The organism is Prochlorococcus sp. MIT 1327 (assembly GCF_047304785.1).
In the GTDB taxonomy this organism is placed as follows: domain Bacteria; phylum Cyanobacteriota; class Cyanobacteriia; order PCC-6307; family Cyanobiaceae; genus Prochlorococcus; species Prochlorococcus marinus_D.
This window is the reverse complement of record NZ_CP138972.1, coordinates 2,168,661-2,223,898: the sequence shown is the minus strand read 5'-3', so window position 1 is coordinate 2,223,898 and position 55,238 is coordinate 2,168,661. Positions and strand designations below refer to the sequence as shown.

The 55,238-nt window shown below is 53.1% G+C and carries 58 protein-coding genes, 1 tRNA gene and 2 pseudogenes (2 of these 61 cut by a window edge); 28 read left to right on the top strand and 33 right to left on the bottom strand.

Going from position 1 to position 55,238, the window contains the following annotated elements; translation table 11 throughout:
• Positions 1-114: the 3' portion of a hypothetical protein gene (locus tag SIB80_RS11175; protein ID WP_041384534.1), read on the top strand. Its footprint begins 93 nt before the window's first position; 114 of the gene's 207 nt are visible here — the last part of the coding sequence; its start codon lies off the left edge, out of view; it ends in the stop codon at positions 112-114.
• Positions 115-542: 428 nt separating this feature from the next.
• Positions 543-734, top strand: coding sequence for a hypothetical protein (locus SIB80_RS11170; RefSeq protein ID WP_236076912.1), 192 nt, complete (start codon positions 543-545; stop codon positions 732-734).
• A gap of 302 nt (positions 735-1,036) precedes the next feature.
• Here SIB80_RS11170 and SIB80_RS11165 read toward each other — a convergent pair.
• A pseudogene (locus SIB80_RS11165) lies at positions 1,037-2,002 on the bottom strand (carbamoyl-phosphate synthase).
• A gap of 75 nt (positions 2,003-2,077) precedes the next feature.
• Here SIB80_RS11165 and SIB80_RS11160 point away from each other — a divergent pair.
• Both SIB80_RS11160 and SIB80_RS11155 read left to right on the top strand, forming a co-directional pair.
• Positions 2,078-2,239, top strand: a complete 162-nt coding sequence (locus SIB80_RS11160) for a hypothetical protein (protein WP_169246969.1) — start codon at positions 2,078-2,080, stop codon at positions 2,237-2,239.
• Positions 2,240-2,300: 61 nt separating this feature from the next.
• A complete protein-coding gene (locus SIB80_RS11155) occupies positions 2,301-2,609 on the top strand; it encodes a hypothetical protein (protein ID WP_413681484.1) in 309 nt (102 codons plus the stop codon).
• Positions 2,610-3,536: 927 nt separating this feature from the next.
• Here SIB80_RS11155 and SIB80_RS11150 read toward each other — a convergent pair.
• Positions 3,537-3,713, bottom strand: coding sequence for a hypothetical protein (locus tag SIB80_RS11150; RefSeq protein ID WP_169190016.1), 177 nt, complete (start codon positions 3,711-3,713; stop codon positions 3,537-3,539).
• Positions 3,714-3,799: 86 nt separating this feature from the next.
• On the opposite strand from SIB80_RS11150, the gene SIB80_RS11145 reads away from it, so the two are divergent.
• A complete protein-coding gene (locus SIB80_RS11145) occupies positions 3,800-3,955 on the top strand; it encodes a hypothetical protein (protein ID WP_196757079.1) in 156 nt (51 codons plus the stop codon).
• 478 nt (positions 3,956-4,433) lie between these two features.
• Here SIB80_RS11145 and SIB80_RS11140 read toward each other — a convergent pair whose 3' ends face one another.
• A complete protein-coding gene (locus tag SIB80_RS11140) occupies positions 4,434-5,186 on the bottom strand; it encodes an MBL fold metallo-hydrolase (protein ID WP_063419720.1) in 753 nt (250 codons plus the stop codon).
• A 778-nt stretch (positions 5,187-5,964) separates the two neighbouring features.
• Between SIB80_RS11140 and SIB80_RS11135 the strand changes: the two genes are divergently transcribed.
• Entirely contained in the window at positions 5,965-6,297 is a 333-nt protein-coding gene (locus SIB80_RS11135; protein ID WP_011825262.1) for a hypothetical protein, read from the top strand.
• 623 nt (positions 6,298-6,920) lie between these two features.
• Here the strand turns inward: SIB80_RS11135 and SIB80_RS11130 are convergent.
• Positions 6,921-7,106 carry a hypothetical protein gene (locus tag SIB80_RS11130; RefSeq protein ID WP_236066038.1) on the bottom strand — a complete coding sequence of 62 codons (186 nt, stop codon included), beginning with the start codon at positions 7,104-7,106 and terminating at the stop codon, positions 6,921-6,923.
• Positions 7,107-8,010: 904 nt separating this feature from the next.
• Positions 8,011-8,475, bottom strand: coding sequence for a secondary thiamine-phosphate synthase enzyme YjbQ (locus tag SIB80_RS11125; RefSeq protein WP_063419723.1), 465 nt, complete (start codon positions 8,473-8,475; stop codon positions 8,011-8,013).
• 284 nt (positions 8,476-8,759) lie between these two features.
• Here SIB80_RS11125 and SIB80_RS11120 point away from each other — a divergent pair, with 284 nt between their 5' ends.
• Together SIB80_RS11120 and SIB80_RS11115 are read left to right on the top strand one after the other, a co-directional pair.
• Positions 8,760-9,104 carry a hypothetical protein gene (locus SIB80_RS11120; protein ID WP_063419724.1) on the top strand — a complete coding sequence of 115 codons (345 nt, stop codon included), beginning with the start codon at positions 8,760-8,762 and terminating at the stop codon, positions 9,102-9,104.
• A gap of 703 nt (positions 9,105-9,807) precedes the next feature.
• Positions 9,808-9,939 (top strand): hypothetical protein, encoded by a 132-nt coding sequence (locus SIB80_RS11115; protein WP_255454367.1) that lies wholly within the window; start codon positions 9,808-9,810, stop codon positions 9,937-9,939.
• A 119-nt stretch (positions 9,940-10,058) separates the two neighbouring features.
• Here SIB80_RS11115 and SIB80_RS11110 read toward each other — a convergent pair.
• Positions 10,059-10,132: transfer RNA gene (locus SIB80_RS11110), tRNA-Arg, on the bottom strand.
• A 67-nt stretch (positions 10,133-10,199) separates the two neighbouring features.
• On the opposite strand from SIB80_RS11110, the gene SIB80_RS11105 reads away from it, so the two are divergent.
• Positions 10,200-11,024: a hypothetical protein gene (locus SIB80_RS11105; protein ID WP_063419725.1), complete on the top strand. Its 825-nt coding sequence runs from the start codon at positions 10,200-10,202 to the stop codon at positions 11,022-11,024.
• Between the two features lie 36 nt (positions 11,025-11,060).
• On the opposite strand, the gene SIB80_RS11100 is transcribed toward SIB80_RS11105, so the two are convergent.
• Together SIB80_RS11100 and rsmI are read right to left on the bottom strand one after the other, a co-directional pair.
• Complete coding sequence (locus tag SIB80_RS11100) at positions 11,061-11,288, bottom strand: hypothetical protein (RefSeq protein ID WP_063419726.1); 228 nt, start codon at positions 11,286-11,288, stop codon at positions 11,061-11,063.
• A gap of 44 nt (positions 11,289-11,332) precedes the next feature.
• On the bottom strand, positions 11,333-12,202 hold the full coding sequence (rsmI, locus tag SIB80_RS11095) for a 16S rRNA (cytidine(1402)-2'-O)-methyltransferase (RefSeq protein ID WP_063419727.1): 870 nt from the start codon (positions 12,200-12,202) through the stop codon (positions 11,333-11,335).
• Between the two features lie 24 nt (positions 12,203-12,226).
• On the opposite strand from rsmI, the gene SIB80_RS11090 reads away from it, so the two are divergent.
• Positions 12,227-13,144 (top strand): 3'(2'),5'-bisphosphate nucleotidase CysQ, encoded by a 918-nt coding sequence (locus tag SIB80_RS11090; protein WP_063403636.1) that lies wholly within the window; start codon positions 12,227-12,229, stop codon positions 13,142-13,144.
• Positions 13,145-13,160: 16 nt separating this feature from the next.
• On the opposite strand, the gene SIB80_RS11085 is transcribed toward SIB80_RS11090, so the two are convergent.
• The 13 genes from SIB80_RS11085 to sppA all read right to left on the bottom strand — a co-directional run bounded on the left by SIB80_RS11085 (position 13,161) and on the right by sppA (position 24,558).
• A complete protein-coding gene (locus SIB80_RS11085) occupies positions 13,161-15,326 on the bottom strand; it encodes a polyribonucleotide nucleotidyltransferase (protein ID WP_063419728.1) in 2,166 nt (721 codons plus the stop codon).
• A gap of 185 nt (positions 15,327-15,511) precedes the next feature.
• Complete coding sequence (gene rpsN, locus SIB80_RS11080) at positions 15,512-15,814, bottom strand: 30S ribosomal protein S14 (protein ID WP_011825275.1); 303 nt, start codon at positions 15,812-15,814, stop codon at positions 15,512-15,514.
• Positions 15,815-15,922: 108 nt separating this feature from the next.
• Positions 15,923-17,005: an RIP metalloprotease RseP gene (gene rseP / locus SIB80_RS11075; protein WP_063419729.1), complete on the bottom strand. Its 1,083-nt coding sequence runs from the start codon at positions 17,003-17,005 to the stop codon at positions 15,923-15,925.
• Between the two features lie 19 nt (positions 17,006-17,024).
• Positions 17,025-18,302, bottom strand: coding sequence for a serine--tRNA ligase (gene serS / locus SIB80_RS11070; protein WP_063415752.1), 1,278 nt, complete (start codon positions 18,300-18,302; stop codon positions 17,025-17,027).
• 70 nt (positions 18,303-18,372) lie between these two features.
• Positions 18,373-19,866, bottom strand: coding sequence for an AAA family ATPase (locus SIB80_RS11065; RefSeq protein WP_063403640.1), 1,494 nt, complete (start codon positions 19,864-19,866; stop codon positions 18,373-18,375).
• The gene (locus tag SIB80_RS11060; protein ID WP_063419730.1) at positions 19,863-20,393 is read right to left on the bottom strand and encodes a YceD family protein; all 531 of its coding nucleotides are present in this window, start codon (positions 20,391-20,393) and stop codon (positions 19,863-19,865) included. The genes SIB80_RS11065 and SIB80_RS11060 overlap by 4 nt, the downstream gene beginning before the upstream one ends.
• On the bottom strand, positions 20,390-21,526 hold the full coding sequence (gene yidC / locus SIB80_RS11055) for a membrane protein insertase YidC (RefSeq protein WP_011130739.1): 1,137 nt from the start codon (positions 21,524-21,526) through the stop codon (positions 20,390-20,392). The genes SIB80_RS11060 and yidC overlap by 4 nt, the downstream gene beginning before the upstream one ends.
• A gap of 81 nt (positions 21,527-21,607) precedes the next feature.
• Positions 21,608-22,015: a PH domain-containing protein gene (locus tag SIB80_RS11050; protein WP_011130738.1), complete on the bottom strand. Its 408-nt coding sequence runs from the start codon at positions 22,013-22,015 to the stop codon at positions 21,608-21,610.
• Positions 22,012-22,398: a ribonuclease P protein component gene (locus SIB80_RS11045; RefSeq protein WP_063403643.1), complete on the bottom strand. Its 387-nt coding sequence runs from the start codon at positions 22,396-22,398 to the stop codon at positions 22,012-22,014. The genes SIB80_RS11050 and SIB80_RS11045 overlap by 4 nt, the downstream gene beginning before the upstream one ends.
• Before the next feature lie 60 nt (positions 22,399-22,458).
• A complete protein-coding gene (rpmH, locus tag SIB80_RS11040) occupies positions 22,459-22,596 on the bottom strand; it encodes a 50S ribosomal protein L34 (RefSeq protein WP_011825283.1) in 138 nt (45 codons plus the stop codon).
• A gap of 48 nt (positions 22,597-22,644) precedes the next feature.
• Positions 22,645-23,235, bottom strand: a complete 591-nt coding sequence (locus tag SIB80_RS11035; protein WP_063419731.1) for a DUF2808 domain-containing protein — start codon at positions 23,233-23,235, stop codon at positions 22,645-22,647.
• A 127-nt stretch (positions 23,236-23,362) separates the two neighbouring features.
• Positions 23,363-23,749 carry a chorismate mutase gene (gene aroH, locus SIB80_RS11030; RefSeq protein WP_063419732.1) on the bottom strand — a complete coding sequence of 129 codons (387 nt, stop codon included), beginning with the start codon at positions 23,747-23,749 and terminating at the stop codon, positions 23,363-23,365.
• Positions 23,746-24,558 carry a signal peptide peptidase SppA gene (gene sppA, locus SIB80_RS11025; RefSeq protein WP_063419733.1) on the bottom strand — a complete coding sequence of 271 codons (813 nt, stop codon included), beginning with the start codon at positions 24,556-24,558 and terminating at the stop codon, positions 23,746-23,748. Before sppA ends, aroH begins: the two co-directional genes overlap by 4 nt.
• 53 nt (positions 24,559-24,611) lie before the next feature.
• Between sppA and SIB80_RS11020 the strand changes: the two genes are divergently transcribed.
• The gene (locus SIB80_RS11020; RefSeq protein ID WP_063419734.1) at positions 24,612-25,571 is read left to right on the top strand and encodes a DMT family transporter; all 960 of its coding nucleotides are present in this window, start codon (positions 24,612-24,614) and stop codon (positions 25,569-25,571) included.
• A 118-nt stretch (positions 25,572-25,689) separates the two neighbouring features.
• Positions 25,690-27,531 carry an ArnT family glycosyltransferase gene (locus tag SIB80_RS11015; protein WP_063419735.1) on the top strand — a complete coding sequence of 614 codons (1,842 nt, stop codon included), beginning with the start codon at positions 25,690-25,692 and terminating at the stop codon, positions 27,529-27,531.
• 110 nt (positions 27,532-27,641) lie between these two features.
• On the opposite strand, the gene SIB80_RS11010 is transcribed toward SIB80_RS11015, so the two are convergent.
• Positions 27,642-28,184: a DUF721 domain-containing protein gene (locus SIB80_RS11010; protein ID WP_063419736.1), complete on the bottom strand. Its 543-nt coding sequence runs from the start codon at positions 28,182-28,184 to the stop codon at positions 27,642-27,644.
• A gap of 66 nt (positions 28,185-28,250) precedes the next feature.
• Here SIB80_RS11010 and SIB80_RS11005 point away from each other — a divergent pair, with 66 nt between their 5' ends.
• The 4 genes from SIB80_RS11005 (at position 28,251) to SIB80_RS10990 (ending at position 32,144) form a co-directional block, all read left to right on the top strand.
• Positions 28,251-29,054, top strand: coding sequence for a PspA/IM30 family protein (locus SIB80_RS11005; protein ID WP_011825292.1), 804 nt, complete (start codon positions 28,251-28,253; stop codon positions 29,052-29,054).
• Positions 29,055-29,179: 125 nt separating this feature from the next.
• Entirely contained in the window at positions 29,180-30,376 is a 1,197-nt protein-coding gene (locus SIB80_RS11000; protein ID WP_063419737.1) for an aminotransferase class I/II-fold pyridoxal phosphate-dependent enzyme, read from the top strand.
• A complete protein-coding gene (locus SIB80_RS10995; protein ID WP_063415726.1) occupies positions 30,363-31,121 on the top strand; it encodes a biotin--[acetyl-CoA-carboxylase] ligase in 759 nt (252 codons plus the stop codon). The genes SIB80_RS11000 and SIB80_RS10995 overlap by 14 nt, the downstream gene beginning before the upstream one ends.
• Before the next feature lie 51 nt (positions 31,122-31,172).
• Positions 31,173-32,144, top strand: a complete 972-nt coding sequence (locus SIB80_RS10990) for a M23 family metallopeptidase (RefSeq protein WP_063419738.1) — start codon at positions 31,173-31,175, stop codon at positions 32,142-32,144.
• A 4-nt stretch (positions 32,145-32,148) separates the two neighbouring features.
• On the opposite strand, the gene SIB80_RS10985 is transcribed toward SIB80_RS10990, so the two are convergent.
• The 4 genes from SIB80_RS10985 to SIB80_RS10970 all read right to left on the bottom strand — a co-directional run bounded on the left by SIB80_RS10985 (position 32,149) and on the right by SIB80_RS10970 (position 35,683).
• The gene (locus SIB80_RS10985; protein WP_063419739.1) at positions 32,149-32,877 is read right to left on the bottom strand and encodes a response regulator transcription factor; all 729 of its coding nucleotides are present in this window, start codon (positions 32,875-32,877) and stop codon (positions 32,149-32,151) included.
• A gap of 85 nt (positions 32,878-32,962) precedes the next feature.
• Positions 32,963-33,382, bottom strand: a complete 420-nt coding sequence (locus SIB80_RS10980; protein ID WP_063419740.1) for a response regulator — start codon at positions 33,380-33,382, stop codon at positions 32,963-32,965.
• A gap of 41 nt (positions 33,383-33,423) precedes the next feature.
• Complete coding sequence (locus tag SIB80_RS10975) at positions 33,424-34,119, bottom strand: ABC transporter ATP-binding protein (RefSeq protein ID WP_063419741.1); 696 nt, start codon at positions 34,117-34,119, stop codon at positions 33,424-33,426.
• Positions 34,112-35,683 carry an NAD(P)H-quinone oxidoreductase subunit N gene (locus SIB80_RS10970; RefSeq protein ID WP_063419742.1) on the bottom strand — a complete coding sequence of 524 codons (1,572 nt, stop codon included), beginning with the start codon at positions 35,681-35,683 and terminating at the stop codon, positions 34,112-34,114. Before SIB80_RS10970 ends, SIB80_RS10975 begins: the two co-directional genes overlap by 8 nt.
• Before the next feature lie 127 nt (positions 35,684-35,810).
• Here SIB80_RS10970 and topA point away from each other — a divergent pair, with 127 nt between their 5' ends.
• The 5 genes from topA to SIB80_RS10945 all read left to right on the top strand — a co-directional run bounded on the left by topA (position 35,811) and on the right by SIB80_RS10945 (position 41,895).
• Positions 35,811-38,510, top strand: coding sequence for a type I DNA topoisomerase (gene topA, locus SIB80_RS10965; protein WP_236066039.1), 2,700 nt, complete (start codon positions 35,811-35,813; stop codon positions 38,508-38,510).
• Entirely contained in the window at positions 38,510-38,986 is a 477-nt protein-coding gene (locus tag SIB80_RS10960) for a hypothetical protein (RefSeq protein WP_063419744.1), read from the top strand. The genes topA and SIB80_RS10960 overlap by 1 nt, the downstream gene beginning before the upstream one ends.
• Positions 38,987-39,054: 68 nt before the next feature.
• A complete protein-coding gene (locus tag SIB80_RS10955) occupies positions 39,055-39,663 on the top strand; it encodes a DUF2232 domain-containing protein (protein WP_063419980.1) in 609 nt (202 codons plus the stop codon).
• Positions 39,635-40,846, top strand: coding sequence for a nicotinate-nucleotide--dimethylbenzimidazole phosphoribosyltransferase (locus SIB80_RS10950; protein WP_063419745.1), 1,212 nt, complete (start codon positions 39,635-39,637; stop codon positions 40,844-40,846). The genes SIB80_RS10955 and SIB80_RS10950 overlap by 29 nt, the downstream gene beginning before the upstream one ends.
• Before the next feature lie 29 nt (positions 40,847-40,875).
• The gene (locus SIB80_RS10945) at positions 40,876-41,895 is read left to right on the top strand and encodes a hypothetical protein (RefSeq protein WP_063419746.1); all 1,020 of its coding nucleotides are present in this window, start codon (positions 40,876-40,878) and stop codon (positions 41,893-41,895) included.
• Here the strand turns inward: SIB80_RS10945 and SIB80_RS10940 are convergent.
• Complete coding sequence (locus tag SIB80_RS10940; protein ID WP_063419747.1) at positions 41,884-43,020, bottom strand: aldo/keto reductase; 1,137 nt, start codon at positions 43,018-43,020, stop codon at positions 41,884-41,886. The genes SIB80_RS10945 and SIB80_RS10940 overlap by 12 nt on opposite strands.
• Entirely contained in the window at positions 43,017-43,601 is a 585-nt protein-coding gene (locus SIB80_RS10935; RefSeq protein WP_205909735.1) for a bifunctional nuclease family protein, read from the bottom strand. Before SIB80_RS10935 ends, SIB80_RS10940 begins: the two co-directional genes overlap by 4 nt.
• A 69-nt stretch (positions 43,602-43,670) precedes the next feature.
• Between SIB80_RS10935 and SIB80_RS10930 the strand changes: the two genes are divergently transcribed.
• Complete coding sequence (locus SIB80_RS10930; RefSeq protein ID WP_063419749.1) at positions 43,671-44,333, top strand: riboflavin synthase; 663 nt, start codon at positions 43,671-43,673, stop codon at positions 44,331-44,333.
• 92 nt (positions 44,334-44,425) lie between these two features.
• Positions 44,426-45,016 (top strand): annotated as a pseudogene (locus SIB80_RS10925) (HdeD family acid-resistance protein).
• 103 nt (positions 45,017-45,119) lie between these two features.
• On the opposite strand, the gene SIB80_RS10920 reads toward SIB80_RS10925, so the two are convergent.
• The 4 genes from SIB80_RS10920 to SIB80_RS10905 all read right to left on the bottom strand — a co-directional run bounded on the left by SIB80_RS10920 (position 45,120) and on the right by SIB80_RS10905 (position 48,695).
• Complete coding sequence (locus SIB80_RS10920; RefSeq protein ID WP_011825310.1) at positions 45,120-45,482, bottom strand: AbrB family transcriptional regulator; 363 nt, start codon at positions 45,480-45,482, stop codon at positions 45,120-45,122.
• A 95-nt stretch (positions 45,483-45,577) separates the two neighbouring features.
• On the bottom strand, positions 45,578-46,201 hold the full coding sequence (locus SIB80_RS10915; RefSeq protein WP_063400094.1) for a heme-copper oxidase subunit III: 624 nt from the start codon (positions 46,199-46,201) through the stop codon (positions 45,578-45,580).
• Complete coding sequence (ctaD, locus tag SIB80_RS10910; protein ID WP_063419750.1) at positions 46,198-47,874, bottom strand: cytochrome c oxidase subunit I; 1,677 nt, start codon at positions 47,872-47,874, stop codon at positions 46,198-46,200. The genes SIB80_RS10915 and ctaD overlap by 4 nt, the downstream gene beginning before the upstream one ends.
• Complete coding sequence (locus SIB80_RS10905; RefSeq protein ID WP_063398331.1) at positions 47,871-48,695, bottom strand: cytochrome c oxidase subunit II; 825 nt, start codon at positions 48,693-48,695, stop codon at positions 47,871-47,873. Before SIB80_RS10905 ends, ctaD begins: the two co-directional genes overlap by 4 nt.
• A gap of 299 nt (positions 48,696-48,994) precedes the next feature.
• Between SIB80_RS10905 and SIB80_RS10900 the strand changes: the two genes are divergently transcribed.
• From SIB80_RS10900 to SIB80_RS10880, 5 genes are all read left to right on the top strand, one after another.
• On the top strand, positions 48,995-49,918 hold the full coding sequence (locus SIB80_RS10900) for a COX15/CtaA family protein (protein WP_063419751.1): 924 nt from the start codon (positions 48,995-48,997) through the stop codon (positions 49,916-49,918).
• Positions 49,911-50,912, top strand: coding sequence for a heme o synthase (locus SIB80_RS10895; protein WP_011825316.1), 1,002 nt, complete (start codon positions 49,911-49,913; stop codon positions 50,910-50,912). Before SIB80_RS10900 ends, SIB80_RS10895 begins: the two co-directional genes overlap by 8 nt.
• A gap of 86 nt (positions 50,913-50,998) precedes the next feature.
• Positions 50,999-52,012, top strand: a complete 1,014-nt coding sequence (locus tag SIB80_RS10890; protein ID WP_063419752.1) for an ATP-binding cassette domain-containing protein — start codon at positions 50,999-51,001, stop codon at positions 52,010-52,012.
• A gap of 76 nt (positions 52,013-52,088) precedes the next feature.
• Entirely contained in the window at positions 52,089-52,943 is an 855-nt protein-coding gene (locus SIB80_RS10885; RefSeq protein WP_011825318.1) for an ABC transporter permease, read from the top strand.
• 274 nt (positions 52,944-53,217) lie between these two features.
• Positions 53,218-53,910, top strand: coding sequence for an N-acetylmannosamine-6-phosphate 2-epimerase (locus tag SIB80_RS10880; RefSeq protein ID WP_063419982.1), 693 nt, complete (start codon positions 53,218-53,220; stop codon positions 53,908-53,910).
• 150 nt (positions 53,911-54,060) lie between these two features.
• Here the strand turns inward: SIB80_RS10880 and groL are convergent, their stop codons facing one another.
• Positions 54,061-55,238, bottom strand: the 3' portion of a protein-coding gene (gene groL, locus SIB80_RS10875) for a chaperonin GroEL (protein ID WP_063419753.1). Its footprint extends 523 nt past the window's final position; 1,178 of the gene's 1,701 nt are visible here — the last part of the coding sequence; the start codon falls outside the window, past its right edge — the gene reads right to left on this strand; the stop codon is at positions 54,061-54,063.

Genomic DNA, 55,238 nt, shown 5'->3' with positions numbered 1-55,238 from the left:
ATGTCTGATGAACAGTTCTGGCGTGTGTTCTATGCATCCGGTTCCCTGCTAGCGATCATTGATGCGATATGGGCATCGCGTGTACTTGATGCTGTAGAGGAAGAGCAAGACTAAACACACAGCTGACGCCACTTCCTCGTCTAAGGCTCATTGCTAGGCATGTCAAAACCATGAAAAAGGCGCCCTCATCGAGCAGCGCCCATACCGACAAACTTGTGTGAGGAGTGTCGTGTCTCGATGCTACTCCTCTATTGGGCTCTTGATTAACGAAAAGTGAGTGTATGAAGAGTGTTCGTTTTTCTGTCATCATATTTTGATTAAAAAATCTTCTATAGTTCAATCTAAGGCTGATGAGTTTAAGAGTCGACTGAATTGGATAAAGCTGATATGACAGCCTGAAAACAGATAGAATCAGTTAATGTTGCTCAGCCTTCTTAAACCTTTCGTCAATATTGGATTGATGTTCCAAGCGCCATGAGCGTTTCTGCCATAAATATCGCCATAAGAGTAAAGGCGCTCCCAAATGCCACTGGGGTAGTCGCATGCTCAAACAGTTGGTGAGCAGTGCAAGAACTACAAGGAAGAAGAAGAAGGTTTCTCCTGGCCAACAGCAATTGCCATGGGCTTGGGATGTTCGCCTCAATCAAATCCCTGACGAGTGGCATCAAGTTGTGGTGAGATTTAGAAGAGCAAATGGCATCCGTGATAGTGATTCACGTCTGTTGCTGTGGTGAATATGTTGAGCGAATAAGGGTAGAAATAAGGGAGAAGAATATTCAGGCTTTTCGCTGGTGTGCCTTGTAGTTTCGGGTTGATGCACTGAGTGCCAGGGAGCGTCAGTATTCAGGCTGTGTTGATGGCAATGGTGCCAGCTCTTCGAGGTTAATTTGCGGCTTTATGCGGGTGATTGAAGAAACAAAAAGCCCCCGCGATTGCAGGGGCCATTAGAAGGTATCCTCATGAACACCATGGCAAAAAGATATCGTTAGGGTGTCAGAAGATCAATCGCAGGAATTCACGTTTAAAGCGCCAAAATCTATAAACCATACCTTGGTCGTATAATAAAGGCGCCGTGGTCGTGCACCCTTGCATCTCGATTGTCTGGTGTTGCAGATAACGCTTGAATTGCAGGCATTACTGCTGGTTCTTTCTTGCTAGGTGCTCCATACCCATTACTGCCAAAGTGATATTTAATGTCTGCCGTAAAGCGAGTATCAAAGGCTTCATCGTAAGAAAGATTGGTGCCAAGCGTTAAACCATTGCTGATGCTGTATGCGAGTCTTCCTTTAACACCAGAACCATCAGCATCATCGAGATCACCTTGCTGGTAGTAATTACCAACAGAAGCATTGAGATCAGGTGTGATGCTGTAGCCAACATCTAATCCGTAGGTATCAAGAGAACCGCCTTTGTAATGGCTATTTAGGCGTTTCTCGACATCACCAATAGGAACCAGTGCATAGGCATTGAAGTTCCAAGTGTCTGAGACTGCTTCTAAGCCTGCAGCAACCTGAGAGAAGAAGACCTCACGCTTATCAAAGATATTCACGTTGGTATCAGCATCACCTGTATTCATCGGCCGGCTCTCATGGCCAGCATTGATGCCATACATCCAAGAGCGGTCACCATTCAGCCAGCGATAACCCAAACGGGTTGATGTGCTGATCGAGGTACCAGCAACCTCTGTATTGATGATGCTGCTTTAGCCATCAAAATCAGAGAAGTTGGCATTGGCTAAAGCATCAATAAACCAAACGCTGTTCTCACCAACAGCAATCGGAAGAAAGGCTCCAATGCCGGCTTGATTGGGTGTGCCTGCTCCTTGAAGTGCTCCTTGAAGACCCCAGTTGAACTGCACAGCATCTTTGAGGTTGATCTCCATCACGCCAAGATCTGCTGCACTGCCTTCGTCTTCAGAAGCTGCTGGCTGTATAGGAGAACTAGCTAAGGCAAGAGCAGCAGCACCAGCAAGCGACAGAGGAAGACGAACCGAACGCTGCATGGGGATTGAACGCTTAAAAGTTCAGCCAAAATCGCTTTAAAAACTGAGGTGTAGAGCAGAGCTTGAGGCAGTCTTTTGGTTGGCATTGCTGGCCCTCATCTCTACGCTGCTGACAGCGCCTTTGCATCAGGCTGTGCTTTGGTCACATCAACTGAAGAAAAAGGCACTTTCTTGATGAGCGGCATGCAAATTACTTTTGAGCATTTGCGACCGACCCATTCATTTGCGTTGAAATAAGCACCCTTCTTGCAAAGGAATCATGTTGCTTTCAGGGCAGGAGTCGCAGAGATGCTGCCTCTTGCTGCAGCTTGTGCTCTGTGGTTCTCTTCCACTCCTAGGGATGATTCCTGTAAGAGCGGCTGAGCTTCCAGGCCTAAGGCCGCTAGCACTCGCATGCTTTGACTCTGGTCAGCTAAACGCATGCCAAGCCGCGTTGCTGCGGGCGGAAGCCCTGCAGAGACGTGCAGGCGCTCAGAGCAACTATCCCTGTCAGACCTTGCTGCTTGGCTTGCAAGCCGATGTGATCATGAGTCAGCTTCGGGCTGGCCGTGGTGATGATGCTTTGATCATGCTGGAAGAGGTCAGCAATAGTTGTCGAGGTTTGTGATCTAAGAGAGCAGAACTAGTAATCTCTTGAATTGCTTTTAAACGTCTTTAGTGTTGCCCTGGCAACCCTGATCGGCAGTTCAAACATTGATTTGATCTTCATGCGCTCCTTGCTCCGCCCAGGGCAGATGCAGCACGAGCCTTGCGAACTGATTCTTGGAGATGGGCTTGTCACCTCTGGCCGCAGAAATATTGGAGTTCCTTTTCTTGTAGCTAAGCTTAGAAGACTTTATTCTTCATTTCGTTGCAGATCGGAAGCAGTTCATTCCCAGCTTTTGGAGTAATCACATCTTTTGTTGCTGCCTGACTAATCTCTAAGTTTGTGAATTGTAATGGATCTGTATCAAGACAATGCAATGGTTCGCAGCGTCTAATCTAGTTTGGTAGTGGCTCTAAAGAGGCTTTCCTGCTTGTCTATTGACTTTCAGTATTGAGCTTCTTGCCCGCGATTAGCTCTATGAAAAACTATAATTTTGTTGATTAATAACTTAAAGCATGCCTGCAAAATCCAGGGTATTTGCATACTTGGGTCGCTGATAATCATGGGCCTCCTTAATGTTCTGCCCTTTCAAGTCTGGCGAGCTGATGCTATAATGGTTTTTAAGGGTTAAAACTCTTTTCCTGCCTCCTCCCATCGTCGACACTTGTTAATGATGGAAGCTGTGATCTGCTTGTTGATCCATGTTCAGAGATCTGCTCCTTGCGTTGCCTGTTGAGCAAGACATTTTGATTCAAATTGTGTTGGCGTTTATCGGCCTATTTGTTTGGCTGTGGGCCGTTGGCAGAGGAGGGAGTTGGGCTTTTGGTGCATTTGTAGTAGCGCTTTGGTTCTTGACAGCGATTGGGTTGATTAGCTGGAATTTTTCGGAATAGCAAGCAGCTCAATCCCCTCTTATGGATAGAGGTTTGCGGAGAAAACACTTGTTTTTCAATCCGCTTGAACAAGCCACAGCTGTTGTATTTCCATGCAAGTGCTGAGTGTGTCGCCGCTTAAGCCTTGTGATCCTTCGCTGCTTGCTAATCGCGCCAACCATGCTTTGCCTTGCTTGAGTCGAGTTGTTCTGTTCCCTTGTGGTTTCTTGGCGCTTTGCGGGGCTGGGCTCATCAATGAGGCTTGTACTTCAATTCATGTTTGCAACAGCGAAAGCATGAAAAGGCGCTAGTCTTAATAGACGCTTGCTTTTGCGATCAATGAATTCTGCACTCTCAAGAAGTTCAGGCCTCAACTGGGCTCAGAAGACATTGGCCACTCTGTTTGCGTCGACTCTCTTCATTTATGGCTTGGATCGCACAGTACCAGGCGTTCACAACTTCTTGATGGGTGCCTTCTCCTGCCACGGTGGCTGAGTCTCTAGTTTGAATAGTCAATTTGTATTCAAAGACCCGGATTTTTGATCCGGGTCTTTTTTTGTGCGGGCAAAAAAATCAAAATGGGCTATCAAAATTGCGTTGACGTTCAAGGAACAGCAGATGATCCTTTTAGAAAATAGTTTGCTATTAACACCATAATCCTGATGTGGATTGTGCTCTTCAGAGCAAGGAAATTTGCATGAGATGAATCATGTCTATCCCTGTGAAGAGGCTCAGTCTCGGCTTCAGCCAGTTTTCGCAGCGTTAAAGCTCAGATCAAAATAACCCCTTCGTTTTCAAGACACGCTCCAGAGATTCCTGCTTTGCTTCGCTGTAGTCGAGACAGCTTTCAGAAGCCTCTGGCCTGAAAGAACGATTGATTGCCAACATCACCTTTTTTTGTCTTTGTCATGGCCTCAATCTCGTCAGTTTGAGATTCTCTTGAGCTTGCTGACGGGGCTCATCAGCTAGATGGTTAAACCAGAGATTGCTTGGAGGTAAGGGCGTAGCGTTTGCCGGGTTCTGGGTCAATGAACTTGACCCGAGCAGGCATCATTTCGGCAACGTCTTTTGCTGATCCCTCCATCTGCATAAAGCTGCTCAGCAGCCCCTCGAAGCGAACATTCCCTCCAGCAGTGCTAGCAAGGACGGTGCTTGGCTCAAATCTTTTGAGCAATTCAGGCAGGACTTGACGGCCTTTCACAAAAGCCCCTGCAAGAGGCAGACCAAGATCAACCACCGGGGTGATCACCGCATCAACGGATTGTGATTCGATTTTGCTGTCGAGAAAACCATGAGGTTCAAGGTAGATCTTGCCGTCAGCATGGCTGATGAAATAACCGTTTTCGATCGAGGGCACCATGGCTCCAGCGGTCGCGCGGATGGTGAGTCCAGCGATGTTGGTGCTCTCTCCAGGATGCAATGGCGTTACTTGTGTAAACCCCAAGCGCCCAACTAGTTTTGCGGCCGAGGGGGAGCCAACGATCTTGAGATCCCTGGGAAGAAGTTGCAGTGTTTCTGGGTGGGCATGATCTGGTAAACCCTGGCTTAAAAGCAGCAGATCAAGGTTGTCAGGCACAGCCCAGTCGCAGGGCAGTCGGCCATTCAGCAACCAGGGGCCTGGTGGGAAGGAGAGTTGGCCGGTGAGCCAGGGATCCACTAATACCCTGCAGGCACCAAACTCCAGCAACCAACCGTTGGCACCAAAATAGGTCGCTGCCAGGTTCATGATCTGCTCAGGCTCTGAGATCTGACCCTATCGGGGATCTGGTATCGATTGCTGGATGCACCCGTCTTGCAGGTAGGAATTCTTTTAACTGGCAGCTGCCATCTCCTTTTAAAGAGATCATGCTCTGCATGGCGATCATGTCCAAGTCGCATGCTGTTGAGTCGTGATCTGTCGTTGATAGAGCTAGGCATGCGAGCTCTGCCTTAGAACAATCAAATTTTGGTGCAGGTCTCTTTCTCAATGAACTTTCATCCATTGATAACGCCTGCCCTCACAAGTAAAGACGACGATCCCAACTTAATCGATTGGCGAGACATCTGCTTCGGAAGTCGAATATTTAGGCGACTCATTAAGAGCCTTTTAAGGTGGCTGGAAAATAAAAAAAAAGTATTAATAAGCCAGTAGAGATTGGCTTGGAATTGTGATGATTGTTTGATTTATTGCTCTTGCTCAATTCATCTATTCTCCCTGGAATACCGCAGATCTAGCTTCATTCTCTTGGTTATTTAGAGATATCTTTTGATCTGTAAATCTTGTGAAATGATGATGTAAAATGCGTGCTAAATTCGAAGTCAAGCATTTGTAGGCTTTTGCTTTGATGTAGAGATGGTGAACGAAAATCTGGGTAGATCTATTGCTATCACATCAAACTGATCAGATTGTCCGATCGTGAATTCCGTCAGGGATGGGGCCTGTTGTAATTTTTAGCGGAGCCCAGCTTCATTTTTTCTAAATGTGGTAAGGTTCGGCGTCTTCAAGTAAAGGCTGCTAAAAAATTATGCCTCCAGTTCTTGGCAGTTTCGGCTCCCCTGTCATCGTCCTTACCGGGACTCTCGGTTGGCAGTTCTATTTGGTATGTGTCTTCGTGATCGTTGGCCTTATCCTCACTGGTTATATCTTGCCCTCTTCCGGCGTGTATGGCTCTCTGAGAGGTTGGGGCACAGGGACTCCATGGCTAGTCGGCATTGTGCTACTGGCTAGCGTTGTGACGGTGGTAGAGGTGGCTCGCGGTCTGGTTGGCCCCTCCTTGGCTGTTGGCCTATTTATGCTGATCCTTGGATTGCTTGTCCTCGACCAGTTGGGTCGGCAACTCTCTAGGTCTGGTGGTTGATTGCTCGCCAATTTTCTTCTTGGTGCTCGCATGAGCAGTTAGATCTAAATTGATAGGCACTTTTCATTGGTACTGATTGGATCAACCAATCTCTCAGAAGTATCATCACTGGATTTAATTAGCGTTGATATCACTAAAAAGCCCAGCTTTTAAAGCTGGGCTTTTTTTATTGTTTTTCCCGTATAGCTTTGTCGACTTTTTGTTTTCGTGATCCACCGCTTTTGGCAGGTTCTTGCATCTTCATTTGAGAGGCAGTGGGCTGGCTGAATACCAGTGGTGAGTTTGATCACAGGGCTGATTGCTCAGCATGCTTCTAGTGCTTTCACTGTCTTCAGGCTGATGACAGTGACATCTGGGGCTTCAATAGCAGGTGCGCTATCAGCATTAGATCAAACGAACCTTTAGGGATCACCAAGCGCATTCACAGTCTTGGCCGTTCTGATTAAGCAGGGTGTTATTGATGTGGTCACACAAAGCAGTTGTTCTTCTTGCCATCGTCGATGCTGCGATGGGTCAGCGTGATGGACGAGCACATTGAGACCTTTCATGAGCTTGCTGCCTTGCCTGATGGCTAGCTTTTTAAAGAGGTCAATCTTGCCCCCAAGCCGAAAGCTGTCGAGTTCTTAGTGTCCGCACCAGAGTGCACAGGTTGCAGTCACAACAGCGATGACCAGCCCGCCCCATTTGATGACCTTCTGAGGAGCATTGAATGTGGTGCCCACCAGGATTGCGGAAAGGTTGATCACCATGAGTTGATCAGCTGAAGGCGAGATGCCGAAAGGCCCTGCAGTGGCGAGCAAGTTCATCATGAGTGTTGACAGTAAAAAGACATTAGAGCAAATATCCTCTGGGATACAGTTCAGTTGTGTTTGTTCTCCTGGGTTGAGTTAGCAAGGCTGCCCCCAATCAGATGGCGACCTAGATAATCAATATTCCGTAGATATGAAACTTTTCATGGTAGTAGTGAAACAGTTTAAACCTATTTGCTATAGGAATACAGGTGACACCTTGTGCAGGGGGGTGGATACTTCCTAAGCATCCATTTTTGGCAGGGATATCAAACTCTATTGCCAGTGATGGGATACTCGCGTTAGCAAGATCCTCAAGAGGGATGCAGACTCCTGGCCTTGCCGGTGAGGGCTTCCTTCCCCAATCATTAGGAAGTTTTTGAGCGTCATGATCACCCGACCAAGTCGATTCGTGATAGCAGATAGGAGACTCACAATGGCGAATATATTTTTACAATGTTCATTGAATTGCTCAAAAATCGAATGATCACCCTCTAGCAGTATTGGCTGAGCAGTCGTCAAGAGCAGCGATTTGTTTTTAGGAGAACCTCATCTTCGATAGGTCTGTATGCCGGCGTGTTTGGCTTTAAGTGCTAACCAATTCATGCATACAGGAAATCTGCTCAATCAAGTGAGCCAAGTTGTTCAGCTTCTGGATATCAGGGGTGTTAAGAATTAGCCCGAGTGATGAGTGTGATTGACCTTGATAAAAAAAACTGTGATGGCATTCCAGCAGCGCTTTCATTGGAGCACCTATATGATCTTTTGTCTTGGCTAGGTGATTGGCCTGTTGAGATGCTTGTTTTCGCATTCGTTATGCACTGGTTAGGAGTAACTCTTGGCTTTTAGCTCATCGCGTTGGTGTTAATTAGGATGGTGTAAAGATTGGGGGGGCTGGTTGATTTTGAGGGATCATTTTAAGCTTTTAAACACCCAGAAAGCTCACGCCAACCTGTCGCCGCTGTGGACCGTCTAACTCCACCAGGATGACATCTTGATATCGACCTAGCACGAGTTGGGCATCCTGGACAGAAACCGTGAGGTGATTCCCGAGCAGCAACGCCTGTAAGTGTGCATGGGCATTTCGCGGTTCATCCTCAGGGATATTGGGGCGAAGATGAAGGTCGTTGTGTTTCCAGGTCAGATCCGCTGGGGCCAATTGATTGAGCCAATGCTTGATGTCTTCAAGTAGGCGTTCTTCCCATTCATTCACTATCAGGGCTGTGGTGGTGTGCAGACCGGCCAGCACTAGAGCACCCTCCCTGTAACCCTGTTGCTCGATAAGTTGCTGCAGGGGTTCGCTGATGCGATGAAAGGCCAATGGCCCTTCGGTCATCACCGTGATAAGACCCTTATTCCGCTCAAGAGTGTTGATCTCATTAGTAGGCATGGGGCCAAACCTCGTCAGTGATGAAATTAGCTGCATTGCTATTTTGTCGCTGAATATTGGTTCATATGCAAGTCAGTCTTTGCGACCACCTCTAGCTTCTGAACTATGAACACAGCTTTGAGGACTCATCAATTAGCCATCATTCAGCACCCAAGCCGATTGAATCGAATGGCATAGTCATTGCTCCATTAAAGATGAGCGCTTTTGATTCCTGAATTTTATTGAAGGCTGCTTGTCGTTAATGGATATGTGCGTGATCGTCTAAGTGCGTCAAAAGGAGGTTCATGGCTGCTCTAGTTGTTTTTGTGCTTATTCTTCTTTCTTTTGGGGGCATTGTTTTAGGAGTTGGGGCTTTGATCCTGCTGCTCAATAAAGGTGAAAAGGCTGAGGAGATAAAAGCCCTCCTTGAGGGCATGTTGATTGACCTTAAAGACCTTTTCGTTAGATTTGTAAGATTATATAATCTTCTTGTGGCATTTGTTAAAGAGCTAATTCAGCGTGAACCAGAGGGAATTGATGAAGTTGCAAAAGCTGAAGATGTGACTTCTGTCGCATTAGCCAGCGAAGCCGATGATGCGGGCATGCATGAATGTGTTGCTGAAGAGAAAAGCAATGATGATCGATCTTAGTACTGGATAGGCAAGTCAATGGGTTGAAGAATAGATCATTATTCGGATATAGATTGCAATCCATGCTCATGCTCGTCCAGTTATTCTTTAATCAAATCAGCAACAATTTCATGTTGATCTCTGCGGAAATGCCTTGGCTTTTTATTGGTGTACCTTTGTGATTTTGTGCAGCAACTGCTGCTCTTGAACTCACTCGCCGGAATATTTTTACTTGACTTATTATTCTTGGATTGACGGTTAATATTCCTGGCGAGCGTAAGTGGATGAATAATCTTGTTTGCTAGGTAATTTTAAGTGCTGCGAACAGAATAAAGGAACATGCGCTCAAGGCTTTTGCTAACTCAAAAGAAAAATCCCTCTAGCAATCATCCGCTGAAGTGCAGAATATCTTCAAATTGCACCGCTGCGGGGCTCACTAGTGCCAAGCTGAGATAGAAGATGTTATCCGCTCAATGATGCATGGCTTTTCACTAAAGTAAAAATTAAGCGCGCTTATTGCAAAAAAGCTGGGGTGCGGTTGTAGAACTCAACTCCTCAACTCGTTTCCTCTGACTGACGCCCCTTGATGGATTCAAACCATCGATCGACTGCTTAGAAGGCATACGTCTCAGCTGCTGTAATCAGATTTCTGGACTGGGTTTATGGGCGCCCGCTCCTACTCCGTTTGCAGGATTGTTTGTATTTGTGACGCGTCAGGGGGGGGGTGCAAACGCAGGGACCCACTGCTGATCAGGCAGTCGGTCCCTCGCCCAGGATTCGACCAGCAGATCGCGCTGCAGGTGGTGGTGCCCGGTTACTTGGTGAACTCAGGGCCGCTGTAGCCCATGGCAACTAGCAGTGATCCCAGCGTCATCCGAACCCTGGGCTGCGAAAGAAAGGCCTGCCTGATGGGGTGGGGGTGGCGCTAGCCAGAAAATAGCCAGAACTAATAAATCGCAATCGCTGAGATCTCAACGCCCCCTGATGGATTCGAACCATCGACCGACTGCTTAGAAGGCAGTTGCTCTATCCAGCTGAGCTAAGGGAGCACTAGATCATTTTGACAGTCATTGTTGCGTTGGCCGCTTATGGTTAGGCGCTGCGAACTTGCATTCGATGGCGGCCAGCCGGCTCAGCGACAGTCAGAAATCTGAGCTTGTGGAGCGCTACAGGGCAGGTGATGCCACTGCAAGCCTTGCCAAGGCTTACGGCTGCAGTCCTAATACTGTCACTCGCACCGTTAAAACGCTGCTTTCAGAGAAGGACTACGTCACGGTGAAGGCTTCTCGTGCCCAGCGTGGTGCCATCTCTAAGCCTCTCTCTATTGTTGGAGAAGCAACCGTTAATGATCCATCAGAGTCGAGCTCATCGACGCTGAATTCGTTTGATGAGGTGAAGCTTGAAGAGGGGAAGGTGGATGGGCTCGCGTTGGACGACGAAGCTGTAGGTGTTCTTGCTCTCGATGATGCGGATGACTTTGGTGATGATCCGGAAGAGGACTCGAGCGAAGAAGGAGATCTCGAGGCGGACATGGGCGATCTGCCTGAGTCCGAGGTGTTTCGCGAGCTGGTTCCTTTAGTCGCAGATTCTGTTGCTTTCAGTGATCGTCCAACGGTGAAATGTGAGCCTCTCTTGCCTGGCTTGTTACCTAGCAGCGTTTATATGCTTGTCGACAAGACAGTTGAACTTGATGCACGCCCTCTGAAGGAGTTCTCTGAGTTGGGTTTGCTAGCCGATGATGATCAAGACAGACGGGCTCTTTGTTTGTTTGCGAATCCTCGTTCTGCCAAACGTCAGTGTGGACGTAGTCAAAGGGTGATCAAGGTACCTGATACAAGCGTTTTTGAGCTCACCACCTCCTATCTGTTGGCTCGCGGAATCACTCGTTTGGTGCTGGAGGGTTCACTTATTGCCCTTGATTCTCAAGCCCCATCGATCTGAACGGTTCTTGATTCGTCTCTTCAGAGTCAGAGTCGTTCAGGCTCTTGGCTTGGGCAGCAGCAGAGCGGCTGTACTGCCGCCACTAATGACACCTGCGATGATTGAAATCCCTACCAGAAAACCTGTGGGGAGCTCTGCGCTTTTGGCATCACCCAGCCTGAGACTGTGGCGATCATTGAGATTTTGGGCTCCCAAGCAGAGCACGACCAGGAGCAATCCGCCGCTGACAAGACTGGTTGTTAGCAGCCGCAGCCGCAGCAGCATGATGTGTTTTCGATGGTTCCCCTTAGTTTGCCCTTTCTAGGAGTTCACTCGCTCTCGTTTTCTACCATTTGGTGTACAAGGGCATAGAGAGCCCTTCTGGATTGTCCTGATTGTTGAGCGAGTTGTCGAGCGGCATCGCTTGCACTTGCTCCACTGGCCATCAATGCTGTCAATTCCGCTCGCCAATGCGCGTCACTTTGCTGATCTGGTCCTGAAATTGGAGCACCTCCTAGAACAAGAGTGCATTCCCCTAGAGGCTTGTTTTCAAGAAAATGCTGTAGGGCTGCTGCGATCGTTGGCCCTACTTGTTGTTCATGGCGTTTGGTGAGTTCCCTGGCCACCTGTAAGGGCCGCTCATCCCCGCAAAGTTGCGCCAATTCTTTCAGCAGTTGCACCAGACGGTGTGGCGCTTCGTAAAGAATGGTTGTTCGGGTCTCGCTGGCGACCGCTGCCAGCTGCTGCCGTCGTTCCTTGCCTCTGGAGGCTAGAAAACCTTCAAAACAAAAGCGGCCACATGGAAGTCCGCTGCTCACTAAGGCTGTTGTTGCTGCACAGGGGCCGGGAATACAGATCACCTGGTGCCCAGCGGCCCTAGCGGCTGCGACGAGTTGTTCGCCGGGATCGCTGATTCCCGGCAGCCCAGCATCACTGATTAAAGCCAGGCTTTGCCCTTCGTTGAGCAGTTGAAGTAGTTGGGGGAGGCGAGCTTTGGTGTTGTGTTGGTGGAAGCTGAAACGTTGATTCTGCGCGCCCAGGCCGTTGAGTAGATGGCCGCTATGGCGTGTGTCTTCACAGGCGATGGCAGAGACATTCGCGAGCACAGAGCGTGCTCTGGGGGAGAGATCTCCGAGGTGACCAATGGGCGTCCCAACCACATAGAGCACCCCTGGTGCTGGTTCCTCTCGCTGGCTCAAAATGAGGCTTGCACGTGTCTATTCATGATGCCGAACGCACCTCTTCTACCTGTTGGTGTGGATCTGGAGGTTTTGTTGCAGCACTTGAGGCGATTGAGCTGGGGTGCTGCAGACATCCTGCTGGCCTATGCCAGGGGAGAACAGCCACCGCATGGATTTTCTAAGGCTCTGAGTGTTGACGATGGTGGTGAGGGGCCTGTTTCTGCCGCTGACCTTGCGGTGAACCGTTGGCTTCTGGATGGCTTAGAAGCGAATTTCCCCTTGGCAGATTGGACTCTATTGAGTGAGGAGACGGCCAAGGAGCAACTCACTGCAGGCGAACCCTTAGCGGCGGAATGGTTGTGGATCCTGGATCCCTTGGATGGCACAAAGGACTTCTTGCAGGGCACAGGTGAATACGCCGTGCATCTCGCTTTGGTGCGTGGTCAACGCCCAGTGCTTGGCGTGGTACTCCTGCCAGAAGCCGAGGAGCTTTGGTTCGGTGTGATTGGTTCTGGGGCTTGGTGCGAAGACCGGCAGGGACAACGTTCGCCGGTGCGTTTTAGTCAGCGCCAGGCTGTTGGTGAGTTGATGCTGGTAGCGAGTCGCAACCACCGCGACAACAGGCTTGAACAACTGCTAGAGAGTCTTGCTCTTGGTGGTAGCAAGGCTGTGGGCAGTGTGGGTTGCAAGGTGACCACGATTTTGCGCGGAGAAACAGATTTGTATATCTCTCTTTCAGGTCGTAGTGCTCCAAAAGATTGGGATATGGCGGCTCCAGAGGCGGTGCTGATGGCGGCAGGGGGATGTTTCACTCATGCTGATGGACGCCAGCTTGCTTACAACAGCGGTGATGTACGTCAGGCTGGATGTTTGATCGCCAGCCATGGCCTCGCCCACGCCCAGCTTTGTGAAGCAGCGGCGCGGGCGATGCAAGAGATTGATCCCGGCTTTCAGGTTTGAATTGACCTGTAGCCCCTCAGTTGAGAGGTGCTACAGGAGTTGGAGCTGGCTCTGAGTGAGTCTCTTCGCCGTTCTGAGGCACGCCTCTGAGTGTGAGGTTGATACGGCCACGATTGTCAATCTCTCGGATCCGTACTGTCACCTCATCACCTACTTTTACGACGTCGTCGACCTTCTCCACGCGAGCCTCTGACAGCTGGGAGATGTGGATCATGCCCTCTTTGCCGGGCAGGATCTCTACGAAAGCCCCGATCGGAATGATCCTTGTGATGGTTCCGGTGAACACCTCCCCCTCGTTTACTTTGCGGGTGAGTCCTTCGATGATGCGTTGGGCTGCCTCTGCAGCAGCCCCGTCATGAGAAGCAATCGTGACGATGCCACCGTCTTCAATGTCGATCTTGGTGTTCGTGCGTTCTGTGATGCCCTTGATTGTGCGACCTCCAGGGCCAATCACTGTGCCGATCAGTTCTGGATCGATTCTGAAGCTCAGCAGGCGCGGGGCATGGGGAGAGAGGGTAGTTCTGGGAGCGTCGATGGCTTCCAGCATCTTCTCGAGGATGTGGATCCTGGCAGGGCGGGCCTGATTGACAGCTTCTGCAATGGTTTTGACCGGAAGGCCGGTGATCTTCATGTCCATCTGCAGAGCCGTGATGCCATCTTTTGTTCCAGCCACCTTGAAGTCCATATCACCGAGGAAGTCCTCGATTCCCTGGATGTCAGTGAGGATGCGAATCTCAGCATCTTCCTTGATCAAGCCCATGGCGGCTCCGCTGACTGGAGCCTTCAGTGGAACACCTGCATCCATGAGGGCCAGGGTGCTGCCGCAGACCGAGCCCATCGAGGTGGACCCATTGGAGCTGAGGACTTCGCTCACCACCCTGAGCACGTAAGGGAAGGTGTCCTTGGGAGGCAGGACTGGAATGATGGCGCGTTCAGCGAGGGAACCATGGCCTACCTCACGGCGCCCGGGCGATCGCATTGGACGTGTCTCGCCAACGGAATAGGGGGGAAAGTTGTAGTGGTGTAGATAGGTCTTCTCAGGTCCAGGGTTGAGGTCATCCATCTCCTGGGCATCGCTGGGTGTGCCCAGGGTGGCGGTGGACAGTACCTGGGTGAGTCCGCGTTGGAAGAGTCCGGATCCGTGCACGCGTTTTGGCAGCACGCCTGCGGCGGAAGTGATGGTGCGGACCTCATCGAGCTTGCGACCATCGACGCGTTTGCCTTGTTTGATGATCTGCTCACGCATCAATTTTTTTGTGAGCGCCTTGAAGTTGTTGCTCAAGACTTTGCTGTTGGCATTCACTGACTTGCGAACGGCATCGTCTTCTTTGAGGCTGTCAATGGCTTCAGCTGTTTTCGCTTTGATGGCATCCAACTTGCTATCGCGTTCAGCTTTGGTCTGCTCAAATTGCTTAAGCACTTCCCCGATGCTCTTGCTGCAATTTTTTTCCAGATAAGTCGACAGCTGGGTGTCTTGAGTGGGGGGTTCCGGCTGTACCTGCTCAATCCCTGCATCCTTGAGGATGGTTTGCTGTGCCTTGATTAATTCGCAGACGGCTTCATAGCCAAAGTCGATGGCTTCGATGACGTCCCCTTCTGGCAGCTGGTTTGCACCGGCTTCAACCATGACAACCCCATCTGGGGTGCCAGCTACCACGAGATCGAGATCGCCACGTTCGATTTCTCGATAGCTGGGATTCAGAACGAAATCATCACCGAGAAGCCCTACCCTTACTGCAGCCATTGGCCCCTGGAAGGGGATACCTGCTAGCAAGGTGGCCATGGAAGCTCCCGTAACGGCCAGCACATCTGCTGGAACCCGTTCATCGAGAGAGAGGCATGTTGCCACGATCTGAAGGTCGTCCCTCATCCAGCTAGGGAATAAGGGCCTCATGGGGCGGTCGATTAGACGAGCGATCAGTGTGGCTCTCTCTGGCGGGCGTCCTTCACGTCGCATGAAACTGCCAGGAATGCGGCCAGCGGCATAGAGCCGCTCCTCGTAGTCGCAAATCAGGGGAAGAAAATCGATGCCTTCGCGGCCTGTCGATCTGGTGGCGGTTACCAGGACGGAGGTGTCGCCGCATTCCATCATCACGGAACCACCGGCCTGGGGGGCATATCGCCCTGTGGTCAGCCGAATCTCCCGACCATCAAAGGAGATCGACTGTGTCTGACCTTGCACGTTCTCTTATGTTTTTTTGTCAAGCACCATACTGGCACTTTGCCGAGTCAACTTTCGTGGAATTTTGGAATTGATTCCTGTTGGTTCAGTTGCTAAGCAATAAAAAAGAGGGATGGATGACTTCAATCCCTCTTGCGAATTAGTAAGAGCTTTCCACTCCTATAGATGCAGAAATGGCTTGAGAGTTACCAGCTGGACTTGACGACTCCAGGAAGTTCGCCCTTGTGAGCTCGTTCTCTGAGCTGGTTGCGGCATAGCCCGAAGTCGCGATAGACGCCTCTTGGCTTTCCTGTGGCCCAGCAACGATTGCGGATGCGGGTTGGAGCACTGTTGCGCGGGAGAGCTTGAATCTTGCGGTGGATCTCAAGACGTTGCATTGGATCCTTGGCTGCATCGAATGCTGCCATTAGAGCCGCTCTCTTGGCTGCGTAGCGCTCAACAATCTTCTTGCGCTTTACATCACGGGCGATCATTGACTTTTTAGCCATGCGGCAGTTTTGAAGCGCGAGGGTCGATAACGAACTTTACCTTCCAACTGCTGCAATTGTTTTGCTTGCCCAGTTTTCAGCTGCTCAGGCTCTTGCAAATAGGGCAGATCAGTGACCGATCAGCTGTTGCACCACAGATAGTTGAGTGGTGTCGCGAACGATCAGCACCACACTGAGACCTACCAATAAAAAAAAGCCTGATTGCATGAAAGCCATCTGGATGCGCTCCGGAATTGGTCGCCCACGCACGCCTTCTAATAGCAGTAGCAACAGTTGGCCGCCATCAAGTAGGGGTAGCGGAATGGCATTGAGTACGGCGAGATTGATCGAAAGCAATGCCGCGAAGAGCACTAGGCCAGAACTACCCTGGCTAGTTAGCTGGGCGCCCATTTCGACAATCTTCACAGGGCCACTGACTTGTTGGGCTGTGGTTGCGAAATCGGTGATGAGTCCTGAATAGCCCTTAATGGTTCGACTGAGTAGGGAAATGAATTGGCTGTCAACATGGTTCAGAACCTCTCCGGGGCCCTGGGCCCGGCGGGTTTTGCCTGTGACGTTGGCCTGCAATTGGGCGCCCACCCTGCCATTGCCTTGTTGCTCAGCGGGGATGAGCACAATCTTGCTGCGTTGACCCGAACGGACTCTGTCCAGGTGAATTTTGCTGCCTGGTGACTCTTTGATTTGACTCACCAGGGCCTGGATGGCTTCTTGACCTCGCCCTAGCTCGTTGCCATCCACGCTGAGGATTCGATCGCCAGCGGCTAGCCCTGCAGCAGCAGCGGCTTCTCCGGGTTGAACGGCTACAACGATGACACCTGGATCAGGTTGGCTTGGCAGCCCGATCATGACGGCTTGGCCCATTAGCACCAGCCATGCCAGCAGAAGATTGGCCATGACCCCTGCACAGATCACCAGGGCTCGTTGTCTGATCGGCCGGTTGCGTAGTAGGTCGGGATCATCAGGGGGGATTTCGCTGTTTTCGTCGTCATCCGGAAATGAAACGAAGCCCCCTAAAGGCAGAACTCGCAGCGCATATGTGACACCCCTTCGTTGTCGTTTGATCAGCGCCGGTCCAAACCCGATCGAAAATCCATTCACACGGATTCCCTGAGCAGTGGCAGCCAGAAAGTGCCCAGCTTCATGAATGATGATCAGCAGGGCTAGAACCGTCAGCGCCGCAAAAACGTTCATTCAGCTTCTAGTAATGGGTTCATTCTGGCTCTAGGCGATCGTTGCCGAAATAAGGCACAAGTGCCTTGGGGAGGAGGACACTCCCATCAGATTGCTGGCCTGTTTCGAGAAGGGCAGCCATGGTGCGTCCTACCGCTAGGCCACTGCCGTTGAGGGTGTGGATGAGTCGGGTACCTTTTTCGTCTTTGGTGCGAATAGCAGATCGCCGTGCTTGGAAGTCTCCACAGATACTGCAACTTGAAATTTCCCTGAAGGCGCCTGCTCCTGGTAGCCAGACTTCGAGGTCGTAGGTGCGTGAGGAAGAAAACCCTAGATCACCTGTGCAAAGCTCAATCACGCGGTAGGGCAATTCCAAGGCCTGCAGCACGGCTTCGGCATCGGCTGTGATCTGAGCGTGGGCAGCCTGCGAATGGTCTGGATGGACGAACCAATAGAGCTCCACCTTGTTGAATTGATGCAGCCGGATCAGGCCACGGGTGTCTCTTCCATAGCTGCCAGCTTCGCGGCGAAAACATGGACTGTAAGCGGCGTATCGCAGTGGCAGTTGCTCAGCAGGGATGATTTCATCGCGGTGCAGAGATGTCACCGGCACCTCTGCAGTTGGTGTTAGCCAGAGGTCGTCTTCAGCGCAGCGGAAGCTTTCTTCGGCGAATTTTGGCAGCTGACCAGAGCCCGTAAGGCTGGCGGTATTCACCAGTACCGGAGGCATCACTTCTCGATATCCCTTTGAGGTGTGAAGGTCGAGCATGAAGTTGATGAGTGCTCGTTCCAGTCGTGCACCCTGACCCATCAGGGTGACGAAGCGACTTTGGGCAATCCGTACAGAGCGTTCTGTTTCGAAAAGTTTGAGCCTCTCGGCAATTGACCAGTGCTCCAGAAGGTCTTTCTCTTCACGTGGCTTGCCCCAACAGTGTCTTTCTTGGTTGTCGTTCTCGTCGCGTCCTTCAGGGCAATCAGGGGAGGGCAGGTTTGGCAAGCTCAGCAGTTGCTCTCGCAATCGGGCTGATAGTTGTTTCTCCTCGTCTTCTAAAACGGCTACCTTTTGCTTGATTAGGTTGCCTTGCTGTCTTAGTTCTGCCACGTCGCTGGCTTTTGGGTCGCTTCCCTGCTGGATCCGTTGACCGACTTCCTTGCCGATCCGATTCCCTTCTGCCTGGAGGCTGCTGCGCTGTTCCTCGAGATTTCTTTGTTGCTGGGCGATCAGTTGTAGGCCCGTTAGATCTAACGTCATGCCCCTTCGGCCCAGTTCGTTGGCAATCAGGTCGGGGTTGTCCCGCACCAGGCGCTGGTCAAGCACGAGGGTTTTCAAGTCAGCGCGGGCAGCCTAAGTGTTGTTGGCCCAGCAAATGAATTCTGTTTGGTTACGCCTATTCAGCCTGGAGATTGGAAGCAACAGAAGATGCTGCTCGGGCTCTTCCGCTAGCGGCCCATTCCTTAAGGGCGTTGAGCTGTTCTCGGGCTGTGCGGGAGAGCGGCACCAGTTGGCTGGCAGCAAGAATTAGGTCGGTCTCTCCAAGTTCTCGGCGTTCGGCGAAGGCCAAGTGCATGGCCTCAATCACAGTCTGTTCGAGTTCGGCACCTGAGAAGCCTTCGCTTCGATCGATGACCGCAGCTAGGGGCAGGTTTAAGTTCGGTCTTCGTCGCTGTATATGGAGCTCAAGGATGTTGCGGCGTTCCTCGCTGAATGGCAGGTCAAGCAAAAAGATTTCGTCGAAACGACCTTTGCGCAGAAGCTCTCCAGGTAAGCGTTCTACGCCATTAGCGGTAGCGACGACAAAGACCGCGGAGGTTTTCTCCGCCATCCAGGTGAGCACGTTGGCAAGGACACGTTGACTGGTGCCGCCATCACTTCGGGCATCACCACCAAAACCTTTGTCGATCTCATCAATCCAGAGAACGCAAGGAGACATGGCTTCTGCCCGCTGAATCGTCTCTCTGGTACGTGCCTCGCTAGCACCCACTAGCCCGGCAAATAGGCGGCCTACATCGAGGCGCAGCAGTGGCATCGACCAGTTGTGGGCGATGGCCTTGGCGGTGAGCGATTTGCCTGTGCCTTGGGGGCCGATCAGTAGAACGCCGCGGGGCAGTGGCAAGCCAAAGTGACGAGCTTCGTCGGAGAATGCCTGATGGCGTTGCTCTAGCCAACCCTTAAGGCTATCGAGGCCGCCTATGTCGGCCAGTGATGCTTCTGTAACGCAGTACTCCAGAACCTCGCTGCGAGCAACCGTCTGACGCTTTTCCTCAAGGACTTCGGCGAGATCTGCCCAACCTAGTTTGCCTCGCTGGGCTAGGGCACGGGCTGCCACCTGACGCACCCTCATTTCGCTGAGGCCGCTGCAAGCGTGGGTGAGCTCTTCTAAAACGTCTGCTGAAAGGGGGGAGCCGCTTGCCTGGGCAATGTTCTCCAGCAGTGTTCGTAGTTCTGGTTCCTGAGGTAGCGGGAGATCGAGAATGGTCAGGGAATCATCAAGATCGCTGGGCGGAGTCCATGGCCCTGAGCAGAGCACCACAGTGTGGGGTTGATGGCGCAAGTGAACCGATAAGTTGCGCAACATGCGTGCGATACCAGCGTCTTCGCAGAAGTGATAAAAATCTTTGACTAGCAATAGGGTTGGACTACTGGCATCAAGTTGTTGCAGCCATTGCAGGACGGCCATCGGTTGACGTGCCCCAAGCCCTTCTTCGTTAAGCACGCCTTTAAGGCCGCCAATAAAATCCCAGCTGGCAAGGCGACGGGGCTGTAGTCGTTTTGCGGCTTGCTCAAGCAGCACTTCAACACGCTCCTCTTCGCTGCTGCGAATCCAAAGGAGAGGTGTTCTGGCTCTGATTAGCAGATCCAGGTGGTTATCCCAGCTCGTCATGGCGAGGTGAGTTTGTGTAATGCTGCCCAGCGTGGATCGAGATCAGTTCCCTCAGGTTTCACGTCAGTGGTTTTGGCTGAGGGCTGCAGTTGAGCTGGACCGGGACAATCGGCCCCACAACGCTTGACTAAAGGCATCTGCAGACTCAGTTGTTCGAAAACCCAACGTTCTGGGTCAAAGCTGCCAAGAGGGTCAAGGCACTCCATCAGTGCATCCATATCCTCGGAATGGCTCGAGCTATTGAGTTCGTTTGGTTTTGGACCATTGCCCTTCAGCCAGATCAGTTCTTCGGTATTACAGGCGAGAGTTTGATTGAATTCGCTTAGGCATCGATCACAGCAGAGGGTGACGATGGTTTGGAATTTTCCTTTCACTTCAAGAATGCTGCCTTGATGCTCGGCACTGATGCTGCCTCTCAATGGGGTGAGAGAGGCCATCTCGTCCAGATGTCCCTCGATAGACCAGTGCCGAGGAGCAGCCAAGGCTTTTAGGTCTTGCAATGAAATGGGTTGGAGCCCTGGGATCATTTACTACGTTTTTTAGGTTCAAAGGGAAGACGATCTGATCCACCGATGGCTTCTGTTGCTAAAGCAGGTTTGGATAGCTGGTCATTGAGGATTTTCTGCAGGTTCTCAGGTAGGGCTTCACGACTAAGCAGAAAAGTTTGACCTGCTTGAAAGATGTTTGCGATCACCATATACAGCAATACACCTGCTGGTAGTGGAAAGAACAAAAACATGCCAGTGATCATCACTGGCGTGATCTTGTTGGCTGTTGATTGTTGAGGGTTCGCAGGTAGCCCTCTGCCGGACAGGATCTGCGAGACCAAAAGCGTCAAGCCGAAACCACCAACCAGAATTGCAATATCCCAGTTGATTTCCCCATCAACGTAGAAACCAACTTGTCCAAGGGCCTTAATGAATAGAAAGCCACTTTGGGCAGCAAGGCCAGGAATTTTGCCTTGAACGGTGGCATCGCCTTCAGCCAAAGCCTGGACAGTGCCATCGGCCGACACCTTGACAAGATCATCCCCCTTGGTGACGCTCCAGGTTGGCGTGAACTTGGTTCCACCTTCTACGCCAGAAAGCCTGCTTGTGAAGCTTTCGCCAGTGAGAGTTTGCAGCTTGATTTGGGCCTTGTCTCCAACTCCTAATTTTGTGCCGCTTGGCAGAGACGCAATGACTGGGAAATGTTTGGTTTCACTGATGAAAATCGAATGCTTGCTACTGGTAAATGGCTTGGGTTCAATGGCTGCAATTTGGTCGCTAGGCAGCACCTTGAGGTTCACCAAGTAAGGCACATCAGCAAACGGTGATCCTCTAAGGGTTGCAAACAGGGCGAAGAGAATTGGCATCTGTACCAATAGGGGTAGGCACCCTGAGAGGGGGTTGCCGAACTCCTTCATGACTTTCCCTAGTTCCTCCTGTTGCTTCTGAGGGTCTTTGGCATAACGGCTCTTGATTTCATCCTGGCGCTTCTTCATCGCCGGCTGGGCGATCCGCATGCGACGAGCGCTACGAATGGATCCAGCACTTAAGGGGAACAGTGCTAATCGGATGACCACTGTGAGGGCGACGATGGCGAGGCCATAGCTCGGCACTAATCCGTAGAAGAAATCCAGGATCGGGAGCAGAATGTTGTCGGAGATGTACCCGATCACGATCGATTGCTGAGGGTGGATGGAACTGTGATGCCAGTGTGCATCAGCACCTATATGGCTGGGTTACACGCTGGGGGCTATTTAAGCCGCAAAGCCCTTTAGATCCTGGGGTGAACCTTTGGCCCTGCGGGCGCTAATCCGTGCATTGATGTATTTCTCGGTTTCTCTGAAGCTAGGTAATGAGCGCATCTCAAGTCTTGAACCATCGTTGAGTACCAGTACCATGTCGCCCCAGGAGCCCAGGCCACGGGGCACTGAGCGCACCTCCTTGATTTGGCTATACACGACTTGGGTCTTATCGCGTCCCAGCCATCCCCCAGTCACCGAAACGCGTCGATTGGTAATGCGAAAGCGCAGCCACAACGCTCGAATCACCGCCCCAATGGTGAAAGGAAGGCCAATCAGTGTTAGCCCCATCAATAGGTTGATGATGAGATCGCTTTGAGCGGGGCCTCCTTCATAGAAGACCTCTTCTGAGGTTGTGATCATGACAACAAACCTGCTTGATGGAGCAATCTGTCGCATTCTTCTAGCAATGGTGACGATTCTATTGCGGAGGCGACTGGCTTGAGGCTGATTAGCACCCAGAGATTGCAATGCTCGGGTGCCACCTCAAGCCTGCTTCTTAGGTGATCATGCAGAAGTCGACGCAGACGGTTGCGAATGACGGCCCGTTTACTCACTTTGCTGCTGATCACAACGGCACAACGGCATGCCGTGGAGTTGTGGTGCCGATGGGGTGCTTTGAGCAGTTGGGGATCTGCTTCGATGACACGGAGCACCATTGAAGTTCCATAAAAGCGATAGCCCCACTTCTGAAGGCGCTCAAAACATCGACTTCCCCTTAATCGCATTGATGCTGGCAGCACCATTGGAGGTTGGCTTCCTGAGCAAGTGGCGTGATTTGAGTGATTGACCTGCAGTGTTATGGATTAGACAGCCAGACGGGTGCGGCCACGTTTTCGGCGACTGCGGATCACTCTTCGACCAGTGTGAGTTCGCATGCGCACACGAAATCCTGAGACGCGTTTTCGCTTGCGGCTGGTTCCACCAAAGGTTCTTTTTGTCATTGAAGGAGAACGGCGTACAGCCTTTTTTCAGTCAACCAAGTTATCAGTTCAGTTGATGTCAATGAGCCAGCTGCCAAGGTAGCCGCCCATTGGTACATCTCCAGGAGCTTGGGCAAGGGCATTGAACTGGAACATCCCACGTTGGTCGGGGTTAAAGATTTTCATGACCACCGCATAGGTGCCTTCTGTAGGGATGGGGGTGTCCGGGAAGACTTCAATGCTTGTTTGGTCTTCAGAGACTTCGAAAATTGCAGGAACCTCTTCTTTGCAACGGGTGCGTGAGAGCATTCCCCCTAGATGGACAAGGCAAAGGCTCAGCTTGTTTGGTTTGATCTTTGCATCGAAATAATCAGGTACAGAGATGCTTAGCTTGAGGATCGCAGTTTTGCGGTCCTTGGGTTTCAGCATCAGGTAATAGGTTGCTCTGTCACGCCTGATGGTTGAGCTTTGCCAGTAATAGAGCTTTTTATAGTCTTTAGAGTTCTCCCAGCGAAATTCAAGTAGCGCTGGTGTTGCCTGGGCTCGAGCCTTTGGTGGTGTGATGCTTTCAAGCATCACACTGGAACCGATCAAACCCGCAGTGAGGCCTCCTAACGCAAGGGTGCCTGGAATACAAAGCCTGAAGAGCTGCTTAACCATGAGATCAAAGCGGGTGTGTTGGTAACCACCAGCACTAAAAAGTATATGGATTCTCCTTTGCTCTCCTCGATGAATCACAACGACTAGGACGGCCTAGTAGTTGGCAGCTTTTGGTGCGGCAAGTGATTCAGCATCGATCTGGACGTAGTAGCGAGGTTTCGCCAAGGTAGGGATGTTGGGGGGGCTGATCTGAGGGCAGCCAGGCATGGGCAAGCATGCGGATGCAGCGTTTGAGATCTCCCTCGACATACATTTGCTGGCAGTCCAGCAGTGCTATCGACTCCCATCCTGCTTGTCGGCGCGCGATCGCTGCAGGGAAACAGGCGTTTAGGTCTGCCGTGACAGAGAACGTGATGGACACGATGTCTGCAGGGTTGAGTTGATTGCGTTGCATTAGCGCTTCCACGAGCTCGCTGACGGCTGCCTCGATGGCTTGGGTCGTGTTGGCAGAGCTTGTTGTGGCACCTCTAAGCCCGTGTAAGTGGAGGCCTCCATAAGGGATGGCAGTGGTCATGGCAGAAAGAGCCAGAGCACCTGACCACTATTGCCAAGCTCAAGGTTGAGAAGCTCCGCAAGTTTGGATAGGAGTTTGCTGCCTGGCAGAAATCCCGCCAGCCGTTTTTTGGGCCGCCCAAGTTTGAGCGTTTGGGTGTTGGCTTCATCAAGGTCCGCCAGCTTGGCCGCAAGTTTTCGAGCATGTTCTTCATCTCCCAGCTCATCGACGAGTCCGAGTTCATGGGCCTGAGCTCCGCTGAACACGCGGCCGTCGGCGAAGTTGCGAACCTCTTCGGCACTGAGATGGCGGCCTTGTGCTACCGCGTTCACAAATTGCTCATAGCTGCTATCGATCAGTGATTGCAGGAGCTGACGCTCCTCTGCTGTGAGTGCGCGATCAGGCGAGAGAATGTCCTTGTAGGTGCCGCTTTTTACTGTCTCGAAGCGGATGCCGATTCGCTCTAGCAATTTGGAGAGGTTGTTGCCCCGCAAGATGACCCCGATTGAGCCAGTGATTGTGCCGGGATTGGCAACAATTTTTTCTGCAGCTACCCCGACATAAACACCGCCGGAGGCGGATACATTGCCGAAGCTCGCTACGACATGACAACCCTTTTCTCTAAGCCTGAGCAGGGCTGCATGGATTTCCTGACTGTCACCAACAGTTCCTCCTGGGCTGTCGATGCGCAACAGAAGAGCGGGAAACTCTCTATCTTCAACTTCCTTGATCGCTTTCAGCACCCGCTCACGCGTTGCACCGCTGATTGCTCCGTCAATGGTGATGTGTGCGATCCTTCGGCGAGATTTGCGTCGCCAGAGCCAGCCCATTCAATTTCTTCGTAGAGGATTGGATCTTAAAAAGGAACCTGCTTGTTGCCTTCATGTTGTCAATACGGCACTGGCTGTTGATGGTCCTGCCCTTTGCCCTTTGGGGTACGGCCATGGCTGCGATGACACCTCTGGTGATTTCGGGCGGACCGCTTCTCGTCGCTTGTCTGCGCCTTTTGCCAGCAGGAGTTGTCATCCTGCTGGCCTTGCCGTCGTTGGGTCGTCACTGGGCTATCGCCTCAACTGACAGGATTTGGTTCCTGGTCTTTACGGTTGTTGATGCATGTCTTTTCCAAATGTTCCTGGTCAAGGGCTTGGCCTACACCGGAGCAGGGATGGGATCGGTGCTGATTGACTCCCAGCCATTGCTGGTAGCTCTGCTGGCACGCAGCCTCTTTGGAGAGTCCATTAACCCAGTTGGCTGGATGGGTTTGATGTTCGGTTTGGTCGGGATTATCTGCCTTGGGGCCCCGCCGGATTTGTTGCGCCATTGGTGGTTGCTAGGCGAACAGGCGTCTGGTTCCAGTTTGTTGGAGCAAGGGGAAGGCTGGATGCTCGCAGCAGCCATCGCCATGGCCTTAGGCACAGTGCTGAGCAGGTATGCCTGCCGGAGCAGTGATCCCGTTGCCGTCACTGGTTGGCACATGGTCTTAGGCAGCTTGCCGTTAATGCTCTGGCACAGTTTTGATCGCACATGGCCTTTGTGGCCTGATTGGACTGGCTTTGATTGGGGATTGATGGCCTACGCCAGCTTGTTTGGCAGTGCCCTGGCCTATGGATTGTTCTTTTGGCTCGTCAATCGGGAGGAGCTCACAAGCTTTAGCACCCTGGCATTCCTTACACCGGTGTTTGCCCTTGCTGCTGGTGGCGTTTGGCTAGGAGAACGGCTTCAGCCTCTGCAATGGTTCGGGGTGGCTTTGGTCCTACTTTCGGTGCTTGTTGTGAGTCAGCGTCGTCGACTATGGGAACCGGTTGAAGTTGACTCGGATGTGTTGCCGAGGGAAATCGGCTGATGTTATTTCGTGACTTGCGTTTGGATGGAGATGGTCCACTCTGCTGGCCTGCCCCTATGGCACTTCAGAAGATATTGAGTCTGCTCAGGAACATCGCCAGGGATGCCACCATCACTAGATGGTGCTGACGTTTGCTGCGAAGGTGTTGCTGTCTCCTCTTCAACGGCGTCGAGGTCTGCTGCTGATCCTGGCTTTTGGGTTAGCTCTCTGCCTTTGGCAGTTAGGAGACTCTGGTTTGGTTGATGAAACCCCGCCTCTCTTTGCCGCGGCAGGTCGTGCCATGAGTACGACAGGAGATTGGCTGACGCCGAGGGTTAATGGTCTGCCTCGCTTCGACAAGCCTCCTCTGGTTTATTGGCTAATGGGGTTGATTTATGCCTTGCCCGGCCATGAGGTTTGGGACCCATTAGGGACATGGGCGGCACGTCTTCCTTCTGCGCTTGCATCTGTCTTGATGATGCTGGCCCTTGGTGACACTGTGATGTGTTGGCCCCAGAAGAATGATGCTTGTCCACGCCGAACAGCTGTTGCGGTGGCCTTGGCCTTTGCTCTTTCGCCACTGGTCATGGTCTGGAGTCGGGTTGCTGTTAGCGATGCCTTGTTTTGCAGCACCTTGGGGGTGAGTTTGCTTCTGCAGTGGCGCCGCTTTGCTGCCCCGAGCACCCAGCCATGGTGGTTGGCCTGGCTTGTTTTGGGTTTAGCAGTGCTGACCAAAGGACCAGCGGCTGTCGTGCTGACTGGCATGGTGCTTGTTCTATTTGCTTTGCTGCAGTGGAATCTGGCCAGCCTTTGGCAGCGGTTGCGCCCTCTGCCTGGTTTGTTAATTACTGCCCTGATCAGCCTGCCTTGGTATGTGGCGGAATTGCTTGTGGAGGGACAACCTTTTTGGGATAGCTTCTTCGGCTATCACAACCTTCAACGCTTCACATCAGTAGTCAATAGTCACCTGCAGCCCTGGTGGTTTTTCGGGCCTGTCTTGGTGGTTGCGTCCCTGCCATTTACCCCCTTGCTGATCCTTGGGCTGTTGCAGGCCTTCGTTCCAGTCAGGAAGGGTGGTGCGCTTTGCCAGACAGAGCCTGAGGGATCTCTGCAGAGTTTTGCAGCCTGTTGGCTGCTAGCTGTGTTGCTGCTATTCACTTGCGCAGCTACAAAATTGCCCAGTTATTGGTTGCCTGCGACACCGGCGGCCGCGTTATTGATTGGATTGGCCGCAAGTGTTTCCCCTCAACAGCGACCAGGCCTTGTTTGGGCATGGGGCGGATCAGTTGTTTTGGCGGGATTGTTAGCGGCAGGGCTTTGGGCTTCACCGTTATGGGTTGAATGGATTGATGACCCGGAGATGCCCACCCTTGCGGCAGAACTGCTGGCTAGTCGTCTTGTACTCAGGGCAGCAGTTTTTTTCAGCCTTTCGGTGCTACTTGGGATCTGGTTGGCTTGGCGGCCACGGCCTGGGCGATTGCTGGCCCTTCAAGGGCCATTGGTTGCTTTCCAATTGTTTTCGTTCTTACCGATGTGGGCGCTGGGTGACAAGGTGCGCCAGTTGCCTGTAAGGAAAGTGGCTCAACTGTTGGTCGCTTCTCAGAAGTCTCGCGAACCCTTGGTGATGGTTGGGGCAATCAAACCTTCCCTTCACTTCTATACCGATCAGGTGGTGGTTTATGAGGGGCGCTCTGCGGGGGCGTTAGTGAACCTGGATGATCGATTACGAGACGAAGAGCGCAGGGGATGGTCAGGTCTGCCTATTGAGGGGCCCATGGGATCTTCAACCGCTCTCGTGGTGATTGATCAGGGCACAACGCAGAGGAGGCATTGGCAGGACCTTCAGCCTGAGCTGCTTGGCAAGTTCGGGATCTATAGGGTTTGGCGGTTGGATCGCGGGACTCTTGAGAAGCGAGCGAATCAGCTCAAAGCTGAAGGTTTCCAAACTGATTGGCGGCAACCACGACCTGAGCGTTTCTGATGTTTTGGTTGTCTTAATTGCAGGATGAAGTGGCTTCTTCGCCCTGCTCTTGCCATTTGCTTTTTGACCACCATGCGAGCAAGACGTCTTGGATGGTGCCTGAGCAGGATTTAAGCGTTGCTCTCCGATTGGGGCGGGTCAGTAAGTTGCAGTCTTCTACAGAAACCACAGCGTCCCCAGAGGGCCATTTCTCCAGCTGGGGCAGGACTACCGCAGGCCTGACATGCGGCCATGCCATGAACATCAATTCTGCTTGGATGTCGTGCCCAGATGCTGGCTTCACTTTCCAGCTTTGGGGTGCTTCCGGGGTGGTGTTGTTGAATGCGTAGATCTTTGATGTCATGGCCCGCGGCACGCAGGGCTGCCAAGAGTTGGGGGCGGTTATAGAGCAGGGCCTGCCTCCACTGAGGATGGCTGGCGCCGATGATCAAAACCCCTTGGCGAATGTTGAGTGGGCGGCAGTGAGGAGCAAGCAGGGGGCCTGCCAGTCGGGGCCATTCTTGCCAGAGACCAGCCATGGAGCCTTGTTGCTTCCAGTCACGCTTAATGGATTCAAGGCAGTTGCAGAGGGCTGTGACTGGAGCAGGAGGCGCTTCTTGCAGCACTTCTCCTCGACCAAGCCGTTTGCGTTGCTGATCAGGAGCTATGGACATCTCAAAAGCCTAAGTGGAGTCTTGGCTCCAGCTCGCTAGCCTCCGAGAGGTCTTTTCAATGCCTCGATGGGCTTCTTTGACCGGTTAAGCCGCTTATTACGTGCCAATCTCAACGATCTTGTGAGCAAGGCCGAGGATCCCGTCAAGATCCTTGATCAATCGGTTGCAGACATGCAAGCCGATTTGGTCAAGTTGCGACAGGCTGTTGCTATGGCCATCGCCAGTCAGAAGCGGCTTCGCAATCAGGCTGATCAGGCTGAGGGTCAAGTTAGAACCTGGTATGAACGTGCTGAACTGGCTCTTAAGAAGGGTGAGGAGGATCTCGCGAAGGAAGCCCTTACTCGTCGTAAGGGTTTCCAGGAATCTTCTACGGCGCTCACCAACCAGCTCAAGGGGCAGGAAGGGCAGGTGGAGACTCTCAAGCGCAGCCTAGTGGCTCTTGAGGGGAAGATCGCCGAGGCCAGAACCAAGAAGGACATGCTCAAGGCCCGAGCACAGGCGGCAAAGGCCCAGCAGCAATTACAGAGCGCTGTGGGCAATCTCGGCACTAACTCTGCAATGGCGGCCTTTGATCGCATGGAAGACAAGGTCCAGGCCTTGGAAGCCAGTAGCCAGGCTGCCGCGGAGCTCGCCGGTGCTGATCTTGAGAGTCAGTTTGCTGCTCTGGAAGGTGGGAACGATGTCGATGATGAACTATCTGCTCTTCGTCAGCGTCTTGAGGGGGGGGCTGAGGCAGTGGCTTTGCCCGCCGCGGAGACGTCTTCACTTGAGGAGAGTAAGGATGCCAATGGCCCAGAGGTGGAGGCTGTCAAGGTGGCTGAGGTGGATGCTGAGTTGGAGGAACTGAAGCGCGCCATCGACAAGCTCTGAAAGGGGATGGATTTCATCGGCAGAGCATTGCGCTGCAAGATTTCTTGCCTCATTTGCGGAGTTCTTAACGGCTGCTTATTTGATGTAGTAACCGATCACCAAAACACAGTTTTGGCTTTCCGTTGATGGCGACTTCAAGGCGTCTAGGCAGATTGGGTCGTGGCGTTTTTGACCGCAATGACCGCCGTAAGCAGGCTTATCGCCTCGCTAACTCAGGCCCTCAACGTTTGTCTCTGCTGGATTTGTCACTGGGGTCCACAGACTTATCACCTCCAGCGGTGGCACTTGAGGCTATTGAAGTTGCTCTAAGGGCACCTGAGAGCTCTTCCTATTGCTTGCATGCTTCGACGAGGTCCTTTCGGGAGGCTGTCGCTGCGTGGAGTCAGAGGCGCTTCGGTGTCAGCGTTGATCCAGACCGGGAAGTGTTGTTGTTGGTCGGTTCACAGGAGGGAACTGCCCACCTGCCTTTGGCAGTTTTGGATCCTGGGGATTCTGCCTTGATTTTGGATCCTGCTTATCCTTCACATCGCGGTGGCTTGATTTTGGCCGATGCCCGTATTGAACGACTGCTGCTACGACCGGAGCAGGAATGGCGACCTGACTTCAAGGCTTTAAGCAACAGTCAGTGGGACCAGCTGCGGATGATGGTTTTTGGGTTCCCTCATAACCCCACAGCCCAGGTAGGAGAACAGAGCTGGTTGGCGGAAGCCATGGATCGGGGCATCCGTCATCAAGTGGTGGTTGCTCACGACAATCCTTATGTGGATTTGGCACTGGACGGTGAGGCGCCAGCTCTGTTGCGTTGTCCTGGTTGGAGGGAATGCGGGATTGAGTTTTTCTCCTTCTCCAAGGCCTGGTGCTTGGGTGGGTTCCGATTGGCCTTTGCGATTGGTGCTGAGCATTTGATTACAGCCCTACGTGAGCTCAAGGGTGTCGTGGATTTCAACCAATCCTTGGCTTTACAGAGAGGCGCCATAGCGGCCCTTACCGATGCCCAAGATTGGCCTCAAGAGATTCTTGGGGTGTACCGGGAGCGCAGAGACAGAACCCTGGCAGCTCTCCATGCATTGGGTTGGCATGCTCCTTGTCCATCAATGGCGCTTTATCTTTGGTTGCCGATTCCAGCCTGGGCAAAGCAGCAGAACTACAACGATGAGACTTTGGCAGCAGATCTTTTGGATCAGACTGGAGTTGCCTTGACGCCTGGATCAGGTTTTGGTTCTGGCGGGGATGGTTGGCTGCGCCTGGCCCTGGTCCATCCGGTGGAAGATTTGGAGGCGGCAGTTGCCCGGATGTGGCCTTGGTGGCATGCGCACATCTGAGTCATGGACTGGTGCTGCTGCGGTTGCTCGTTTGTGGCGTAAGCAGTCTTGTGGCGCTAGGCCATGGCAGTTGCGATGGCAGCCGGTCTGTGCGAGTACTGAGTTGATGTTGTCTGGTTGGCTGAAGCAGCAGCCTTGTTCAGCTCAGCAGCCTCGGGCCTTGTTTGCTGATCGCCAGACCCATGGGAGGGGACAGCGTGGTCGGGTCTGGCAGTCACCGATCGGTGGGGTTTGGATCAGTGCCGCTTTGCCCTGGTTTGATGCTCAGTGCTCTGCCGGTATTTTTGGAGTAGCGGTGGCTGTGGCGCTGGCTGAAAGGCTCGAGCGGCGGGGAGTGCCCGTGAGTATCAAGTGGCCTAACGATTTGATGGTGGGGGACCGTAAATTGGCTGGTCTCTTGCCGCGATTGGTGCACCGTGGCAGTCGCGTCAGGCTGGCACGTATTGGTCTTGGCTTGAATGTTTGCAACCGTGTGCCCAGAGAAGGGATTGCCTTAGATGAGTTGCTTCGATCCGGCCAGTGTCAGCCTCTGGTCTGGATGGCAGAAGTGTTATGCGCTCTTGATCGAACCATGGATTTGGCTGGTCGAGCCGATTGGGTTTGCGCCGAAGCTGAGCGACGCCTGTGGACAAAGCAGGTTCGTGATCCGAAGGGTGGTGAATTCTGGGACGTGATCGGACTGGGACTGGATGGGTCGCTTTTGCTGAGCCAGGGTTCTCGGACCATGCGCTGGACACGTTGGTGATAACTGAGTTGGACTTTTTCTATAGTTCTTCTCGTCTGAGGATCCGATCGGGTGCCGTTTCGCTGGTTCGCTGCTGCATGGCTGCTTTCAGTGCCTGTCCTTGCCAAGCCAATGGATCCTGTTGCTCAAGCGGTTCGGCAAGCACCGTTGTTGCCTGCGCGTGAGGCTAGTCAGCTTGCGCGGCCGCAAAGGTTTGATCAATCTCTTGAAGAGCTGGAGCGCAACAAGGTGATCACTTCAGCGGAACGCCGACAGTTGGAGGGGCATGGTGTGGGTTTGACGATCGATGTGCCTCGGATGCAGCAGGCCTGTCGTAGTGGTGCTCTGTCAGCCAAGGAATGTGCCAGTGGCGTTGCTCTGCGGTCTAGGGGGCGTCGAGGTCGTTCCCAGTTCAGCTTGCTGCGCCGTGGTCCTGGCGGTCGGCCATTGCCGCCGCTTACGGTTCCGGTTTCGGCCTTGTTGGCAGGCTCTGGGAGTGGCTTCAGCTTGGCTTCAGTGTTTGCGGTGACTCCGAGGCCCAAGCCCCTGCGAGGGAATCGAGATCGTCAGCTTCTTTTCCCGATCATTGGTGGGGCTTTTACCAGTAGTGAATTCGGCATGCGTTTGCATCCTGTGATTGGCCGTTGGTTGATGCATGCGGGTAAAGACCTGGCCGCACCAGAAGGTGCTCCGGTGGTGGCTGCATTAACAGGAACTGTTGTCAGTAGCGGCCTAGCTGGGGGCTATGGCATTGCTGTTGAACTGGAACATGATGCTCCTCGCAGGCGCACGCTTTATGGGCATCTTTCAGAGATTTATCTGCGGCCGGGCCAGCAGGTTCGTCAAGGGGAGGTGATTGGTCGGGTTGGTAGTACTGGCTTAAGCACTGGTCCACATCTCCATTTCGAATTGAGACGCCCTCAGGGTGGCGGTTGGGTTGCGATGGATCCCGGTGAGTTGGATCTCAATCCACTCATGGCTTCAGGTGTCGACCCGGTTTCGCTGTTGGTCGGTCAGTTGATCGAGAGCCTCGAACGGCCTTAATCAATTAATGCTTTTCTTCTCGAAGGATGAAGCCAACCCCGCGAACTGTGTGAATCAAAGTAGGAGCACATTTTTGTTCAATCTTTTGGCGCAGATAGCGGATGTAAACGTCTAGAAGATTGTCATCTCCGAAGAAGTCCTCTCCCCATACAGCTTTCATAATGGCTTCACGCTCGTGAACTTTTCCTGCTCCAACCATTAGGAAATGTAGCAATTCATATTCTTTTACCGAAAGTTGAATCGTGCGATTGTCGCGCGTTACATCCCTTGTGCTGGTGTTCATCTTTAAGTCCGCCACTTGTATGGTCTCTGGTTGATGCTCGATGCCAGAGTCTCCTGAGAATTGCTCTGCTCTGCGTTGCATGGCTCGTAATCTGGCCATGAGCTCTTCAATGGAGAAGGGTTTGGTTAGATAGTCATCAACTCCACTATCCAGTGCCTTGACGCGATCGGTGACATCGTCATGCCCTGTAAGCATCAAGATCGGTGTATTAATGCCACTAGAACGAATGCGTTGACAAATGTCGATACCTGTGAAATCAGGAAGGTTCCAATCAAGAATGATTAGGTTTGGGGATGGATCACTTCGAGCTTTGATCAACCCTGAGGCGCCGTCCTCCGCCACGCTGACCTCATAACCCTCAACATCCAGCTCTAGGCGTAGAAGTTCTGTCAGCCTCGGTTCATCATCCACCAATAGGACTCTGGTTCTCGGTGATGATGCGTTAGTCATTCATGCAATCAACCTGGTGGCTACTTAAGCAGTTTCGAGGGATCTAGACCTTTTGCAATCAATGGTTATTCCGGGGCCTCTTCCCTCAGGGTGAGGCTCCATTGAGGAGGGCGGGAAGTCTCTCGAAGAGGTCTGGTTTGATGACATAGCTTTCAGCACCGGCCTTGAGGACCTGGCGATGCTTGATTGGGTCACTGAGAGCGGATACAACAACAATTCTTGGCAATTTGTGATGAAAAGCTTGTCGATGATGCAGTTGCTGCAAGCATTCCAGCCCATTCATGCCTGGCATCATCAGGTCTAGTAGCACTAAATCAATGCTCTCCAAAGAGCTGTTGTCAAGAAAGCTTTCGGCCGATTCAAAGCTCAAGACGTGATGGCCTTCGTCTTGAATTTCCTCCTTGAGCAACTCACGAACTCTGGGATCGTCATCCACTATCGCCATGGTAAGAGGATGGGTTTTACCCGATAATTCGATGCGATTAGGGGCATCGGTTGGGTTCATTCTTTTATCGATCTGATATCAGTAGCAGCCAGCCCAGCGCTTCAGTCCCGAACGACTTGACCATCATGGAAGCGCGCCACTCGGTCAGCCCTTTCGGAAACATCGTTTTCGTGGGTGACCAATACCAAGGTGATCCCCTGATGATGTAACTCATCGAAAAGGTTGAGAACATCGTCTGTGGTTCTTGAGTCGAGGGCACCCGTGGGTTCATCAGCCAGAAGTAGAGCTGGTTGGTTGATAATTGCTCGGGCAATTGCAACCCGCTGCTGCTGACCTCCCGAGAGTTGATTGGGGCGGTTTCCCATTTGTTTGCTGAGACCTACTCGCTCGAGAGCTTGTTCAGCTCGCTCTTTTCGTTGGATAGCAGGCACCCCGGCATAGATCATTGGCAGCATTACATTCTCCAGGGCTGAGGCCTGAGGCAGTAGGTGAAACTGCTGAAAAACAAAGCCCAGTTCTTGATTGCGCAGATTGGCCAGCTCGTCATCATCGAGATCTTCGACCGCTACCCCGTTGAGCCGATAGCTGCCGCTGGTGGGGCGATCCAGGCAACCGAGAATGTTCATGGCTGTGCTCTTGCCAGAACCGCTGGCACCCATCACGGCTAAATAATCGCCTTGATACACGATCAGATTGAGATGGTCTAGAGCTTTTACTGTTCCAGCTCCTTGTCCGTAGAGCTTGCTGACATCGCTCAGCACGGCGACGGGTGTGCTGCTTGCGGTTGGATTAGCCAATGGATCGTTGGCTGCCTAGAGCAATGGCTTCTTGGAGAAGCGGCGTGCCGGCTACGGCACTATTAGCCCATTGAAAGAGAGGATTGGAAAGGATCCCACCAACTGCTGTTACAACAACGCAACCCACAAGTGCTATTCGAAGTGGAGGCATGCCAATCGTTGACCATTGGATCGATGGATAGGACTTCACGACTTCGGAAGCTTCTTTAGGTTCTTTGACCACCATCATTTTGATGACAGAGATGTAGTAATAAATCGACACTACGGAGGTCACTAGGCCAACAACGACGAGGAGGTATTGATGGTCTGCCCAGCCAGCAAAGAAAAGATAGATCTTGCCAAAAAACCCGAGCATCGGAGGTATTCCACCCAAGGAAAGAAGGCAGAGGCTGAGTCCCAGCGTTATCAACGGATCCTTTTGATAGAGACCTGCATAGTCAGAAATTCGATCACTTCCCGTGCGGATTGAGAAGAGGATGATGCATGCAAAGGCGCCCAGGTTCATGAATAAATAGGCCGCCATATAGAGCACCATTGCGGCGAAGCCATCTTCGGTTCCGCACACCAAGCCAATCATCACGAAACCTGCCTGGCCGATGGAGCTGTACGCCAGCATTCGCTTCATTGATGTCTGCGCCAGCGCGACGACGTTGCCCAGGGTCATGCTCAACACAGCAAGCACGGTGAAAAGCAATTTCCATTGGTTGTCGAAGGCACCGAAGCAACCAACCAACAACCTCAGTGCAAGAGCAAAGCCAGCAGCTTTAGATCCCACTGAGAGAAATGCGACCACTGGAGTTGGCGATCCTTCATAGACATCCGGGGTCCATTGGTGGAAAGGCACCGCAGCAATTTTGAAGGCCACCGTGGCAAGTACGAAGACCAGTGATAGTGCGGCCAGTGGAGTAGGGCTGGTGAGTAAAGCAATGCCGATAGCCTGCAAGCTTGTGGTGCCGCTGAGCCCGTAGAGAAGAGAGGCGCCGTAGAGAAAGACTGCTGCCGCGGCGGAGCCCACCAGCAGATATTTGAGTGCTGCTTCGGAACTACGGGCATCTCGTTTCATGTAGCCAGCTAGGAGGTAGCTCGCCACGGAGAGGGTCTCGAGGGAGACGAACACGCTCACAAGATCAGTTGAGCCGCAAAGGAGCATTGCTCCGAGGGTTGCGGCCAGAAGGATGGCGGCATATTCACCAATTGGCGTGCCGCTCTGTTCCGCGTAACGCCAGCTGATCAGTAGTGACAGCAAGGTAGAGAGCGCCACCACGGCCCGAAAGGCAATGGCCAGGTTGTCAGCCAGAAAAGCTCCAAGGAACGAGGGTTCCAGAGGGGCATTCCATTGCTGGGCGAGGAGCACGAGTGCTGTGCCAAGGCCGGCATAACAAATGGGGGGTACCCAGCGGGCTGCAGCCTGCTCACCGGCTAAGTCCACAAGTAGGGTCGCCAGCATTGCGACGAGAACAGCCCCTTCAGGGGCAATCGCACCAGCATTCAGTGCAAGGTTGAGCAGCTCGCCTGGAGCTGCCATGGCCTGGGTGGCGAGAAGAAATACACCCATTTCGGGCATGACGCGTGCACGATCAGACCAATTTGCGTGACTGTAGCTGTGCTGCCTTGCTATACCTTATTGAGAACATCGCATCATGCAGCTCGCTTGCCGGTGCGATAAAGATTGGAAAGGTTACATATCGTCTGTGGCGAACACTCTGGTCATTGTCGAAAGTCCTACCAAGGCGAGAACCATTCGAGGGTTTCTGCCCAAGGACTTCCGTGTGGAGGCCTCCATGGGCCATGTGCGCGACTTGCCCAACAACGCCAGTGAGATCCCTGCGGCCCAAAAGGGGCAGAAATGGGCCAACCTTGGCGTGAACACCACCGCGGATTTCGAACCTCTTTATGTGGTTCCGAAGGACAAAAAGAAGGTGGTCAAGGAGCTGAAGGCAGCGTTGAAGGAAGCTGATCAGCTGTTGTTGGCAACTGACGAAGATCGAGAGGGTGAAAGCATCAGCTGGCATTTGCTGCAGCTGTTGGCTCCCAAAGTGCCTGTCAAGCGGATGGTGTTTCACGAGATCACCAAAGAAGCCATTGCTAAGGCTCTTGAGCAGCCCCGAGATCTCGACATGGAGCTGGTCCATGCCCAGGAGACGCGACGGATTCTTGACCGTTTGGTGGGCTACACGCTTTCGCCTCTGTTGTGGAAGAAGGTGGCATGGGGACTCTCCGCCGGTCGGGTGCAGTCAGTTTCTGTGCGGTTGCTTGTGCAGCGTGAACGTGCCCGTAGGGCTTTCCGTAGCGGCAGCTACTGGGACCTAAAGGCCAAACTTGCAAAGGGTGGTGGTCAATTTGAGGCAAAGCTCACCAGTATCGCTGGTCAAAAGATCGCTACCGGCAGTGATTTTGATGAAACGACAGGCGCTTTAAAGGCTGGCAAAAATGTTCGACTGCTGGGCGAATCAGATGCACTCACTCTTTCCGAGGCCGTTCGCAGCAGTCAGTGGCGGGTTGAGGCGGTGGAAGAGAAGCCAACGGTCCGTAAACCGGTGCCTCCTTTTACGACAAGCACTTTGCAGCAGGAGGCAAATCGCAAGTTGCGGTTTTCTGCTAGGGAAACGATGCGGTGTGCCCAGGGGCTTTATGAGCGTGGCTTCATCACCTATATGCGAACTGACTCTGTGCATCTATCCGAGCAGGCTATTCAGGCTGCTCGGAGCTGCGTGGGGTCACGCTATGGCGATGATTATCTGAGCAAAACTCCACGTCAGTTCAGCACGAAGTCACGCAATGCCCAGGAGGCTCACGAAGCGATACGACCAGCGGGTGAAAGCTTCCGTTTCCCAAGTGAATCTGGACTTGAAGGGCGCGACATGGCCCTATATGAGTTGATTTGGAAGCGAACAGTGGCCAGCCAGATGGCCGAGGCTCGACTCACCATGCTGGCGGTTGATCTTCGTGTTGCGGATGCCAAGTTTCGGGCCACGGGTAAGCGAATTGATTTCCCAGGTTTCTTTCGCGCTTACGTGGAGGGCAGTGATGATCCAGACGCTGCCTTGGAAGGCCAGGAAGTTTTGCTGCCTGATTTAGCGGTTGACGATTCGCCCACGTTGCAGGATGTGGAGGCCCTCGGTCACCAGACTCAGCCGCCGGCTCGCTATAGCGAGGCTTCACTGGTGAAGATGCTCGAGAAGGAGGGCATTGGCAGGCCTTCCACCTACGCCAGCATCATCGGCACCATCGTTGATCGGGGTTATGCAGCATTGCAAAACAACTCCCTTACTCCCAGTTTCACTGCTTTTGCTGTAACCGCTCTTCTAGAGGAGCATTTCCCCGATCTTGTCGATACCAGCTTTACGGCTCGGATGGAATTCACTCTTGATGAGATTTCCACGGGCAAGGTGCAGTGGTTGCCTTATCTGGAAGGGTTCTACAAGGGCGAAAAGGGCCTTGAGAGTCAGGTTCAGCAGCGTGAAGGTGACATCGACTCCAGTGTCTCTCGCACTGTGGATCTGGAGGGATTGCCCTGTGTGGTGCGCATCGGTCGTTTTGGGGCCTATCTGGAAGCCAAACGAGTGGGTGATGACGGCGAGGAGGAATCGCTTAAGGCCACCCTCCCTCAAGAGATCACCCCTGCTGATCTTGATGCAGAGAAAGCCGAGCTGATTCTCAAGCAGAAAGCTGATGGCCCGGAATCGATTGGGGAAGACCCTGAAACCGGTGATCAGGTTTACCTCCTTTTTGGTCAGTACGGGCCTTATGTGCAACGAGGCCAGGTGGGTGAGGACAACCCCAAGCCGAAGCGGGCATCCTTGCCCAAAGGCAAGAAGCCTGATGAACTCAGCCTTGATGAGGCACTGGGCTTACTGCGTCTGCCGCGCTTGCTGGGAGAGCATCCCGATGGTGGGCGAATTCAGGCGGGTTTGGGTCGCTTCGGACCCTATGTGGTCTGGGATAAGAGCAAGGGAGAGAAGGACTATCGCTCCCTTAAGGGGGAGGATGACGTGCTGGCGGTGGGGCTGAGTCGTGCACTAGAGCTTTTGGCGATGCCCAAGCGGGGCAGGGGCGGCCGGACTGCGTTGAAAGACCTTGGCATCCCGGAGGGGAGTGAGGAGACGGTGCAGGTTTTTGACGGTCCTTATGGCTTGTATGTCAAGCAGGGCAAGCTCAATGCCTCGTTACCTGAAGGGAAGGGCGTCGACGACATCTCTCTTGATGTAGCAGTGGAGCTATTGGCTGCCAAGGCTTTAAGTAAGAAGACAAGTCGACGCAAAAAGAGCACTTCAACAACCAGCAAAAAAACCGCCGCAAGCAAACCAAAAACTCGTAAACCTCCTGCTACTACAAAGACAGGTCGGTTGCGAGCCAGTGCTGTTCGGGTCATCAAACCTGGTGAGGTTTGATGCTCAAGGTGAGTGCAAGGGGCTTACTTGCTGATGGGTTCAGCCTGTGTGTTCCGCTGCTTATGTTGACGTTGCAGTCCTGCGCCAATACGCCGTTTGGTCAGGAACTTGCGAACAGTTTTGATGCTCCCACGCAGGAGCCTGTGCTTGTCGCACCTGTTTCCAGTGATCCAGAACCCACGAACTCTTCATCTGACTCAAGAGCTCCTGATCAGTACGTGAGCAACCCGGAAGCTGCTAATCCTCAGACATCGAGACAGGTTGAGCAGAAGCCAGAGTTGGCTAGTAACCCTGTTACCCCGCAGCCTTATCGCATCACCATCAAGTTGTCCGCTGCCGATCCTTCGGCGCCCGCAGAAGCCGTCACTCAGGCATTACGAATTGCTGGAGTGACTTTTGAGGTTGAGACGATTGAACGTGTCAAGGACCAGTCTTTGATAAGAGTGCCGCCTTCCGGTATGGGAGCGCAGCCTTGATCTGGTTTGGTGGCTTGCGCAAGGGTTCGAGAGCTTCTCAACCCATAAGCCGTCGCCAGGCCCTGAGAATGATGGAGACTTCTTACCTTGCGGCTGCTTCAGCTCTGATCTGGGTGGCGCTCTATTACCTCCCTGTTGGTGGAGCCCTATTTCGACTGGCGTTGCCATTGCCTTTAGCCCTGCTGCATGTGCGTCGCGGTTCTAAGGCAGGGCTAGAGGGCGTTGCCCTGGCGGTGCTTTTGTTGATTGCCTTGATGGGGCCTGTTCGTGGTCCCTTGGTGCTGTTCCCTTATGGCCTTCTAGCGTTCTGGCTTGGCTGGAGTTGGCATCGTGGGCTGAGCTGGTGGGTGAGTTGGGGGTGTGGAGTTGTGATTGGAACAGCGGGTTTTCTGGTAAGGGTTGTGGTGCTGTCGCTTTTGGTGGGTGAGAACCTTTGGGTGGTGATCACCCGAGGAGGATCAGGTCTGCTTGATCGATTGGTGGACCTGCTCAATCTGCCTCTGGCGCCAGATCTCAATCATGTGCAGCTGATGGCCTTTGCTTTGGTGGTTTTTCAAGAGTTGGTCTACGTGCTTGTTCTTCATGCGCTGGCCTTCTGGATTTTTCCTCGGTTGCAGGGAACAATTCCCGAGCCCCCCAGACTTCTGCATGGCCTCGTTGCCCTGGATCCCCTCTAATTTCAAGCCGGGTTCGCCTCCTAGAGGTCTACCTTTAGGTTGTAAAGCCTTTGGTGCAGGTGCATCTCCAGCCGCGCAGGAGAGATGGTTAAGGTCCTGGCGGGATGGGGGCCTGGGGTTTTCTTTACTGTTGGTGTTGGCTGGCACGCGTACTGCCGAGGTGGAGGGCATTTCGGCGGCAGGTGCTACCTCAGCTGCCCGTCGCTACACAGCTGTGGCAGATGCGGAACTGCTGCTTAAGGGACCTGATAGGCCAAGGCTGTGCTCGCTTCCACCTCTTCTGGCGGGGATCTCACCGGCCCTGATTAGTTATGTTGCCGCTCGTTGGATTGGCGTAGACCCATTGGTGGCGGCGGTGGGCTTAACCCTGTCGCCACCATTCCCCCATCTGCGCCTGGAGGCGCCGGGAATGGGTCCGGCTGCTTGTTTGAGCACTGGGGAGGCCATGGGGCTGTCGCGTGTGCATGCTCTCTGGCAGCGTGGCTTTTGCCTTGGGCGAGGTCTTCGTCGTCCTTTGGTATTGGCCGAATGTGTCCCTGGAGGAACGAGCACGGCTCAGGCTGTACTCACCGGGCTTGGCTTGCAGGTTGCTGATCTGATTAGTGGAAGTGCTCGTCAGGCACCACGGGTCTTGAAACAGGAGTTGGTTGATCGTGGATTGAGTAAAGCGGCCTTGGGGTTTAACCCTCCACCTCAGCGAGTGATTGCGGCCTTAGGTGATCCTTTTCAGCCCGTAGCTGTTGGGTTGCTACTGGGTGCAAGAGAGGCTGGTCAGCCTGTCATGCTTGGCGGTGGCAGTCAGATGGTGGCCGTGCTGGCTCTGGCCTTGGCAGCTATGGAACCATCCCGTCGCCAGGACATGCTTGATGGGATTGTGCTGGGTACCACGTCTTGGCTGGCAGAGGAGGCTAAGCGTTCAGATGGCAGGCCAGGTGCACTTGAGTGTCTGATCGATTGCGTAGGGGAGTCTTTTGGTGTTCGCCTTTTGGGCTTGGCCACAGGGCTGCGTTTTCATAACAGTCAGCATCGGGCTCTTCAGGATTATGAGCTTGGATATGTCAAAGAAGGTGTTGGTGCTGGAGCCCTGGCGCTATTGGCTCAGCTTCAAGGGGCTTCTTGTGAGCAGCTATTGGAGGCGTGTGATCAAGCTATGAACCAATTATTGGGGACGTCTTGCTCATGAGATTGTCTCCGCCCCGTAGGGTCTGATCGATGAGTGGCGCAATGCTTGAACAAAGGCAGCTTGGACGAAGAGAGCTGCTAAAACTGGGTTTGATGGCTGGGCTGATGGGCTTAGCGAGCTGTGGCCGTGCCTCAGCAGCCCCTTTGTTGAGAGCAACTCCGGAAACGTTGCCAAAGAAATGGCGGCGCAGTTTGCCCGTGCCTTGGAGCTATCAACCGATTGAAGTTGATGCAGATAGAAACCCTTACATCGCCGCACTCGAGCAGGGCAATGACCTGTTGGCTCTTGGTGATGGCTGGCTGACGAGCTTGCCCTCAAAAACCTTGCAGCGGATCGAAGCGCCTGGGCTTCAAGACCGGCTCGATGGTCAGGCGAGGGCCTTTGAAGCCAGCCTGGGAGCAGCCCTTCAGTCTCGAGTTCTGCCTGTTGGGGTAAGCCCCTGGGTGTTGCTCTTTCGTCAGGGTGATCCTTGGGCATTACAGGCAAGGGCTGGCTGGCAGGTTTTGTTAGACCCGGCTCTTAAGGGGCGGGTGGTGTTACCTCAGAGCCCACGTCTTGTGATGTCTTTGGCTGAGAGGATGCAGGTTGCTGATGGATTGCAGCAGCTGCGTTCTCAGGCCTACACCTTTGATGATCGGCAGGGCCTCAACTGGTTAATTCAAGGGAAAGCTCGGGTCGCGGTATTGCCGCTACAGCGCTGTTTGCCGAGCTTGCGTCGTGACCCAAGGCTCAGCGTGGTACTCCCCAACAGTGGAGCCCCATTGAACTGGACTGTTCTTGTACGGTCTGCCTTGACTCGGGAACCATTGCCACAGCAATGGGTCGAGCAGTCTTGGCAGGAGCCTCTGCTGGGACAATTGCTTGCCGGTGGTTGGATCCCTCCATTGTCACGTGCAGAGTTGCGTCTTGCCTTAGGAGCAATTCCTAAGGCCTATCGCTCCATTGTGTTGCCATCGAAGGAGGTCTGGTCGCGTTGTTGGTCCTTGCCAGTGCTGACAGCTGTTCAGCAGATTGAGCTGGATCAGCGTTGGAGCAAATCAACCCCATAACCTGCGCCTGGGAGCTGCCGCTAGGCGTTGGTGCGTGTCAGCGAGGAGATCCGGGATCGGCAGGTGATGGGGGCAGCGGGGTAGGCATTCGCCACAGCGCTTGCAGGCGCTGCCATCAATACCTTCCCACCAGTGTCCTGCTCGTCCGATCAGGTTGTAACGCTCTTCTGTAAAAGCTTGAAGGTTATGGCCTACGGCCAGATTTCGTAGTCGTAGTAGATCTGGTATGGGTACAGAATTTGGGCAGGGCAGGCAGGCTTTGCACTGGCCGCATCGGTTTTCACCTAGGCGGCGCTCACCTTGTTGGCGAAGTTGGTTGAGAGCTCTTTGCTCGCGTTGATTGAGTGGCCCATCGGCGTTGGCTAACTGCGCAGCAAGTGTCAGGTCCTCTGGCTGAGCAGCACCAAGGCTGAGGGTGCTGATCTTTGCAGCCAGCAGGAAGCGATAGGCAAGTTGGAGAGGCGAGAGTGGGCTGCAGTCCTCAACCAGGGTTGGGCTTGGGTCTTGAAGCCGTCCTCCTTTATCAGCAGGGGAGATTGCCATCACACCCATGCCTGATGCAAGGGCCTCCTGTGCCAGGGGAATACGTTCGGGATCTAGTAGGTGCAGATGCAGGCTGCAGAATTGAAAACGACCGCTTGCTAAGGCTTCCTTGATGAGGGGAAATGAGCCATGGCTAGTGAATCCCACTTGGACAACAAGATCCTCTTCCTCAGCCCAACGCAATAGAGCTGCGCCGTCTCCCCTTAGGGCCCACTCCAGGTGCTCAGGGCGATTGAGGCCATGAACTGCAAGGTTTTCAAGCTTGGGTCGTCCAAGTCGCGCCAAAAGGTTGTGCAATTCGCACTGCCCTTCTTTCAGGCTTAGCCCTGGTAGAAGTTTGCTGGTGATGACCCAGCCTCCAGAAGGTTCAGCTTGGTTTTGTTGCAGGTGTCGCAGAGCAGTGCCAAGAAAACTTTCTGCCGGGCCATAGGCCGGGGAGGTTTCGATGTGGTTAATGCCAGCGGCCTGGGCAGCTTTAACAACCGCATACATTTGCTCGGCTGAGCCGATTGCCCTCATCGTCCCAAGGGTGAACAGGCTCACTGCCGGTCCCCGACCAAAGGGGCGTCGTATTGGCATCATTCCTGGTGGTCGGGATCTGGATCTGGAGAATTGAAGGGTTCGTCTGTTTCACTTTCACGGGTTTGGAGGTGACGGACCAGAGCCGCAGGACTCACTTCATCAAGGAAGCGGCGGAATTGGTTCTGATCTTCTGCGTCAGCCTCGGCATCTACAGGAATTGAGGCTTCTGCTACGACCTCCTCGAGCATCCAGATGCTGCTTTTGGTGCGGACTGCAAGGGCGATGGCATCACTAGGACGAGCATCAATTTCAAGCAGCAGTGTTGATTCCTCAGGAGTCTTCTCTTCCTCTGGTTCTTCTTCTGATGCCTTGAGACGAAGTTTGAGTACAGCCTGGAATGTGTTGTCTTCAATCGCGTGGATGATGACCCTCTCAAGTTGAAGATTTCCTGCTTTGAGCAGGGCCACCATGAGGTCGTGGCTTAGTGGTCTTGGTATAGGTGAGTCCTGAATTCCGGCCATGATGTTGTGCGCCTGTGCTTGATCGATCCAGATCGGCACCTGTCTTCGTCCGGATGGATCCCTGAGCAGCACGATTGGGCTGCGGCTTGACGCGTCGAGTGCGAGACCGGCAACGCTCATCTCGACCACTGACCCCCCATCCCCCTTTTGTCCGATTATGGCCAGTGATGTTGCCACATACGGCCGGCCATGTTTACGGGGCTAGTTCAGGCGGTGGGACGGGTGCAGCGTCGAGCGACGGGCTTGTTGGTGCAAGGCTGTTCCCCATTAGCACCTCTGGCAGAGGGAGACAGTGTGGCTGTTGATGGGGTCTGCCTGACGGTGGCTGAATTGATCGCGGATGGTTTTCGTGCTGATGTCAGTGAGGAGACGCTTTGTAGGACCAGCCTTGGGGCCAAGGCGGATCGCGGTGGGGTTGTGAACCTTGAACCAGCCCTGCGCCTCTGCGACCGTCTCGGAGGCCATCTGGTTAGTGGCCATGTTGATGGATCTGGAGAGGTGGTGGCTCTGGATGCTCGCTCAACATCCTGGTATCTGGAGGTCTGCTGGCAAGATCCTGCCTTCGGACGCTATGTCTGCGAAAAAGCCAGCATTGCTTTAGATGGCATCAGTCTCACTGTTGCGGGATGCGTTGAAGACGGCAGCCGCTTCTGGATAGCGGTGATAGCTCATACCTGGACGAGCACGTCTTTACAACAGTTGGAGGTTGGAGCTGTGGTGAATCTGGAGGCCGATCTGTTGGCCAAATACACCGAGCGTCTTTTGGCAGGGGTACCTCATTTACCAATGGCAAGCAACAGGAACACTCAAGAGATCTCAACGGAGTGGCTTGCCAGCCATGGGTGGAGCTGAGTCGCTACGTCTTTTGCACAGGGATCTTACAAAGCATGGCCGGATCAGGAGACCCTCAATAGCGTTCAGATGCTGTTCATTTTGAACATCTCATGACCGTTGATGAACCTCAGGATTCTTTGGTCACTTTCAAGGCCTTTGCGATTGCTGAAGGCATTGTGTTGATCGTGCTTGGTGTGTTGGCTTTGATCTTTCCGGTGGTCGCTGCAAGTTGGACGACCGGGTTGATTGCTGTGTAGTTTCTGGTGGGTGGCATCGTTGGCTGGATTAGCAACCTTGCTCGCTCTTCCCGTATGGCCCGTTGGGTTTGTTTTTGGCGTCTTGTGGTATCAACACTGTTCTTGGTAGCAGGCGCATCGATGACCTCCAATATGAACAACCCTGCTGAAGTGGCTGTTCAGGTGGCGACATTTGCCTTGGCGATTGGCATCGTGTTTTTGGTAGAGGGTGTCGTGGCTTTCTGTACTGGACTGCCGTATGCAAAACGCGCTGGGTCTGGCTGGGCAATTGCCAATGGGGTGATCACTTTTATTCTTGGCTTGTTGATTGTGACAATGAAGTTTTGGCAGCTGTCTTGGGTACTCGGAGTATTGGTGGGAATCAGCTTTCTGTTTAGTGGCATTGACTTGATTTCCTTTGGCTCAACCTTGCACGACGAGAATCAGCCTCCTGCGCTCACCTGAAATGGCTAAAAAAGATCTATTCAGTTGTGCCAATTGATAATTTTTGGGTGTCTCTAAGCCGATGTTGATAATGGAGAGACCAAAGCATTAAGGAGGGTGCAAATTACTTCTTGTCACCCTCATTTTCTAGTGGTAGCAACCAGATAGCACCTGATTCTCGGTGGATTTCGATGCGGAACTCTTGGCCAGGTTCTAGGCCGAGTCTGCGTGTATAGGCGTGCCCAATAAGCAGGTTCCCATTTCCATGGACCCGAGTGCGAAACTCGGCCTGACGACCGCGGGAAGCCGCTGGCCCTCCACTGCTGGAGGGAAGCTTGTAACCCTTGGCTTCCACGAGAGCTCGATAGAAACTCTTGCGCAAGACACGTCCACTTGGCCCCACGTATCCGCAGCCACGAGCAATCTCATCCTCAGGACGGTTGCTGAGTGACCTGGCCTTGTCTAGAAGTTCTTTTCCGACGAGCATTTCGCCAGGTTTATTCGTGTTGATTCTGACGAATTCTTCCGACCGTGGCAAGTTATTGATCGAACTTCTCTTGATTGAGATGTAGGGCCTTGGCTTTAGAGAAGGTAGAAGATGATGAATAAGATCACCCAGATGCCGTCTACGAAGTGCCAATAGAGCTCAGCGGCTTCGAGGGGGAAATGGTTTTCACTGGTGACACGACCGCCTGGTGAACGAGCCTGCCACCAGACGATCAAGATCATGATCGTCCCTAGGGTGACGTGTAGCCCGTGAAAGCCTGTAACGGCATAGAAGGTGCTGGCGTAAAGGTTGTCTGTGAGGCCAAATGGCAGTGTGAAGTACTCGACCATTTGGCTAGCTAGAAAGGCCAGCCCAAGGCCAGCAGTGATGAACAGCCAACGTTGACACTGGCCTGATTGGTTGCGCTTCAGAGCTTGTCCAGCTCGATGGAAAGTGGCACTGCTCACGAGGAGTAACACCGTATTCAAGGTGGGGAGGGGCAGCTCTAATTCATAAACCGCATCAGGCAGCAGGGGATTGACAGCCCGAAATGTGAGATAGGCGACAAAAAAGCCCGCGAAGGTCATGCCATCAGCCACTAGGAAGGTGGCTAGGCCGAACATGCGGTGATCAGCATGTTCCTCGCCAAGCTCAGCATGTTCATCTGCTAGATCAGCCTGCTCCTCATAGTCATGGTCGATCGTTGGAAGGGATGTCATTGGCTTTTGCTCCCTAGATCACTATCAATGTTGCTGGTTTTTTCTAGGTTGAGCTGCTCCTCAGGTACGCCATAGCCATAGGGCTCTGTTACCAGAGGGGCTTTGCCGCTCCAGTTTTCCACTGGTGGTGGGGAGCTGGTGAGCCATTCAGGAGTAAGCGCCCTCCAGGGGTTGTCTCCGGCAATGGGGCCGCTCAATGCACTCTGAACCACGTTCCAGAGAAAGGGCAGCGTGCTGATGGCCATCAGCAAGGCCCCAACACTGCTGATTTGATTGATTACGGTGAATTGCGGGTCGTATTCCGCCACACGGCGGGGCATGCCGTTGAGGCCTAGCCAATGCTGTGGGGCAAAGCAGAGATTGAAGCCGATGAAAGTGATTAAAAAATGAAACCGCCCCAGAGACTCATTCAGCATGCGCCCTGTGAATTTTGGATACCAGTGATAAATAGAGGCAAAGATCACAAACACCGAACCTCCATAGACGATGTAGTGAAAATGGGCAACAACAAAGTAGGTATCATGCACGTGAATGTCGAAGGGGACTTGTGCAAGTGCTACGCCAGTAATGCCGCCAAGCACAAAGTTGACAATGAAGCCACAGGAGAAAAGCACAGCACTGTTTAGAGAGATGCGCCCTCCCCAGAGTGTTGCCAGCCAGTTGAAGAACTTAATTCCTGTTGGTACGGCAATGAAGGATGTGGCAATGGTGAAAAAGAGGCGCATCCAAGGAGGTGTTCCACTGGTGAACATGTGATGTGCCCAAACCACGAGGCCAAGGATCACGATAGTCATGATTGAATACACCATTGAGGTGTAGCCAAAAAGTGGTTTGCGGCAGTGAACAGGAAGGATTTCGCTGACCAATCCGAAGGCTGGCAGCACCATGATGTATACAGCTGGGTGGGAATAAAACCAGAAAAGATGTTGGTAGACGACTGCGTTTCCGCCCAGGCTGGGGTTGAAGAATCCTGTATGGGCAACGATGTCGAAACTTAAAAGAACCAGTGTTCCAGCCAGTACTGGCGTGGAGAGCACCACCAGGATGCTTGTGCCGAGCATCGCCCAGCAGTACATGGGTAGTTGCATCAGCTTGAGCCCGGGCTGCCGCAGCTTGAGGATGGTGGCGATGAAGTTGATGCCACCAAAGATTGAGCTACCGCCAAGCAAGAGAACACTGAGAATCCATAAGATCTGTCCTGCGGCGGGGGTGGTGATACTCAGCGGTGGATAGGCCGTCCAGCCGGATTGAGCAGCACCAGTAATGAAGTAGCTGCTGATCAGCAACAGGCCAGCTGGAGGGATCATCCAGAAGGCCACGGCATTGAGTCGAGGGAAGGCCATGTCACGGGCTCCCACGTAAAACGGAATCAGATAGTTGCCGAAGGCACCGTTCACGACCGGCACGATCCAGAGGAAGATCATCACCGTGCCGTGCAGCGTTAGCACCTGGTTGTAGACATCCCTGGCCATGAAGTCGGCGATGGGGCTGGCGAGTTCGATGCGGATGGCGCCACCAAGCACTCCACCGATTAGGTAGAAGATGAATCCGCAAACCAAGTACTGCAGACCGATGACCTTGTGGTCAAGGCTGAAGCTGAAGTAACGCAACCAGCCAGTTGGTTGAAGACCATCTGATTGCTTTTTGCTAGGAGGAGAGATAGCAACCGTCATGCTTCTGAAACCGTTGTTTTGGCGTTGTTGCTGAACCAGGTGTCGTAGTCACCGGGCGCTTCGACAATCACTTTCGTATGCATGTTCCCGTGGTATGGACCGCAGAGTTCGGCGCAGATGATTGGATAGCGACCTGGCTTGGTTGCTGTGAAGTTCAACAGAGTGGGCTGACCAGGGATGATGTCTTGTTTGATGCGGAATTCGGGAACCCAGAAGGCATGGATGACATCCTTGGATTCCATTCGCAGTGTCACAGGTTGGCCTAGAGGCACGTGCAACTCGCCTGAAATGATGTCGCCTTGGGGATAGTGGAACAGGAAGGCATACTGCATTGCGGTGACTTCCACCGCTAGTGCGGCCAGGCTGTTTTCAGCACTGGAGGCATCAGCGACAGAACCGATCCCTCCCCAGATTTGTTCCTTCATGTCCATCATCTGATGGTCATGGGCGTCATGGGCTAATGGAACCATTCCGCCCATGCGGTCGTAGATGTCGAAGCTGTAAAGCCCAACAAACAGCACGACCACAGCAGGTACAGCTGTCCAAAAGATTTCAAGAGGGAGATTGCCTTCAATGGCGAGGCCGTCTTCCAATTGACCAGGACGTCTGCGGAACTTAATCAGGCTGAATACAACCAACCCGACAATGCCGAGAAAAAGGATTGCTCCGATGCTGAAAAGGACTCGGAAGAGTTCGTCGTATACGGGTGCATTCGCACTTGCATCAACAGGGAGCAGATTGACGTTCTGGCCAATCCATAGGCCTCCAAGTACAAGGGCAATGACCAACGCCAGCGTCAGGATGGCAAAGGGAGTCCGCACAGAATCTATTTGGATCTTTTAAGGCTATGGAGATCGCTCCAACGCAACATGCAGTGATTATTAAGTCGTCGCAAATTTTGCAAGAAATCCTTATTTTGCAAGGTGTCTGATGAGGTTAGGTTTTTTTGCCTGAGCGCTTCTGTCAGGGATGGGTGATTTGGCGACCAGTGGTGATGTTGCAGTCGTCTAGACAAGGTGAATCTAATGATTCAATCTCTACATTCTCAGAGATAAAAAGCCTGACCTTTGCGATTAAAGCCTCTCCATCGATTTACAGCCTTTCATTCTAGCATAGTAGCATGATGTCGTCTCTGCCTCGGGTTCGCTGGCGTCTTGCGCAGTTGGCTGTTCATCTTGTCGTTGCCCTGATTGCGCTGGTTGTGATCGGAGGCGCAACGCGTGTGATGGAGGCAGGGTTGGCTTGTCCGGATTGGCCGCTCTGTTATGGCTCTCTTCTGCCTGGGCGTCAGATGAATGTCCAGGTTTTTCTTGAGTGGTTTCATCGCCTTGATGCCTTTGTGGTGGGCCTTGCCCTGTTAGCGCAATTAGGGGCTGCTTTTTTTTGGCGTTCTCAGTTGCCCGCTTGGCTTCCCTGGGTCTGCGGCGGCCTGGTGGTTTTAGTTTTAGTCCAGGGAGCTCTTGGAGCCCTGACTGTCTTGCAGCTTTTGCCTTCTGGTGTGGTGACGGCGCATCTGGCATTTGCGCTCACACTTGTGGCGGCGGTGAGTGCTCTAGCTCAGGGCTTGTTGTCCTTTTCTGTTGAGTCTCCGCCTTTGTGGTGGCGCCTGATGGGTGGAGCCTCCTTGTTGGCAGTGATAGGTCAGTGTCTTCTTGGTGGTCGTATGGCCACGGCCTGGGCGGCCCAGCGTTGCCTGAATGGTGGACAGGCCTGTCAATGGCTGGATTGGCACCGTATTTCTGCCATGCCCGTTGCAGCATGCGTAGTGATCTTTGTTGGCACTGCTCTCTTGGTCGGTGGCTGGCCTCGACGCCAGTGGCCTTTTTTGATATCTGCTTTAGGACTTGTTTTGACCCAGGTAGGCCTTGGATTTCTTACCTTGCAGCTTGGACTATCCCAGCCTGCAGTGACGGTTTGCCATCAGCTAGTTGCAACTCTGCTTGTGGCCTTGCTTGCCGCCCTTACCTTCCGTAATCCGGAAGGATCACCTTTGGCGGTGTCTGCCGTTGGTGATGCATCCTCGATAGACCATTGTCATGGTTAGTTCAACGCCAGAGATGCTCCAGGGGGGGCTGACCCGGGAGCAGATCGTGCCTTCTCGCAAGCGGATCAAGCTGCCAGCTTGGTTGGAGATTGCCAAACCACGCTTAATTCCACTGCTTTTGGCCACAACCCTTGGTGGGATGGCGCTATCCGAAGGTTGGCCCCTACCTTCTCTCAGGCTGGCCTGCACCCTAGGAGGAGGGGCTCTGGCTGCTGCTGCTGCTGGTGTTCTCAACTGCATTTGGGAACAGGATCTTGATGGGCGCATGCAACGCACAAGTGGTAGGGCTTTGCCTTCAGGACGCTTGTCTCCAACTGCGGCGTTCATCGGTGCCATCTCTTGCACCTTGGCGGCAGCGGCTCTGTTGGTGAGTGGTGTGAACTGTCTTGCGGCTGGCCTGTCTTTGCTTGGTCTGTGCAGTTACGTGCTGCTTTACACGGCAATCTTGAAGCCCCGCACTCCCCAAAACATTGTCATTGGAGGGGTTGCTGGAGCGATCCCCCCTCTCGTGGGTGCGGCTGCGGCCAGCGGGCATGTGGGCCTTAGTGGATGGTGGTTGTTTGCCCTGGTCATGCTTTGGACCCCAGCGCATTTTTGGGCACTGGCCCTGTTGCTGCGAGACGACTACAGGGCTGTTGGGATACCCATGCTTCCTGTTGTTAAGGGCCCTGTGGTCACCGTCAGAGCCATTTCTCGTTATGGCTGGGCCACGGTTCTACTCAGCGGTTTTGGTGTCTGGGCCTTGCCGGAGGGGGGCTTGCTCTACGGACTTTTGTTGATCCCTTTCAATGCTCGTCTGCTGCAAATGGTTCATCAGCTAGGTGCTGCTCCGGAGAATGTTGATCGAGCCAAGGGGCTCTTCCGTTGGTCGATCTTCTATATGTTTGGTATCTGCCTTCTTCTGGTGGTTAGTCGTTTGCCTATGGCGGCTAATTTTGATCTTCAGGCCTGGTCTTTGCTTCAGCAGATGGCGAGCAGCGGGCAGTTCATCTAAACAGAAGTCACTAGAGACCCCCTGGAGGGTCTGGTAGCTCTATAGAGCTGCCTAGATTTTTAAGACTTGTACGACGTTCCCTCTTGATGCCGATGATTGAACTGAAGCAGCTTGAGAAGTCCTATGGAACGGTTCAAGCCCTAAAAGGTCTCAGCCTCAAGGTGCCTCGGGGATGTCTTTATGGTTTGCTTGGTCCAAATGGTGCAGGCAAAACAACCACCCTCAGGATTCTTTGCACCCTTCTGGCTCCTGATTCAGGCACGGTCAGCGTGGCTGGCCTCAATGCTTTAAGTGATCCTCGTGCTGTGCGGCTCGAATTGGGCTATGTGGCACAAGAGGTTGCTATCGACAAGATCCTCACAGGTCGGGAGTTGTTGCAGTTGCAGGGGGATTTGTATCACTTGCGATCTAGCGATAGGGATGGACGCATTGCTGAATTGATTGATTGCCTTGGCATGCAGGATTGGATTGATCGACGTTGCGGCACCTATTCGGGCGGGATGCGTCGCCGGATAGACCTGGCCTCAGGTTTGTTGCATCAACCACAGTTGCTGGTGTTGGATGAGCCCACCGTTGGTTTGGATATCGAGAGTCGTTCAGCGATTTGGCAATTGTTGCGTGAGTTGAGGGCCCAAGGCACCACCGTGCTCCTTAGTAGTCATTACCTTGAGGAGGTTGAGGCCCTTGCTGATCGGATGGCGATCATTGATGACGGGCGAGTGATCGCAGAGGGAACTCCTGATCAGCTCAAGCAGCAACTTGGAGGTGATCGGGTGACTCTGCGTGTGAAGGAATTCAGCGATGATCGTGAGGCCGAGCAGGTCAGGCAGCTTCTCGAAGGTGTGGATGGTGTGCGCCAGGTGGTGGTCAATCGGGTACAGGGTTTTTCCCTCAACCTTGTTGTAGAGAATGAAGCGGTTGTGCCTCGTTTGCGAGAGCAACTTGATGGTGCTCAGCTGCCTGTCTTTGCCCTCGCTCATAGTCGCCCGAGCTTGGATGATGTTTATTTGCAGGCCACTGGCCGAACCCTGATGGACGCTGAGTTAGCTGTAGCTGGTCAACGAGACTCAAAGCTGGAGCGTAAAAAAGCGATGCGTTGATCCCTTTCGTTCGTTTTATTGAGTTGGATCTGCCTTAATCCAGCCTTTTCTCATTCGTTCTGTTGACAGTCACTCCATGACTAGCCCTGTTGCCGCTGTTACTACCCGTGCTGCAGAGCAGGGGCCATTGGTTGATCTTGTGCAGGAAACTTTGGCCCTCACGCGCAGACTTTTCTTGCAGCTGTTGCGACGCCCGTCAACCTTGATTGCTGGCATCCTTCAGCCCTTGATCTGGTTGGTGTTGTTTGGTGCTTTGTTCTCTAATGCTCCGGAGGGTTTGTTGCCAGGAGGCATGAGCTACGGGAGGTTCTTAGGGGCTGGTGTGATTGTGTTCACCGCGTTCAGTGGTGCACTCAATGCTGGATTGCCAGTGATGTTTGATCGTGAATTTGGTTTTTTAAACCGTCTTCTGGTGGCTCCGCTGCGCAGTCGCAGCTCGATCGTGCTTGCTTCTGTGATCTACATCACATCTCTAAGTCTTCTGCAGAGCCTGGCGATCATGGCAACGGCTGCCTTGCTGGGTTACGGCTGGCCAGGTGTTTCGGGACTGGTCTTGGTGTTGTTCACCTTGTTGTTGCTGGTTTTTGCGTTCACTGCCTTGAGCCTTGGCCTGGCTTTTGCTCTGCCAGGTCACATTGAATTGATTGCGGTGATCTTTGTGGCCAATTTGCCTTTGTTGTTTGCGAGCACGGCTCTGGCGCCGCTTTCTTTTATGCCTGATTGGCTTGGCTGGCTTGCGGCCCTAAACCCTCTTACTTTTGCGATTGAGCCCATACGAGCTGCCTATGCCGGTCCGCTTGATCTTGGTGCCGTTCTGCTTGATGCTCCTTATGGGACTGTGAGTGGTTATGGATGTTTGACCGTGTTGATGGTGGTCACCGTTGGCTTGTTCCTGATGATTCGTCCTTTGTTGAACCGTAAACTCGCCTGATTTCGTGCACCACTCCACTGCTTGCCATGCCTGACGTCCAGCAGGTGTATCGCTATTGCGTCACGACATTGCTGAGCCTTTGGCAGATGCAATGGTTCTTTGAATTTCAGAACTGTTTAGAGGTTTTCGTTCAAGGGCAGGAGCCTCTGTCGGAGCAATCCCCGACGGTCCTGAACTCGTTGTCAGTCCTACCTTCCCCTGCTTTTGCTCTAAACCATTTGCCGCATCATTGCTCGCCAATCACGAATGCAAAGCTGTCGAAGGCATCCTGAGCATGTCTTTGCCTGCTTTTGAAACTCTCAGACGGGGGTTGATTGTCTCTGTTCAGGCGCCTGAGGGTTCACCTATGCGTCATCCTCAGGTGATTGCTGCCATGGCTGAAGCCAGTCTTTGCAATGGCGCGGTTGGGGTGCGTTTGGAAAGTCCGGAACACATTGGTGCCGTTCGACGCCGTTGTCCGGATGCCTTGATTATTGGGCTTTGGAAGCGTTCCTTCCCTGATAGTGCTGTCTACATCACGCCAGGATGGGAGGAGGTTCAGGCTGTCTGGTCGGCGGGAGCAGATGTCGTGGCTCTCGATGCTACGCAGCGTCATCGGCCAGGGGGGATCACTCTTGAGCAGCTGGTGAGTCGGGTTCGGGAAGATTTGGGAGCTCCTCTGATGGCAGATGTCGATACGATCGAGAATGGTTTACGTGCAGCAGAGCTTGGTTGCAGCTTTGTGGGCACCACTCTTTATGGATATACCGAAGTGACTGCTGTTAAGCGGCCTCCGGGTTTGTGTTTGTTGGGGCCGTTGCGGCAGCAACTTGATTCAGATGTCAAGCTCATCTGCGAAGGCGGGCTTGATTCTCCTCAGATAGCACTAGAAGCACTTTCTTCAGGTGCAGACATGGTGGTAGTCGGTACAGCGATTACCGGTGTCGACCTGCAGGTGGAAAACTATTTCCGAACATTGGCGGCTTAACTTCCAAAGCTTTTTTGGCATCAACCGAACTGTGGGACGTGCTTTGGGTCGTGACTTGTCCAGGCAGATGCAGATGCACAACGCATGAGACTTGTCCATGCGTTGTGGTGGCGTTCTTTTTCTAGCTCTAGGGAAAGCTTTGGGGCCGGACTACATCATGCCTGGCATTCCCATTCCACCCATTCCACCCATTCCACCCATTCCACCCATTCCACCCATTCCACCCATTCCACCCATTCCACCCATCGGGTCTCCACCGCCATCGCCGGCGGGAGCAGGAGGCTCGGGTTTGTCTGCAATCACGAGCTCTGTGGTCACCATCATCGAAGCGATTGAGACTGCGTCCTGAAGTGCAAGGCGCACCACCTTGGTGGCATCGAGAATGCCTGCTTCCAAAAGGTCTTCGTAGGTGCTGGAGATGGCGTTAAAGCCCTTGTTAAGGCGTTGCATCTCAGAGATCACTACATCACCATTCTCGCCAGCATTGATGGCAATCTGGCGTGCAGGTGCGGAGAGTGCTCGCTGCACAATTTCTACGCCGGTGCGTTGATCGCCGTTGAGCTGTTCGGCCAGTTTGCTCAGCCCTTTGCTTAATCGCAGGAGCGTGGTGCCACCACCTGCCACAATCCCCTCTTCAACTGCAGCACGGGTGGCGTTGAGCGCATCCTCAATGCGCAGCTTGCGGTTTTTGAGTTCCGTTTCGGTAGGGGCCCCAACCTTGATGACGGCTACACCACCGGCCAGCTTGGCAATGCGTTCATTGAGTTTCTCGCGGTCGTATTCGGAGTCAGTTTCATCTAATTCTCTTTTGATAGAGGCCACGCGGGCATTCACGGCATCGCGGTTCTCATCCTTGGCGACAATGGTTGTGTTGTCTTTGCTGATTGTGATTCGTCGGACCTGCCCTAGATCGTCTTGGCTGACTTTCTCAAGGGTCATGGCGCGGTCTTCACTAATGACAGTTCCCCCAGTTAGAACTGCGATGTCGGCCAGGGCAGCTTTGCGGCGATCTCCGAAGGATGGTGCACGAACAGCTGCTACCTGCAAGACACCTCTGTTTTTGTTGACGACCAGGGTGGCAAGGGCCTCACCCTCTACCTCCTCAGCAATGATGACGAGAGGGGAGCCACTTTTCTGCAGGCTTTCCAAGATGGGCACAAGATCGGAAACTGAACTGATCTTGCGGTCTGTGAGCAACAGCAGGGCATTCTCAAATTCGCAGATCTGACGGTCTGCATCGGTAACAAAGTAAGGGGAGCTGTAACCGCGGTCGAAGGCCATGCCTTCAGTCACTTCTAGTTCGGTGGCGAGGGATTTGGATTCCTCAA

Bases quoted from the DNA above. Each gene is read 5' to 3' on its own strand.
- SIB80_RS11170 (WP_236076912.1), top strand. From the start codon at position 543: ATGCTCAAACAGTTGGTGAGCAGTGCAAGAACTACAAGGAAGAAGAAG.
- SIB80_RS11150 (WP_169190016.1), bottom strand. From the start codon at position 3,713: ATGAGCCCAGCCCCGCAAAGCGCCAAGAAACCACAAGGGAACAGAACA.
- SIB80_RS11145 (WP_196757079.1), top strand. From the start codon at position 3,800: ATGAATTCTGCACTCTCAAGAAGTTCAGGCCTCAACTGGGCTCAGAAG.
- SIB80_RS11140 (WP_063419720.1), bottom strand. From the start codon at position 5,186: ATGAACCTGGCAGCGACCTATTTTGGTGCCAACGGTTGGTTGCTGGAG.
- SIB80_RS11135 (WP_011825262.1), top strand. From the start codon at position 5,965: ATGCCTCCAGTTCTTGGCAGTTTCGGCTCCCCTGTCATCGTCCTTACC.
- SIB80_RS11130 (WP_236066038.1), bottom strand. From the start codon at position 7,106: ATGATGAACTTGCTCGCCACTGCAGGGCCTTTCGGCATCTCGCCTTCA.
- SIB80_RS11125 (WP_063419723.1), bottom strand. From the start codon at position 8,475: ATGCCTACTAATGAGATCAACACTCTTGAGCGGAATAAGGGTCTTATC.
- SIB80_RS11120 (WP_063419724.1), top strand. From the start codon at position 8,760: ATGGCTGCTCTAGTTGTTTTTGTGCTTATTCTTCTTTCTTTTGGGGGC.
- SIB80_RS11105 (WP_063419725.1), top strand. From the start codon at position 10,200: ATGGCGGCCAGCCGGCTCAGCGACAGTCAGAAATCTGAGCTTGTGGAG.
- SIB80_RS11100 (WP_063419726.1), bottom strand. From the start codon at position 11,288: ATGCTGCTGCGGCTGCGGCTGCTAACAACCAGTCTTGTCAGCGGCGGA.
- SIB80_RS11090 (WP_063403636.1), top strand. From the start codon at position 12,227: ATGATGCCGAACGCACCTCTTCTACCTGTTGGTGTGGATCTGGAGGTT.
- rpsN (WP_011825275.1), bottom strand. From the start codon at position 15,814: ATGGCTAAAAAGTCAATGATCGCCCGTGATGTAAAGCGCAAGAAGATT.
- rseP (WP_063419729.1), bottom strand. From the start codon at position 17,005: ATGAACGTTTTTGCGGCGCTGACGGTTCTAGCCCTGCTGATCATCATT.
- SIB80_RS11065 (WP_063403640.1), bottom strand. From the start codon at position 19,866: ATGACGAGCTGGGATAACCACCTGGATCTGCTAATCAGAGCCAGAACA.
- SIB80_RS11060 (WP_063419730.1), bottom strand. From the start codon at position 20,393: ATGATCCCAGGGCTCCAACCCATTTCATTGCAAGACCTAAAAGCCTTG.
- SIB80_RS11050 (WP_011130738.1), bottom strand. From the start codon at position 22,015: ATGATCACAACCTCAGAAGAGGTCTTCTATGAAGGAGGCCCCGCTCAA.
- SIB80_RS11045 (WP_063403643.1), bottom strand. From the start codon at position 22,398: ATGGTGCTGCCAGCATCAATGCGATTAAGGGGAAGTCGATGTTTTGAG.
- rpmH (WP_011825283.1), bottom strand. From the start codon at position 22,596: ATGACAAAAAGAACCTTTGGTGGAACCAGCCGCAAGCGAAAACGCGTC.
- SIB80_RS11035 (WP_063419731.1), bottom strand. From the start codon at position 23,235: ATGGTTAAGCAGCTCTTCAGGCTTTGTATTCCAGGCACCCTTGCGTTA.
- aroH (WP_063419732.1), bottom strand. From the start codon at position 23,749: ATGACCACTGCCATCCCTTATGGAGGCCTCCACTTACACGGGCTTAGA.
- sppA (WP_063419733.1), bottom strand. From the start codon at position 24,558: ATGGGCTGGCTCTGGCGACGCAAATCTCGCCGAAGGATCGCACACATC.
- SIB80_RS11020 (WP_063419734.1), top strand. From the start codon at position 24,612: ATGTTGTCAATACGGCACTGGCTGTTGATGGTCCTGCCCTTTGCCCTT.
- SIB80_RS11015 (WP_063419735.1), top strand. From the start codon at position 25,690: ATGGTGCTGACGTTTGCTGCGAAGGTGTTGCTGTCTCCTCTTCAACGG.
- SIB80_RS11010 (WP_063419736.1), bottom strand. From the start codon at position 28,184: ATGTCCATAGCTCCTGATCAGCAACGCAAACGGCTTGGTCGAGGAGAA.
- SIB80_RS11005 (WP_011825292.1), top strand. From the start codon at position 28,251: ATGGGCTTCTTTGACCGGTTAAGCCGCTTATTACGTGCCAATCTCAAC.
- SIB80_RS11000 (WP_063419737.1), top strand. From the start codon at position 29,180: ATGGCGACTTCAAGGCGTCTAGGCAGATTGGGTCGTGGCGTTTTTGAC.
- SIB80_RS10995 (WP_063415726.1), top strand. From the start codon at position 30,363: ATGCGCACATCTGAGTCATGGACTGGTGCTGCTGCGGTTGCTCGTTTG.
- SIB80_RS10985 (WP_063419739.1), bottom strand. From the start codon at position 32,877: ATGACTAACGCATCATCACCGAGAACCAGAGTCCTATTGGTGGATGAT.
- SIB80_RS10980 (WP_063419740.1), bottom strand. From the start codon at position 33,382: ATGAACCCAACCGATGCCCCTAATCGCATCGAATTATCGGGTAAAACC.
- SIB80_RS10970 (WP_063419742.1), bottom strand. From the start codon at position 35,683: ATGCCCGAAATGGGTGTATTTCTTCTCGCCACCCAGGCCATGGCAGCT.
- SIB80_RS10960 (WP_063419744.1), top strand. From the start codon at position 38,510: ATGCTCAAGGTGAGTGCAAGGGGCTTACTTGCTGATGGGTTCAGCCTG.
- SIB80_RS10955 (WP_063419980.1), top strand. From the start codon at position 39,055: ATGATGGAGACTTCTTACCTTGCGGCTGCTTCAGCTCTGATCTGGGTG.
- SIB80_RS10950 (WP_063419745.1), top strand. From the start codon at position 39,635: ATGGCCTCGTTGCCCTGGATCCCCTCTAATTTCAAGCCGGGTTCGCCT.
- SIB80_RS10945 (WP_063419746.1), top strand. From the start codon at position 40,876: ATGAGTGGCGCAATGCTTGAACAAAGGCAGCTTGGACGAAGAGAGCTG.
- SIB80_RS10940 (WP_063419747.1), bottom strand. From the start codon at position 43,020: ATGATGCCAATACGACGCCCCTTTGGTCGGGGACCGGCAGTGAGCCTG.
- SIB80_RS10935 (WP_205909735.1), bottom strand. From the start codon at position 43,601: ATGAGCGTTGCCGGTCTCGCACTCGACGCGTCAAGCCGCAGCCCAATC.
- SIB80_RS10930 (WP_063419749.1), top strand. From the start codon at position 43,671: ATGTTTACGGGGCTAGTTCAGGCGGTGGGACGGGTGCAGCGTCGAGCG.
- SIB80_RS10920 (WP_011825310.1), bottom strand. From the start codon at position 45,482: ATGCTCGTCGGAAAAGAACTTCTAGACAAGGCCAGGTCACTCAGCAAC.
- SIB80_RS10915 (WP_063400094.1), bottom strand. From the start codon at position 46,201: ATGACATCCCTTCCAACGATCGACCATGACTATGAGGAGCAGGCTGAT.
- ctaD (WP_063419750.1), bottom strand. From the start codon at position 47,874: ATGACGGTTGCTATCTCTCCTCCTAGCAAAAAGCAATCAGATGGTCTT.
- SIB80_RS10900 (WP_063419751.1), top strand. From the start codon at position 48,995: ATGATGTCGTCTCTGCCTCGGGTTCGCTGGCGTCTTGCGCAGTTGGCT.
- SIB80_RS10895 (WP_011825316.1), top strand. From the start codon at position 49,911: ATGGTTAGTTCAACGCCAGAGATGCTCCAGGGGGGGCTGACCCGGGAG.
- SIB80_RS10890 (WP_063419752.1), top strand. From the start codon at position 50,999: ATGCCGATGATTGAACTGAAGCAGCTTGAGAAGTCCTATGGAACGGTT.
- SIB80_RS10885 (WP_011825318.1), top strand. From the start codon at position 52,089: ATGACTAGCCCTGTTGCCGCTGTTACTACCCGTGCTGCAGAGCAGGGG.
- SIB80_RS10880 (WP_063419982.1), top strand. From the start codon at position 53,218: ATGTCTTTGCCTGCTTTTGAAACTCTCAGACGGGGGTTGATTGTCTCT.